Consider the following 56,508-nt stretch of genomic DNA (forward strand, 5'->3'; position numbering starts at 1 on the left):
GGCCGAACAGCATGCGGTCACCGTCCTGCGCGAGTCCCAGCGTCCGGCGCAGGGCGTCCTTGCAGGCAGCCTTGCCCTCCAGGCGGTCGGCGGAGAAGTGCGCCGGGATCAGCGGGTCCTGCGACGGATTCCACAGCGCGGTGTCGATGCCGTTGAGGATGCCCTGCAGCCGGTCCGCATGGGCGCGGAGCACGCCGTCCAGGCCGAAGCCGAGTTCGGGCGTCTGGATCTCGCGTGCGTAGGTGGGGCTGACGGTGGTGATGGCGTCCGCGTACTGCAGGCCCGCCTTGAGCATGGAGAGCTGGCCCCAGAATTCGGCGCCCTCGATCCCCAGGTGCCGGTCCTCGATGCCGAGGCGCTGCGCCCAGTCCATGGGGAACACGCCCTGGAAAGCCAGGTTGTGCACCGTGACCATGCTGCGCGCCACAGTATCCCCCCGGGGGCCGGCCGCGTCGCGGAACTGCCGCAGGTAGAGCGGCGCCAGTGCGGTGGGCCAGTCATTGGCGTGGACGATGTCCGCGGTCCAGCCGCACGGCGATTGCGGCGTGCCGATGCGCGCGGCCACATGGGCTAGCAGGCCGAAGCGCAGGGCATTGTCCGGGTGTTCCCCCTGCGCGCCGGCGTAGGGCGAACCGGAGCGCGCGTAGAGCTGCGGGCAGGAGAGCAGCAGCAGGGGCACCTCGTGCCCGCCGCGGTCCACGCGCAGCAGTTGCGCGGCGGGCCAGGGGCCTTCGGCGGGCAGCGAGTGCCAGCCGGTGATCCGGCCCTGCAGGGGCATGTCCGCATATGCGGGCATGAGCAGCATCACCTCGTGGTCCAGGGCCGCGATGGCGGGCGGCAGCGCGGCGCTGACGTCGCCCAGGCCGCCGGTCTTGACCAGCGGGGCGCATTCCGATGTGGCGAAGAGAATCTTCATGCGCCGGATTCTCCGCCCACGAGCACCGCGAACGGCAGGCCGGGACGGTCCGGAAGCACTTCCCCGAGGATTTCCTCCACGCTCCATCCTTCCCCGGTGTCGGCGCCGATGCGCCGGCCCGTCATCCATTCCTGCCAGACGCCGGCCTTGGCCAGCACGGGGTGGGCGGACGCGACCGCGATCCGGGTGCCGCGCCACCCGGCCGCTGCCAGGCCGTAGAGCAGGCGCGCGCAGATGACCACGATGGCCCGGCCGTCCCGGATGCGGGCGAAGGCGAACGCATGCTCGGCACCATGGCCTTCCAGCGTGAGCGGCAGGTAGGTGGACTGGCGGAACAGGTCGGGCAGGGCCTGCCGCAGGTGCAGCAGGCGCCAGGTGACCAGTTGCTTCGCGTCCGGGCCGGGCACCGGGCCCATGAGGCGTTCCCAGTCCGCCTGCGACGGATGGGCGCCCTGGCCGTAGAGCGCCTGCACCTGCTCCAGGGCCCGTGCCATGGCGCCGAAATCCACGGGGCGGCGGTTGTCCGGGTCCACGAGACTGAAGTTCCAGTGTTCGCAGCCCTGGTAGATGTCCGGCACGCCGGGCACCGTGAGCTTGAGCGCGAGCTGGCAGAGGCTGTTGCGGAAGCCGTAGGGCGCGATGGACTGCACGAACCTTTCGAGCTCGCGCACGAAGCGTTCGGTCGAGAGCGCGCCGTCGATATAGCGCGCCACAGCATCTTCATAGGCCCCGTTCGGGAACAGCCAGTTGGTCTGTTGCTTGGCCTCGCGCATGGCCTTGACCATGTACTGCTGGATGCGTTCGCGCAGTTCCTGGCGCTCGTCCGGCTCGGTGGCATGGGTGGGCCAGATGCCGACCAGTGCCTGGTAGAGGGCCCAGAGGTCGTGCGGCCGCGGGGCCTGCATACCGTCCACCTCGGTGGCGAAGCGCGCGCCCAGCTCGTGCAGCTGCAGGGCGGTGTCTTCCCACAGCGCGGGGATTTCCGAAAGCACGTTGAGGCGGGCGCGGAGGTCTTCGGACCGCTTGCTGTCGTGCGTGGAGGTGGCCAGCAGGTTGTGCGGGCGGTGGCGGGCGCGCTGCAGGTTGGCCTGGTGGAAGGCCGCGCAGGTGAGGCCGAATCGGCGCGGTTCCGAGCCGACATCATTCAGCGAGACGAGGCGCACGTAGCGGTAGAAAACCGTGTCTTCCACGGACTTGGCCATGACCGGGGCCGTGAACTGCTGCCAGCGGCGGATGAAGCGCGCGCGCAGGGGCGGGGCCGCGCCTTCGTCGCCGAGCAGGACGCTTTCGAGATAGGCCAGCACGCCACCCTCGCTGGTGCCCATGCGGCGGCGCGCGGCCGCAATGGCCCAGGCGACGTGGCGACGGTCGGTGTCACTGGGGGGCGTGCCGTCGGGCACCAGGTAGGTGCGGTAAACGGGGAAGACCGCCGCCACTTCCGTCAGGGCGATGCGCAACTGGTTGCGTGTGAAATCGAAGGTGCGCCGGTCCGCCTGGGCGATGCGGTAGAGCGTGTCGGCCAGCCATCCCAGGTCACTGTAGAGCGAGGTCTCGATGATGTGCTTCTTGCACTCGTACACCGCTTCCTCGAAATCCTTCGTGTCGCCGGTGAAGCTGGTGTAGGCGTCGTCGAAGGCGGCCTGCGATGCGGTGTCCACGAAGAGGCCGTTGACCAGGCTGCTGAACCGGTAGCCCGTGGCGCCGTGCACGGGCCAGTCGGCCGGCAGGGGTTCGTGGTCCGCCAGGATCTTTTCCACCACGAGGTAGAGCGCCGTGGGCTCGCGGCCGGCGGCGCGGGCGAGGGCCGCATGGCGCCGCTGCAGGCGGTCGAAGTACTGCGCGGGATCGGCCAGGCCGTCCGGGTGGTCGATGCGCAGGCCGGTGATGCGGCCCTCCGCGAGCCAGCGGAAGATGCAGGCGTGCGCAGCCTCGAACACGGAGGTTTCCTCCATGCGCAGCGCAGCGAGGGAGTTCACGTCGAAGAACCGGCGGTAGTTGATGTCGTCGCCGGCCACGCGCCAGTCCGCCAGGCGGTAGGGCTGGTCGCGCAGCAGGCCGTCCAGCGCGTCGAAGCTGCCGGGCTCTTCCTTCCGGCCGTTCCAGTGGGCCAGGCAGGCGGCGATCCACTGGCGCAGCCACGCATGGGCCCCGGCCAGTTCCGCGAGGCGCCGCTGGTGGAGGGGGGCATCGCGCAGGCGCATGGCGCGCTCGCCTTCGTCACCGGTGTCGCGGTCGGGCAGGCGGCCGAAGGCATCGATGAGGGAGTGCACCTGCAGCGCGCTGTCGCCATCGGCTTCGCCGGGGGCCGGTGCGGGCACGGCCGCGAAGATGCGGGCGTAGTGCCGGGGGTCCACCGGCAGCCGGTGGTCCCAGTAGCACACCAGGAAGCGGCCGGCCTGTGCGTCGAAATCCAGGCGCAGTTCGCCGGCTTCCAGCACGTGGCCGTACTGCCCGCCGAGCATGGGCAGCAGCACGCGGCCCTGCAGGCTGGCGGTGGCGGGCTCCCATTCGATGTCGAAGAAGCCGGCATGGGCGGCGGACCGCCCGTGTTCCATCACGTCGTCCCACCAGGGGTTGGGGGCGTCGATCACGCCCATGTGGTTGGGCACGATGTCCAGCAACTGGCCGAGGCCATGCGCCTGCAGGGCATCGCACAGGGCGGCATGGCTGGCCTCGTCGCCGATTTCCGGGTTCAGCTGCGTGGGATCGACCACGTTGTAGCCGTGCGTGCTGCCGGGGGCGGCCTTGAGGTAGGGCGAGCTGTAGAGATGGCTGATGCCCAGCGCGTGCAGGTAGGGGACGGCGGCGGTCATGGCCGCGAAGGTGTTGTCCTTGTGGAACTGCACGCGGTAGGTCGCGAGCGGAACGTCCGCGGTGTCGAGCGCGGGCAGTTCTTCCACGGGGGCCTGCATGGCGGGGCGCCCCCGGTGCTCGCGCATGGCGGAGGCCACGGCGGCGAAGCAGGGGTGCGTGGCCAACCGGTCCAGCGGCACGGCGAGGCGCCGGCGCCAGTTGGGCTGCATGTCCTCGGTGGAGCCGGGCACGTTGACCTGTTCGAGCTGTGCGATGGCATCCTCGATCTGCACCGCCGCGAGCCAGCAGGGGGTGCGCGCCAGGTAGGCATGCACAGCGGCCGTGAACTCCGGCGTGGCCTCGGGCACGGATTGGGCATCCACCGTGGCGCCGGGGGGCAGAAGGCCTTCTTCCTGCAGCGCCATCAGCAATCGGACACGGTCCTGTGCGCGCTCGATCAGGCTGCGCGCGTGGGCCTCCGAATCCGGCAGCCAGCCCAGGCGCTTCTGCACCTCGATGTCTTCGCCGGACCAGTAGCCGCGCAATGTGGGCAGGTCGTGCGTGCTTACCACGGCCAGCGCCTGCGCCGGCCACTGTGCGGGCGGCCGGAATGCGCCGCCATCCATGCGTTCGAAGATGAGCGGGCGGTAGGAAAGGACGGTGCGCTGCGCCATGGCCTCGCGCATCTGCGGCGCCACGTTGCCCAGGTCTTCGCCGATGACCAGGCACTGGTGGCGATGGCTTTCGACGGCGAGGACCGCGAGCAGCGCCTGCAGCGGGTAGGCGACGTAAGTGCCCGCGCCGCCGTGGGTCCAGAAAAGGCGCATGAGCGCCATCACGTGGTCCATGCGCAGCGCGCCGGCGGGCTGCATGACAGCATGCAGCAGGCGGCGCACCGGCATGAAGCGGGCAGCGGCCAGCGCGACGGGGTTGAGCGGCGGCAGGCCCCAGTCCTGGCCCTGGGTGTTCAGCGGATCGGGCGGCGCCCCGATGTTCATGCCGCGTGCATACAGCTTCTGCGAGGTCCAGGTTTCCGAGCCGCCGTCGCTCGCGCCCACGGCCAGGTCGCAGTACAGGCCGAGCGGCATGAGGGCGCGGGCGCGCTCGCCCGCCTGCCCGAGCTGCAGGTGGGCTGTCCACTGCAGCCACATGTGGTAGGCCACGGCTTCCGCATGGTCCTTGGCGAAGGCCTGGGCGGCCGGGCCCTGGGGATCCCGCAGTTCTTCGGGCCAGGCAGGCCAGCCCCAGGTGTCGGGCGACGTGCGCACGAGATGGCGCTGGATGGCTTCGAACAGCGCATGCGGTGCCAGCGTGGAGGCATGCTCCTTCATGAAGGCCTGGAAGGCGAGGCCGCGCGGGCTCAGCGATTCCCAGTCGCCCTGGCGGAACTCGTCCCACAGCAGGGCGAGCATTTCCTCCTTGGCGGCGGCGACCTCGGCATACTGCACCGTGTCCGCGGCGCGCAGGGCCTGCAGGCGCTGCTGGAACACCCCGTCGGCGTAGAGCGACTGCGCCGGGCCGCTGCGCAGGAATTCCGGCATCGCGGTCACGTCGATGAACAGCGGGTTGAGCGCCAGGCGGCTGGACGGGCTGTAGGGGCTGGCCAGGTCCGGCCGGTCCATGCGCAAGGCGTGCAGCGGGCTCAGGCCGACGAAGGCAGCGCCCTGGGCGGCGGCGGTCGCCACCAGGTCGCAGAGATCGGAGAAGTCGCCGATGCCCCAGTTGCGGTCCGAGCGCAGCGAATACAGCTGCACGCTCAGGCCCCACCAGCGCTCCCCATGGCGCAGCGGATCGGGTGACCAGCAGCGCGCGGGCGCGACGATGACGAAGCGCTCTTCCTGCGTTCCAGGCCCTGTGAGGCGGTAGTAGCCCGCGCGCAGCGTGGCCGGCAGCCGCGCGACCGGGCCCCGGCCCTCGCAGACGGTTTCCTCGGCCTCGACCTCGCTGGTGACCAGCCGCCAGGATGCGGCGCCATGCCATTCGATCTCGGCCGGCTGGCCTTCTTCCACGACGATGGGGGCGGGCAGCGCACCAGCGTCTGCGTGCGATCCCATGGCCGACAGCGCGCGCTCGAGCACCTCCGGCGGCACGTCGCGGTGCTCACCCCAGAAGCTGGCGTACTGGAGCGCGATGCCTGCCCGGCGGGCGCGTTCGTGCAGGCCGTCGTGGCCGTCGTGGTGGTGGCCGTTCATGCGGGCACCTCCTGCAGCAACCACCGCGCGGACCACGGGGCCCAGGCGCCACCGCCTTCCCAGCGGTGCTGGAAGACGGGCGCGCCGGGCGCGCTGGTCCCCTGCCCGGGGTCCTCATCCACGGATTCCGTGCCCAGGTTCATCTGCATCACGAGGCGTGCTCCATCGTCGTAGTCCCATTCCACCTGCAGCCCGGCCGCTCCCACGCGGCGCGCAGTGTGCGTTCCGGAGCGCAGCCGGCACAGGCGCGGAGCAATCCACTGCCGGCGCGCGGACAGGGCCGCGCGGACCAGCGCGAGCCGCTCCTGTCCTGCAGGGCCTTCCGCCTGGCGCCAGTCGAGGCGGCTGCGTTCGAGGGTGGCGGCGTCGCAGGGGTCGGGCAGTTCCCTGCCGGAACCGGCTTCGAGCCGGAATTCGCGCTGGCGTCCCTGGCGCACCGCCTCGCGGAGCTCGCCTGTCCAGTCGGCGAAGTACAGGAACGGCGTTTCCGCGCCGAATTCGTCGCCCATGAACACCAGCGGCGTGGCGGGCGTGAGCAGCGCGGACAGCAGCGCCAGTTCGGCGGCGGGCTGCGGCACCAGGTGCGAGAGACGCTCGCCGAAGGCGCGGTTGCCGATCTGGTCGTGGTTGCCGCAGAAATTCACCATCGTGGCCAGGGGCTGGGGCGCGGCAGGTGTCCGCTCCAGGCGCCGGCCATCCCCATCACGGTGCGAGGGCGCGAAGACATAGCCGCCCGCGAAGCTGTGCGCGAGCCCGTCCAGCGGTGCATGGGCGTAGTCGGCGTAGTAGCCCTGGCGCTCGCCGGTGAGGGCGACGTGCAGGGCATGGTGGAAGTCGTCGTTCCACTGCGCGTCGTAGCGCGTCGGCTCGGGGCGGGGGGCCAGGCGCTGGCTCTCGTTCTTCTCGTTCTCGAGGACGAGGTGGACGTGCCGGCCTGCGGTGGCCTGCCGCACGCGCTGCGCGAGGTCCTCGAGCACGTGGGGAGAACCATCGTCCACGATGGCATGGACGGCATCCAGGCGCAGGCCGTCGATGCGGAATTCCCGGACCCAGTAGAGCGCATTCTGGATGAAGAACTCGCGCACCGGCCCGCTGTCCTCGCCGTCGAAATTGATGGCCGCGCCCCAGGGGCTGTGGTGGGTTTCCGAGAAGAAGGCCGGGGCGTAGCTGCCCAGGTAATTGCCGTCCGGGCCGAAGTGGTTGTACACGACATCCAGGAACACCATCAGGCCGAGCGCATGGGCCCGGTCAATGAAGCGCTTCATGTCGTCCGGCGTGCCGTAGGCCGGGTGCGGCGCGAACGGCAGTACGCCGTCATAGCCCCAGCCATGCCGCCCGCCGAAGGTGGCCACGGGCATGAGCTCGATGGCGGTGAAGCCCTGCCCGGCCAGCCAGGGCAGTCGCTCCATGGCCGCGGCGAACGTGCCCTCGGGCGTGAAGGTGCCCACGTGCAGTTCGTAGAGCACGGTTTCGTTCCACGGTCGGCCTGTCCAGCCCTCGGTCTTCCACTCGAAGGCAGCCGGGTCGGTGACGCGGCTCGGGCCGTGGGGACCGTCGGGATTGCTGCGTGACGCGGGGTCGGGCACCAGCGGGCCGTCGTCCGCCTGCCATTGGTAGAGCGTGTCGGGGCCGGCTTCGGACACGGTGGCCTGCCAGAAGCCGTCCGCATCCTGGCGGGCCGGAACCTGCATGGGCTGCGCGCCGGGTGCTCTGCGGTGGTGGAGGGTGAGCCGCGAAGCGGCGGGGGCCCAGAGGGTGAAGTGGACGCCGCCTTCAGGCAGGAGGCGGGCGCCGATCGGCATGTCGTGCTGGTGCTTCATGGAGAGGGATCGCCGGAAGCGCCCAGTGCGGTGAGGATGGCCATGGCATGTCCCGGCAGCACGTACGGGTCTCCGGAAGGCACCGGCGCGGTATTGGCGGGCGGTACGTCGGCAGTGCGGGTGTCCACGCGCACGGTCCAGGAGCGGGCCTGCTCCTCCTGCGGGAGGGTGAAGGTCGCGTCTTCGCCGGTGGCGTTGAAGAGGACGAGGGCTGCGCAGCCGCCGGCGTCCGCCTCCATCAGGGCGGCGACACAGCGCGATTGCGGGTCGTCCCATTCCTCTGCCGTCATGGGCAGGCCCCAGACGCTGTGCCAGTGCACGCCCACGCAATCGGCCCGGCCGCCGTCGGCGACCGCGGTGCGCAGGGTCGGCAGCTCGGAGCGCAGGGCGATCAGGGCCGCGGTAAAGCGGCGCTGCGCATCGTTGCGGCCGGCATGCTCCCAGTCGTACCACGACAGGGGGCTGTCCTGGCAGTAGCCATTGTTGTTGCCCTGCTGGGTGCGGGCATGCTCGTCGCCGCCCAGCAGCAGCGGTGTGCCGTGCGATACGAAGAGCGTCGCGAGGAAATTGCGCATCTGGCGCTCGCGAAGGTCCAGGATGGCGGGGTCTTCGGTCGGGCCTTCGGCGCCGCAGTTCCAGCTGCGGTTGTGGTTTTCGCCGTCGCGGCTGTCTTCCTGGTTGGCTTCGTTGTGCTTCTCGTTGTAGCTCACGAGGTCGGCCAGGGTGAAGCCGTCGTGCACGGTGACGATGTTGACGCTGTCCGTCGCCGGGCGGCGGCGGGCCTCCAGGATGTCGGCGCTGCCGCAGAGGCAGGCGGCGAACGCGGGCAGGCTGCCGTCGGTGCCGCGCCAGTAGTCGCGCACCACGTCGCGGTAGCGTCCGTTCCACTCCATCCAGCCGTCGGGAAAGCCGCCCACCTGGTAGCCATCGGGGCCCAGGTCCCAGGGCTCGGCGATGAGCTTGACACGCGCGAGCACGGGATCCTGCGCCACCGCGGCGAAGAAGGCCGCGCGGTGGGTGAAGGCGCCCGAAACGTCGCGCCCCAGCGAGCACGCCAGGTCGAAGCGGAATCCGTCCACGTGCATCTCCGTGACCCAGTAGCGCAGGCTGTCCATGACCAGTCGCAGGGCGGCGGGGCTGCTCGTGTCCACGGTGTTGCCGGTGCCGGTGTAGTCCACGTAGAAGCGCGGATCTTCCGGGGAGAGGCGGTAGTAGGCGGCGTTGTCGATGCCCTTGAGGCTGAGCGTGGGGCCCAGGTGGTTGCCCTCGGCCGTGTGGTTGTAGACCACGTCCAGGATCACCTCGATGCCGGCGGCGTGCAGGGCCTTGACCATGGCCTTGAACTCGTCCGTGCCGCCGTCGCCGCGGCTGGCGGCATAGCGGGGTTCGGGCGCGAAGAAGGCGATGGTGTTGTAGCCCCAGTAATTGGCCAGGCCCGCATCCACGAGGCGCTTGTCGTCCACGAAGGCCTGCACGGGCAGCAGTTCCACGCTGGTCACGCCCAGGTCCTTCAGGTAGGCGACGGCGGCTTCCGATCCCAGCCCCGCATAGGTGCCGCGCTGGCCTTCCGGAACGCCGGACAGCGTCTGCGTGAAGCCCTTGACGTGCATTTCGTAGAAGACGGTCTTGGAGGGCGGGACGCGGGGCGGGGCGTCGTCGTCCCAGTCGAAGCGCGAGCGCACCACGATGGACTTGGGCGCGGTGGCGCCGTTGTCCACCTCGCTGATGGCATGGTCCTCGTCCTCGTGGCCGAGTTCGTAGCCGAACTGGTCGTCGGCACCGAGCACGGGCCGGTCGAGCGCACGGGCGTACGGATCGATGAGCAGCTTGGCGGGATTGAAGCGCTGCCCCTGCCCGGGAGCGTAGGGCCCGTGGACGCGCAGGCCATAGCGCTGGCCCGGCTTGAGTCCCTTGACATGCCCATGCCACGTGCCGGCGGTGAAGGCCGGCAGGGCGATGCGCTGCGTCTCGTTCTCGCCATCCGCGAAGAGGCAGACCTCCACGCGTTCCGCGCCCGGCGCGTGCACGGCAAAGTTCACGCCGTTGCGGTCGGCCGTGGCGCCGAGCGGCAACGGCCGGCCCGCCTCGGCGACATGCCGGGTGGCGCGTGGGCGGCGGGAGGTCATGTGTGGAGCAGCGTCGCCTGCCTTCATGCGGCCACCTTCAGGCCGGATCCCTCGGATGCCGACGCCACGGAGGGGCGCGCCCGCCCGATGCTGGGAGTGGTGGATTGCAGGCCCTGCGGCTTGAAGAACTGGCGGGGCACGACGACGATGCCGCTCTCGGTCACGTGGAAGCGCTTGCGGTCCGCTTCCAGGTCGAAGCCGATGCGTTCGTGCGCAGGGATGTCGTTGTCCTGGTCGATGATGGCACGGCGCACCTGCGCGCCGCGGCCGATGCGCGAGCGCTCCATGACGATGCAGTGTTCCAGGCGGGCATCGCGCTCGACGACGACAGAGCGGCGCAGCATGGCGTTGTCCAGGGAGGCGCCGTCCACGATGCTGCCCGAGCCCACCACGGAGCGGTGGATGACGCCGTTCTCGATCTGGGCCGACTCGGCCTGGTCCGGGCTGGCGTAGATGGGCCAGTGGCGGTTGGTCATGCGAAAGCGGGGCGTTGCGCCCAGCGTGTCGAAATGCGCCTGGTAGTAGGCATCGATGGTGCCCACGTCGCGCCAGTAGCCGTGCTCTTCATAGGGCTCGGTGCCGGGAATGGTGTTGGTGTCGAAGTCGTAGGCCATGAGGCGGTGGGACTTGAGCATGGCCGGCAGGATGTGCTTGCCGAAATCGCTGTGGCCGGTTTCATGTGCTTCGCGCAGGGCATCCAGCAGGATGTCGGCATTGAAGAGGTAGTTGCCCATGGAGGCGAGGGCGTGCGTCGAACTGCCCGGCATCGGGCGCGGCGGCGTCTGCGGCTTTTCGACGAAATCGACGATGCGGTGGTTGTCGTCCGTCTCGACGATGCCGAACTGGTTGCAGTCGGCCAGTTTCACCGGCAGCGTGGCCACGCTGACGTGGGCGTCGTTCTTCACGTGGAAGTCGATCATCTGGCGCACATCCATGCGGTAGATATGGTCCGCGCCGAAGACGGCGACGATGTCCGGCTTGAACGACTCGATCAGGTGGATGTTCTGGTAGACCGAATCCGCGGTGCCCTGGAACCACTCCGGGCCGTTGCGCATCTGCGGCGGCACCACCGTCACGAAGTGCTGGGGAATGAAGCGCGTCATCGTCCAGGACTGGCGGATGTGCTCGATCAGTGACTGCGACTTGTACTGCACCAGCAGGTAGATCGAGTAGATCTCGGAGTTGACGAGGTTCGAGAGCACGAAATCGACGATGCGGTGCTTGCCGTTGAAGGGCACGGCCGGCTTGCAGCGCTCGGCGGTGAGCGGGTGCAGGCGAGAGCCTTCGCCGCCGGCCATGACGATGGCGAGAACGTTCTTGGTGCTGGACATGGTGGGACTCCCGAAGAATCAAACGTGGAAGGGCGCGGAAACGGGGGATGCTGCTGCCGGACCGCTGCCGTCCACGCACGGCCGCGCGCGCCGGTCGGGGCGTCGCGCAGGCAGGGCTGGGAGGATGGATTGCGTCATGGCAGGATGGCTCCCCGCCATGTTCTGTTGCGCCGCAACAAAAGGTTGCAGGAAGTTCCTACGACGCGCTGTCAGTGGCCACCTACGTGCAGATGGGCGGGCACTGGCGTGGCATGCCGGCGTGGGTGCGGACGGACGCCGGCGGCCGGAGCGGTGGGCCGGAAAAGCCTGCGGGAAGCGGCGTCAGGTGCCGCCGGGCTGGCGCAGGCTGGCGAGCGAGCGCTCGATGAGTGCGTCGAAGGTGTCGAAATCCAGCGGCTTGCCGAGCACGTGGTCGAAACCGCCGAGGGCTGCGCGCTCGGCTGCGCTCAGGCCGGTGATCCCGATGGCGATGCACGCGGAAAGCCCGGCGGCGGCGGCAATGTCCTTCAGCCGTGGCACCAGTTCCGCACCGAGCATGTCCGGCAGGTGCTGGTCCACCAGCAGCAGGGACGCGGGCTGCGCCTGCATCAGCGCGATCGCCTGCGCACCGTTGAGCGCCACCCGCACGCGGTGGCCGTTGAGTTCCAGCAGGTCACTCAGCAGCTCGGCCGCTTCGTGGTTGTCGTCAACGATGAGAATGTCTGCGTGCATGAAGTGGCGCGGTTCCTCAGCCGGAACGGCCGTTTTCAGGAACCGGCGATTGTGCCCGAGCCCGCCGGGGGAATCCGTACCGAGAAAACCACATGGCCGTCATCGTAGGTATAGGCGATGGTACCGCCATGGCCCCTGACGATCTCATAGGCAATGTAGAGCCCCAGGCCCATGCCGGAGCGGTTGCGGGCGTTGCCGGCCGAGGAGGCCTTGAACGGGCTGAACAGGTTGCCCGCGATCGCGTCGGCGATGGGCGCGGCCACGTTCCGGACGGCGATGGCGGCGCTCCCGTCCGGCAGCGGATGGGCGGCGACATGGATCGGATGCCCTGGCCGGCCATGGTGGCGTGCGTTGCTCATGAGGTTCACGAACACCTGGGCGATCCGGTCGGCGTCCACGCCGGCTTCCAGCAGGGGCGGCAGCTGGGTGCGCAGTTCGATGTCGGGGTGGGCCGTGCGGGCCTCGTCGACGAGGTCGGCGAGCAGGGCGGAAAGGTCGGCGCGGGCGATCTGCAGGTCCAGGCCCAGCCCGCTCTGCAGCCGCGACATGTCCATGACCTGGCTCACGAGGCGCTGCATGCGGCTGCTGGACGACTGGATGCGCTGGCCCAGCCGGCCGGCCCGCCCGCTGGCGTCGCCGTCCTTCTCCAGAACGCGCGCAGCCATGCTGATGGAGTGCAGGGGGTCGCGCAGGTCATGGCCGAGCACCGCCATGAGCTGGGTGCGGGCCCGGTTGAGTTCGGCATGCCGGGCATGCTGGGCGCGCTGGAGTTCGTCCAGCACCTGGCCGGCGATGTCGAGTTCCACGCCTTCCCACGGCTCGGCCGTGGCGCGGACGGTCTCCTTCCACAGGTCGAAGGAGCCGCGGGGCGTGAGCCGCGGGCCCAGCGGGCCGGAGCGGACTTCCTTCTCGGGCCGTCCGCCCCAGTGGATGGTTTCGATCTGCTCGCGGCGCAGGAAGAGCGCCCAGCCGCCTCGTTCGCGGTCGAAGGGCACGGCCAGCAGGCCGCACCACGGCGCCGCCCGCCCGGCCAGCGCCGCCATGCGGCGGGGCAGGGAATGGGTATGGAACAAGCGGTCCGGGGCGACGTCGTCCGGGCCGGAGTTGAGCCACTCCAGGATGGCCTGCGCGGCCTCTTCCTGGATGCCTCCGAAAAGCTGCAGCTTGGCGCCCGTGGCCACCACGGCCGCTTCGGCGTGGAGGGTGGTGCAGAGCTCGGGGGCATGGCGCGCCAGCGCAGCGTACTCGTCGTCGGAATGCAGGATGTCCGCGATGAGGCGCGAGCGCACGGCGGAGGCGGCCTCCGTGCGTTCCGTCTGGGCGCGCAGCAGGGAGTTCTGGATATTGGACGACAGCACCTGCGCGATGACGTCGCAGGCCATGCGCACGCTGTAGGGCACCTGGCGCGGCTGCATGTGGTGGCAGGCCAGCAGGCCCCAGAGCTGGCCGTTGATGACGATGGACACGCTCATCGAGGCGGCCACGCCCATGTTGGCGAGGTACTCGATGTGGATGGGCGAGACGCTGCGCAGGATGCTGGCGCTCAGGTCGAGCGGCGCCACTTCCCGCTGCAGCAGCGGCACCACGGGCGCGCCCACGTCGGCGATGAGGCGCAGGGTGTTGACGACATACAGGCGCCGGGCCTGGGCGGGGATATCGCTGGCCGGATAGCGCCGCCCCAGGTAGGGGTCCAGCGTGGAGATGCAGGACTCTGCGGCCACCTCGCCGCTGCCGTCGGGCCGGAAGCGGTAGGCCATCACGCGGTCGAATCCGGTCAGCGCGCGCAGCTCTTGCGTGGCGAGCTGCAGGAGATCGTCGATGGCGCGGGGCCTGCGCAGCTTTTCCATGGCACGGTGCGCCTGCACGGCGAAAACGGCCAGTTCGGCACTGCTGTGCCGGCGCGACTCGAACTCGGCCACGAGCAGCTTGTCGCTGATGTGCAGCACCACGTCGAATTGCCGGCTGCCCACCTGCAGTTCCGCGGGCATGGGGACTTCGGCTTCGCCATGCAGTGCCAGCAGGCCTTCGCGCACCTTGCCGGCCACGGCCGAGCACGGCGCCTGGGGCAGCAGCCCTTCGAGCACGCTGCCCGGCTCCAGGGGGCAACCCAGGAAGTCCTCCGCGTTGGCGCTTGCATAGCGGACGACCCCATCGCCATCGAACGCGACCAGCGCACCGTGGTCCTGGATGCTGCCGGGAATGTGGATCGGCTCGCGGTCGCAGTTGTCGAGGGTCGCTGCCGCGGGGGCCGCGGTGTGGAGCGGGAGGGTCATGGGAGGGGCTCCGTCGAGCCGCATCGCGCCGGGGCGGCCACCGATCGGCCGGCGCGGAGGGAAGGGCGTGGAGCAGTCATGCGGGTATTTCCTGACGATCGTACAGCCGTTGCAAGGCATCGAAGGCCGCGCGCGCTCCGGCGCAGGCCGCTTCGATGTCGGCCGGCGTCCGCACGTTGCGGGCCAGGCGGGCCGTGAAATCCTTCCACCGCTCCGCCGTGCGGGTGCCGCTGCCCTGCAGATACCGCAGTGGGTGGGGCGCCAGGGGCTGGGCCAGTCGCCGGTAGAGCCATTGTCCTCCGAGCTGAGACCCTTCCACCACGTAGGCCATTCCCCAGGCCACGGCGGCGTGCTGCCCGGGACATGCCGCGAGCGCCGCGTCGATGGGCGAGCGTGCGTCCGGGGCTTCACAGGGCGGCAGGGCGGCCCCGGCATCCGCCAGATCGTCTTGCAGGGCGTCCCGCCGCGCCGGATCGTCGAGCGGCCAGGCAGGCGCTCCGCCGTCGAGTATGCGGAGCAGCGGAGACAGCGCCTGGAGCCAGGCCGCCAGGGCACGTGCGTGCCGGATGTAGTCGTCCAGCGTCGCTCCCGGACGGGCGATGGGCAGCGCCGCGTCGAGGCGCTCGTGCCGCGTGCGCGTGGCCTCCCGCAGTGCGCCCAGGCAGTCGGCCTCGGGCCCGCCCTGCGCGTGGATGGCGCCGCCGGGCGGGGCCGGGGCTCGGAGCGCGGCAGGCCTCATGACGGTTGCCGGATGAGGGTGCGCACGCGGTGGGCCAGCGCGTCGAGCGTGAAGGGCTTGGTCAGCACGTGCATGCCGCGCTCCAGGTGGCCGTTGCCCACGGCCGCGTTCTCGGCATACCCGGTGATGAAGAGGATCTGGAGGTCGGGCCGCGTGAGGCGCCCGCCGTCGGCCAGCTGGCGTCCGTTCATGCCGCCGGGCAGGCCGACATCGGTGATCAGCAGGTCCAGGTGGGTGCGCGACTGCAGCACCTGCAGGGCCGAGGGGCCGTCGTGCGCCTCGATGGTCTGGTAACCCATCTCGTGCAGCACTTCCACCACCAGGGAACGCACGCTCGGCTCGTCGTCCACCACCAGTACGACCCCCGATCCTTCGCCGGCCTCGGGCAGCTGCAGGGTGGGAATGTCGGAGTCCTCGGGCTGGGCTTCGTGGCGCGGCAGGTAGATGCACATCGTCGTGCCCATGCCCGGTTCGGAATACGCGCGCACCTGCCCGCCCGACTGCCGCGCGAATCCATACACCATCGACAGGCCCAGGCCCGTGCCCATGCCGATCGGCTTGGTGGTGAAGAAGGGTTCGAAGATGCGGCGCATCACCTCGGGCGCCATGCCGGTGCCGGTATCGGTCACGCACAGCGACACGTACTGGCCCGGCGGCAGGTCGCGCTCGCGGCCTGCCCGCTCGTCCATCCAGGCGTTGGCGGTCTCGATGGTGAGCCGGCCGCCGCCGGGCATGGCATCGCGGGAGTTGATGCACAGGTTCAGGAGCGCGCTCTCGAGCTGGTGCGGGTCCACGTGGGTGGTCCACAGGCCCACGGCGTTGACGACTTCCAGTTCCGTCTCGGGGCCGATGGTGCGGCGGATGAGCTCCTCCATGCCGCGTACCAGGCGGTTCACGTCGGTGGGCTTGGGGTCGAGCGTCTGCCGCCGCGAGAAGGCCAGCATGCGGTGGGTGAGCGAGGCGGCGCGCCGCGCTGCGCCCTGGCCGACCGTCACATAGCGGGCCAGGTCGTCGAAGCGCCCCTGCGCCACGCGCCGGTTGATCAGCTCGAGGCTGCCGCTGATGGTGGCCAGCAGGTTGTTGAAATCGTGCGCGAGGCCGCCCGTGAGCTGGCCCACGGCTTCCATCTTCTGCGACTGCCGCAGCGCCTCCTGGGCGGCTTCGCGCTCGCGGGATTCGGCGGTGAGGCGCGCCAGGGCATCCTCCAGGTCGCGGGTGCGCTCGACCACCCGGCTTTCCAGGTGGCTGTTGAGGGCGCGCAGCTCCTGTTCTGCCATGCGCTGGTCGGTCACATCATAGCCTTCGGCGAAGATGCCGTTCACCGCTCCCACGCCGTCCAGGGTGGGCTGGTAGATGAAATTCAGGTAATGCTCGGTCAGCGGGCCGCCCGGTTCGCGCTGCAGCAGGACCTTGAGGTTCTTGCCGATGTAGGGCCGGCCGGTGCGGTACACCTCGTCGAGCAGTTCGTGGATGCCCTGGCCCTGCAGTTCCGGCAGGGCTTCCCGGATGGACTTGCCCTCGATGTTCCTGCGGCCGATGAGCTGCTGGTAGGAGTCGTTGACGAACTCGTACACGTGGTCGGGCCCGCGCAGCACGCACATGAAGCCCGGCGCCTTGCTGAACAGTTCTCGCAGGCGGTCGCGCTCGGCCGTGCGGGATTCCAGCGCCTCGGCCTGCGCGATGGCGGGCGCCACCTGCCCGGCGAGCAGCTGCACGAACGACCGGGTCTCGGCGTCGTCCGCAGGACGCAGCGGATTGGCGCCGCACACGAGGAAGCCCGCGGAGCGGGCATCCCCCTGCGGCGGCAGCGCCACCACGAAGGCGGTGTGCGGGGGAACCTGCCATGCGCCGGTGGGCGTGTCGGCCGCCGGCTCCAGGGGGACGGCGAACGCGGCCTCGCCGGCGGCGAGCCGGTCCAGGCGCCAGGGCCAGGGCGCGCCGGGGGCCATTTCGCGCGGCGCCAGCCGGTGGCCCGAGGGCACGCCGGCATTGCAGGCCAGCCGCGCCGTGCCGTGGGCATCGTAGAGATAGATCAGCGAGAAGGGCAGGTCCTTCTGCGCGTTCGCCAGGGTGAGGCAGGCGCCGTCCACGACCTGCTGGCGGGTGCCGCCCAGCGACATGGCTGCGCCCAGTTCGTGCAGTATCGCCAGGCGGCGCTCGCTGATGACCCGGCCCGTGTCCTCGGACACCGCGCAGAACAGGCCGTTCACGCGTCCGTCGTCGTCCAGCAGCGGGCTGTACGAGAAGGTGTGGTAGGTCTCCTCGAGCGTGCCGGTGCCGGCGCGGTCGATGAGCAGCATGAGGGACGAATCCCAGGTGGACTCGCCACGCTGGTACACCGCGTGCATCCGGTCCTTCACGTCGTCCCAGATTTCGGCCCAGATCTCCGCGGTGGGGCGCCCGAGCGCGTCGGGGTGCTTCGTGCCCAGGGTGGGGCGGTAGGCGTCGTTGTAGAAAAAGGCGATGTCCGGGCCCCAGCCCACCCACATTTCGAAGCGCGAGGTCAGCAGGATGCGCAGCGCGGCCTTGAGCCCCTGCGGCCAGCGTTCGGGCGGCCCGAGCGGCGTCGCTTCCCAGTCGTGCTGGCGCATGCGGCGCGCCATCTCGCTCTGGCCGATGAAGATGTCGGCATGGCGTTCGGCGGGCGGGTGCGGTGGGGGCGTCATGGCGTCGGGGGACGTGGGCCTCAAGCCTGGCGGGCGGCCATCAGGCGCACGATGGTGGCCATCAGTGCATGGGGCTGCAGGGGCTTGCCCAGGTGCGCGTCGAAACCGGCTTCCAGGGCCTTGTTCGCATCCTGCGGGCGCGAAAACGCGGTGAGCGCAATCGCGATGGGCGGCTTGAGCCCCTGCGGCACGGGCATGTCGCGCAGCGCACGCGCGAACTCGTATCCGTCGCGCCCCGGCAGGCCGATGTCGCTCACGACCACGTCGGGCCAGCGCTCGCGCAGCGCCTGCACCGCGGAGTCGAAATCCACCGCCTGGCGAGGCCGGGCGCCTCCGTCCAAGAGGACCACGGCCAGCATTTCGCTCGCGTCGGGGTGGTCTTCGACGGTGAGGATGTCCATGCCCCTGAGCGGACGCTCGGCCTCGGCCGGCTCCGGGGCCGGCTCGTCGGACGCCGGGACGGCAGGCATGCTGGCGCCGGCGCCGCCTTCATAGGCCGCGGTCAGCGTGACCGTGATCGTGGTGCCTTCCCCGGTGCCGGCGCTGTAGGCCTCGGCTCCGCCGCCATGCAGCTCCGCGAGGTGCTTGACGATGGACAGGCCGAGGCCCAGGCCGCCGTGGCGGCGGTTGTCCGGCGAATCGCTCTGGGTGAACCGGTCGAAGAGGTGCTCGATGAACTCGGGCGAGATGCCGCGTCCGAAGTCCTGTACGGACAGCGTGAGCGCATCGCCGTGGCGGCACATCGACACGTCGATGCGTCCGCTGTCGTTCGAGAACTTGATGGCGTTGGTCAGCAGGTTCCAGAAGATCTGCTGGAAGCGGGTCGGGTCGAGCCATGCGGGCCCGGTGTCTTCGCCCGCGCTCAGCACGATCTCGAGGTGCTTTTCCGCGATGGAGGCCTGCAGTGCATCGATCGCGGAGCGCACGACCTCGATGGGTTGCGTCCATTCGCGCTCCAAGTGCAGCTTGCCGCTGTTGATGCGAGAGACGTCGAGGATGTCGGAAATGATGCGTGCCTGCGCCTTGACGTTGCGGTGGATGGAATCCAGGCCCTTGATGAGTTCCGGCGTGCCGCCGCGCCGCTTGAGGATGTGCACCCAGCCGGCGATCGCGTTCAGCGGCGTGCGCAACTCGTGCGACAGCACGGCGATGAAGTCGTCCTTGGTGCGGCTCAGGCGCTCGGCCGTGGCGCGGGCCGCCTGCTCGCGTTCCAGCACCTCCTGGCGGCGGCTGTCGAGTTCCACCCGCTCGGAAATGTCGGCGGCGAGCGCCATGCGCATCCCGGGTTCCACGTGCGCGGAAATGCTCCATTCGAGGTACACCCATTGGCCCGAGGGGCGCATGAGCGGGAACTCTCCCTGCCAGGTGGCCGACTGGCCGGTGTCCACGGTCTTGTCCCTGACGAAGTCCACCCAGCCGGGCGGGGCGAAGTCGCTGATCGCGCGGCCGAGGACTTCCTGGCGGGTGCGCCCGAGCACGCGCGCCATCGCCGGGTTGACGTCGGTGAAGCGTCCGTCGCGCTCCAGCAGCCCGATGCCGCTGAGGGCCTGGCTGTAGATGGCGCGAAAGCGCCGGTCGCTGCGCCGCAGGCTGTCCTCCGCGGTGCGCGCGCGGATGAGTGCCTGCAGGGTGCCCACCAGCACCGCCGGCTCCACGGGATGGGTGAGGTAGGCGTCCGCGCCTGCGTTCAGTCCGGTGACGCGGTCCTCGGCATGCACGTGGGCCGCCGAGAGGTGCATCACGGGCAACTGGGCCGTGTCCTCGCGGGCGCGCAGCGCGCGGCAGACGGCAAAGCCGTCGATGTCCGGCAGATGCACGTCCAGCACCACGGCCGAGATGCCTTCGCCCGCCATCTGCAGGGCCTGTGCGCCGCTCTCGGCTTCCATGGTCTGGAAGCCCGCCGCGCGCACGACGCGCGTGGTGGAGTAGCGGGTGACCGGGTTGTCGTCCACCACCAGCACGGTGTGGGCCGAGCGTTCGATGGTCGCGTGGATGGCTCCGACGTCCAGCATATGTGTCACTCCGCGATCCCGGTGGCGGGCGCCGGCTCCGGCAGGCGCACGGGCAGCGTCACGGAGAACACCGATCCTTCGCCCGGCGTGCTCTGCAGCTCCACGGCGCCGCCGAGCAGTTCGGCGAGCTGGCGGCACAGCGCCAGGCCCAGGCCGGTGCCGCGCAGGCGCTTCTGCAGCGGCGAGCCCACCTGCGAGAAATCCTCGAACACGCTGGCATGGAACTCGGGGGCGATGCCGATGCCGGTGTCGGCGACGGAGAAGCGCACGCGGTCCCCTCCGCAGGCCTGCGCGGACACGCGAACCTCGCCGCGCGGCGTGAACTTGAGCGCATTGGAGATGAAATTGCGCAGGATCTGCGACAGCTTGCGGTCGTCCGTGAAGAGCGGCGGAAGGTTGTGGGGCTCCTCGAACACCAGGTTGAGCTCGGGGTTGGTGGCGACCGGCTTGAACATGCCGCGCAGGGCCTGGAACAGGTCCACCATCTCGAACCAGGCGGGCGAGATATCGACGCGGCCGGCCTCGATCTTGGCGAGGTCGAGCAGGTCGTCCACCATGTCGGAGAACTCTGCCGCCGTCGCCTGGATGAAAGCCACCTGCCGCGACTGCTCGGCATTCAGCGGGCCGTCCACATGGTCGGCCAGCAGCCGAGCAATGCTGCGGATGGAGCTGATCGGCGTGCGGAACTCGTGGCTCATGTATGCCAGGAACCGGCTCTTCATTTCGGTGGCCTTGCGCAGCTGCTCGGCCTGTGTGTCCAGTTCCGAATAGAGCGCCACCACGCCGCGGTTGGTTTCCTCCAGTTCCGCGCGCAGCAGTTCAAGCTCCTGCTGGCTCGCCGCCAGGGCAGCGCGCAACGCCTCGGGAGCGGCGGCGGCAGTCTGGTCTTCTTGCTCGGATGTCATCGTGCGGGTCCTCGTGTGCGCGGGCTCAGCCAGTGCGCTGGACCACGACGACGGTGGCGTCGTCGCGGGCCCGGTGGTGGTCGCGCAGCAGCACTGCGGCCGCGAGTACAGGGTCGCGGCCGAGCAGGGGATGGAGGGCGGCGGGAGGCCAGCGCGATTCGATGCCGTCGGTGTGCACGACGGCGAGCGCATGCGCAGGGGGCTGCGTGGCGGTCTCGCCGCCCTTGCGGATGTGCAGCCCCACGGTGCCGTGCAGCGCGGGCACCGAGCGGTCGGCCACGCCGGAGACCAGCCGCGCCGCCACGTTGCCGATGCTGGCGCTGTGCACGGGGGCCTGCGGGCCGTCCCAGCGCAGGCTGCACATGGCCGCGCCGCGCGTGCCCTGCAGCGCCAGGTGGGCCCGGTCGGTCACACCGCCGAGCTCGCCGAACGGCGATTGCAGGAAGACCGACAGCGCCGCCTGCGCGGGCCGCGCCGCCTCGGGGCCGTGTCCCAGGCCGTCGGCCACGCACAGTGCCATGCGCTCCCCGTCGATGGCGGCCGCCCACGCGTCGCCGCAGACGGTCTCTCCCCGCAGCGGCAGGCAGATCGCGCCGATGCGGACCGCAGGGAGGGGCGCCGCGCGGCGCGCAACGGCATCCGCGGCAGCGAAGCCATCCTCTTCTTCCTGCGGACGTTCCTGCACCCGTGCAACGCAGACGGTGCCCTGGGGCGTGGAATGGAGATCGAAGCTGTCCGAGAGGCGCCGGACGGCGCCCAGCCCCGTGCCGGGCGATCCACCGGTGGAATAGCCGTCGCGCATCACCAGCCGCAGGTCGGCGATGCCGGGGCCGTTGTCGATGGCGATGACCTCCACCGTGCGCCGTCCGGGTATGGCCGCGATCAGCAGTCGGCCGCCCCGGGCGTGCCGGTGCAGGTTGGTGGCCAGCTCGGTGACGACCAGCGACAGCCGGCCGGCATCGGTGGCGTTCCAGCCCAGTTCCCCGCTGGCGTGCGCGCCGAAGCGCCGCGCCTCGCCGACGCGGCTGGCGTCGTCGATCGGGAAGGCCACGTGGGTCCAGCCGTGCAGGACCTCGGTGGAGGCGTGGGGCATCGCGTCCATCACTTCCATTTCGTGATGGTCACGCAGGTGCCCTGGCCGGGGGCGGTACGGATGTCGAAGTCGTTCACCAGCCGGCGGCTGCCCGGCAGGCCCAGGCCCATGCCGCCCCCGGAGGTCCAGCCATCCGACAGGGCGAGCTGCAGGTCGGCAATGCCCGGGCCTTCGTCCTCGAAGTGCATGCGCAGCCCGGAGCGCCCGGCCTGGTCGAGCAGTTCCCAGCGCATGCGGCCTCCGCCGCCGTGGATCAGGGTATTGCGCGACAGCTCGCTGGCCGCGGTGATGACCTTGGTCTGGTCCACCAGCGAGAACCTGAGCCTGCCGCACAGCGTGCGGACGGCCTGGCGGCACAGCACGATGTGCTGCTCGGATTCGAGGGGCAGGGTGCCCGAGGTGTCATCGGCCAAGAGGGGCCTCCTCGCGGATGCGGCGCAGCAGTTCCATGCCGCGCTCCACGTTGAGCGCGGTGCGCACGCCGTCCAGCGACAGGCCGAGTTCCACGAGGGTGATGGCCACGGCCGGCTGCATGCCGACCACGACCGTATGTGCAGAAAGAATGCGCGCGATGCCGGAGATGCTGCTGAGCATCCGGCCCACGAACGAATCCACGATCTCCAGTCCGGAGATGTCGATCATCACGCCCGTGGCGCCGGTGTCGGCGATGCGCGTGGCGAGGTCTTCCTGCAGTGCGAGGGCGGTGCGGTCCTGCATGTCCACCTGGATGGTGACCAGCAGGGTGTTGCCCATGCGGAGAATCGGTATGCGTTCCATGCCGTTCCCTGGTCAGTCGCGCACGCGGTCGATGCGCCAGCCGTTCTTTTGCAGCGCGAGGGAGAGGGCGTCCGCGAGCGTGGCACGCGTGTGGATGCCCTGCAGGTCGATGCCCAGGTGCACGATGGTCTGCGCGATCTGCGGCCGGATGCCGCTCACGATGCAGTCGGCGCCCATGAGCCGGATGGCGGCCACCGTCTTGAGCAGGTGCTGGGCTACCAGCGTGTCCACGGTGGGCACGCCGGTGATGTCGATGATGGCGATGTCGGATCCGGTATCCACGATGCGCTGCAGCAGTGTTTCCATCACCACCTGGGTGCGGTTGCTGTCGAGCGTGCCGATCATCGGCACGGCGAGCACGCCGTCCCAGAGCTTGACCACCGGGGTCGAGAGTTCCAGCAGTTCTTCCTGCTGGCGGCGGATGATGTCCTCGCGCGCCTGCTGGAAGGTGTTGACCGTGTGCTGCGCCATGCGGTCCACCAGGGCGGTGGTGTTCCACAGCGCGGACTGCAGGGTGGTGGTGTCCTGCGATGTCGCCTGCAGCTGGGTGAACAGGGCCTTCTTGAGCGCCAGCACGAACAGGCTGGTGTCGCCGGCGGTCTCGCCGCGGGCGGCCCGGGAGCGCGACAGGGATTCCAGCACGCCGTCGAGCGTGTGCCATGCGCTGCCCGCCTGCGGGTGGCCGGCGGGCGGCGGCGCGCTCTGCAGCGCGGTGCGCAGCGCCTGCAGGATGTCCCGCGCATCGGAGACGGCGCCAGCGGAATGCAGGGCGTCGCCCTGGGCCGCCTCGGCCAGCCATTCCTGGAGGATGGCCTCTTCCTTGCGATCCAGGATGGCCGCGAGGGCCTCGTACTGCAGAGTCATGGCCAAGGCCGCTTTCGCTCGATGTTGTAGATGTGTCAAATTCTAAGGGCGGGGGCATGTCCGTCCGGGGGGCAAGGGCTGCTTTTACGGAACTCTCCGACACGGCCTGTCCATGCTGTCGCACGCTTGTGGTGTGCAGGGGACAGCCGGCGCACCGGTCCGGGGATTCGCGGACTGCATCCGTGCCCCGGGGACGCCGTTGCAGCCAGGGTTTCCCCGCAGGAAGCCCTGGTCTCCTTCTTGCATGGAGGGACCCTGCGGCTTGACCGCCCGGCCTTGCTGCTCGCCATGCAGCCGGATGCGTGCGAGTTAACCCTGTATAGACAGCATGAGCAGGGGGCAAGAATGGGCGGGCAGTCGATTTTCCAGGTGCATTCATTCACGAGGAGCAGGACGATGGGCAGAACGGTATGGAGTGGTGTGTCGCGGCTCGCCGCGGCGGCGGGCATGGTCGGGCTGGCGATGGCCGCCCAGGCCCAGGAGACGAAGATCGCGCTGGGCATGTCCGGCTGGACCGGTTTCGCGCCGCTGACCCTGGCCGACAAGGCCGGCATCTTCAGGAAAAACGGCCTGGATGTGGAACTGAAGATGATTCCGCAGAAGGACCGCCACCTCGCACTGGCGTCCAAGGCCATCCAGTGCGCCGCCACCACGGTGGAGACGCACGTCGCCTGGAACACCAACGGCGTGCCCATCGTGCAGATCTTCCAGATGGACAAGTCCTACGGCGCCGACGGCATCGCCGTGCGCAACGACGTGAAGGGCTTCGCCGACCTCAAGGGCAAGACGGTGGCCGTGAGCGCGCCGGGCACCGCGCCATACTTCGGCCTCGCCTGGATGCTGTCGAAGAACGGCATGACGCTCAAGGACGTGAAGACCGTGTCGCTGGAGCCGCAGCCGGCCGCGCAGGCCTTCGTCTCGGGCCAGAACGATGCCGCGATGACGTACGAGCCCTACCTGTCCACCATCCGCGCCAACCCGCAGGCGGGCAAGATCCTCGCCACGACCATCGACTACCCGATGGTGATGGACACGGTGGGCTGCGCGCCCGATTGGCTCAAGGCGAACCCGAAGGCCGCACAGGCGCTCACGCAGTCGTATTTCGATGCACTGGAGATGATCAAGGCCGACCCCGCCAAGGCCAACGAGATCATGGGCGCGGCCGTCAAGCAGACGGGCGAGGCATTCGCCAAGTCGTCGGCCTACCTGCGCTGGCAGGACAAGGCCGCCAACCAGAAGTTCTTCGCGGGCGAACTGCAGCAGTTCATGAAGGATGCCGGCGCGATCCTGCTGGAGGCGGGCGTGGTGCGCAAGCAGCCGGACAACTTCGGCGCCATGTTCGATGACAGCTTCATCAAGTGAGGTGACGCAATGGACCGCCGAGCCTTGCCGTGGGAGCCCCGCCGATGAGCCGGGTGATGGGCGCCGTGCCCGCTGACGACCAACCCGCCGCGCTGCCGGCGGCCCCGCTGCGACGCCGGACCCTGCGACCGCTGGAGCCGGTGGCCCCGCGCACGCGCTGGCTGCTGGGCGCGGCCTTCTTCGTGCTCTTCGTGGCCGCGTGGTCGGTGGCCACGCTGGGCGGCTACGTGTCGCCCACCTTCCTGGCGAGCCCGGTCACCATGGTGCAGGAGGGCTGGCTGCTGTTCACGCAGTTCAACTTCCTGCACGACATCGGCATGACGGTGTGGCGCGTGCTGGGCGGCTTCGTCCTGGCCGCGCTGGTGGCTGTGCCGCTGGGCATTGCCATGGGCGCGCACAAGGGGGTCGAGGCGTTCCTGGAGCCCTTCGTGTCCTTCTGCCGCTACCTGCCGGCATCGGCCTTCATCCCGCTGCTCATCCTCTGGGCCGGGCTGGGCGAACTGCAGAAGCTGCTGGTGATCTTCATCGGTTCCGTATTCCAGATCATCCTGATGGTGGCCGTCATCGTGGGCAACGCCCGCAAGGACCTGGTCGAGGCCGCGTACACGCTGGGCGCCACGCCCACGGGCATTGTGCGCCGCGTGCTCATTCCGGGCGCCGCGCCGGACATCGCCGAGACGCTGCGGCTGGTGCTCGGCTGGGCCTGGACGTACGTGATCGTGGCCGAGCTGATCGGCTCGTCGTCCGGCATCGGCCACATGATCACCGACAGCCAGGCGCTGCTGAACACCGGGCAGATCATCTTCGGCATCATCGTGATCGGTGTCATCGGCCTGGTGTCGGACTTTCTCTTCAAGGCGCTCAACCGCCGCCTCTTCGCCTGGAGCGCCATCTGATGAGTGAGTTGCATATCCAGGGGGTGTCGCGCACCTTCACCTCGGCCAAGGGCCCGGCCACGCAGGCCCTGATGCCGGTCGATTTCCACGTGGCAGACAACGATTTCGTCACCATCCTGGGCCCTTCGGGCTGCGGCAAATCGACCATGCTGCGCATCGTGGCGGGGCTGGACCAGCCCACCGGCGGCCGGGTGCTGCTGGACGGCCGGCCGGTCGAGGGCCCGGGCGCCGACCGGGGCATGGTGTTCCAGAGCTATACGCTGTTTCCCTGGCTCACCATCGAGCAGAACATCCGTTTCGGCCTGCGCGAGCGCGGCATGCCCGAGTCGCAGCAGAAGGAGCGCGCGGCCTATTTCATCGCCAAGGTGGGGCTGCGCGGCTTCGAGCAGCACTATCCCAAGCAGCTCTCGGGCGGCATGCAGCAGCGCACGGCCATTGCCCGCGCGCTGGCCAACGACCCGAAGATCCTGCTCATGGACGAGCCCTTCGGCGCGCTCGACAACCAGACCCGCGTGCTGATGCAGGAGTTGCTGCTGGGCATCTGGGAAGCCGAGCGCAAGACCGTGATGTTCGTCACCCACGACATCGACGAGGCCATCTTCATGGCGAGCCGCGTGGCCGTGTTCAGCGCGCGGCCGGGGCGCATCAAGACGGAGATCGCGGTCGACCTGCCGCACCCGCGGCACTATCGCGTCAAGACCTCGCCGGAGTTCATGGAACTCAAGGCACGGCTGACCGAGGAAATCCGGGCCGAGTCCATGGCCGCCGAGGCGCATTGATGCGGGGCCGGCCACAGCACAGTGCGCTGATAGAGTCCCGCGCATGACGACGACCGCCCGCAAGGGCCCCCGAACCGCCCGCCTGCCGGCCGCCGCCGAACCGGCGCTCGCCCTCTACCAGCAGATCAAGGACCACATCGTGCGCAGGATCCAGGACGGATCGTGGCGCGCGGGGGGCCGGTTGCCGTCGGAGAGCGAACTGGTACAGCAGTTCGGCATGTCGCGCATGACCGTGAACCGCGCGCTGCGCGAACTGGCGGAGCAGGGCCGCATCGTGCGCGTGGCCGGCGTGGGCAGCTTCGTGGCGGAGGACAAGCCGCAGTCCACGCTGCTGCAGATCGCCAACCTCGCGAGCGAGATCCGGCAGCGCGGCCACGACTACCGCTGCGACGTACTCGCGGTGGAGCGTGTTTCCGCGCCGCTGGACATCGCGGCCGCCCTGGATTTGCGCACGGGCGAGTCGGTCTTCCATGCGGTCTGCGTGCACCGCGAGGACGGCGTGCCGGTGCAACTGGAAGACCGCTACGTGAACCCGCGCGCGGTGCCGCAGTTCGGCGCGCAGGACTTCACGCGGATGCAGCCGTCCGAGTACCTGGTACGCAATGTGCCGTTCGACCAGATGGAGCACGTGGTGGACGCCGTGCTGCCCACGCCCGAGCAGGCGCGCCTGCTGGAAATGGCCGGAGGCGACCCCTGCCTGCTGCTCACGCGCCGGACCTGGACGCGGGGCATGCCGGTCACGCTGGTGCGCTGCCTGCACCCGGGTTCGCGCTACCGGCTCGGCAGCCGCATACGGGCCGACGGCCATCCGCTCGTCGGGTGAATGCATGGAGGTCAACCTGTATATACAAGTTGACGGTTCCGTGGTTCAATGCGCCCGCCGCCGGGGAAAAAATCGCCGGAACATTTTGCAGATTGACTTGTATATACAGGAAGAGCCATGAGCGCCATGCCCCCCCTCGTACTGCACCCCGGCCGGGTCACCCTGGCCGAACTGCGCGCCATCGCCGCTGGCGGCCGGCGGCTGGCACTGGATGCCTCCGCCCTGGCCGGCATGCAGGCCGCCCAGGCGACGGTGGACCGCATCGTCGAGGAAGACCAAGTGGTCTATGGCATCAACACCGGCTTCGGCAAGCTCGCCAGCACCAAGATCGCGCACGACCGGCTGGCCGAGCTGCAGCGCAACCTGGTGCTGTCGCACAGCGTGGGCACGGGCGAGCCGCTGCCCGACGACGTGGTGCGCATGGTGCTGGCCACCAAGGCCGTGAGCCTGGCGCGCGGCCATTCGGGCGTGCGCCCGGCGCTGGTCGATGCGCTGCTCGCCCTGGCCAATGCCGACGTGCTGCCGGTCATTCCCGCCAAGGGATCGGTGGGCGCCTCGGGCGACCTGGCGCCGCTGGCGCACCTGGCCTGCGTGCTGATCGGGGAGGGCGCTGCCAAGGTGGGCGGCCGGGTCGTCCCGGGCCGCGAGGCCATGGCCGCCATCGGGCTGGAGCCCTTCGTGCTCGGCCCCAAGGAGGGGCTGGCGCTGCTCAACGGCACGCAGGTCTCCACTGCGCTGGCGCTGGCGGGCCTGTTCGCGGCCGAAAGCGTGTTCGCCGCCGGCCTGGTGTCGGGCTGCCTCACGCTCGAAGCCATCAAGGGATCGGTCAAGCCCTTCGACGCGCGCATCCACGAAGCGCGCGGGCAGGCCGGCCAGATCGCCGTCGCCGCTGCCGTGCGCGCGCTGCTGGAGGGCAGCGCCATCGACCCGTCCCATCCCAACTGTGGCCGCGTGCAGGACCCGTATTCCATCCGCTGCGTGCCCCAGGTCATGGGCGCCTGCCTGGACAACCTCTCGCATGCCGCCCGGGTGCTGCGGATCGAGGCCAATGCCGCGTCGGACAACCCGCTGGTGTTCACGGACACGGGGGAAGTGATTTCCGGCGGCAACTTCCATGCCGAACCGGTCGCCTTCGCGGCGGACATCATCGCCCTGGCGCTGTCGGAGATCGGTGCCATCTCGGAGCGCCGCCTCGCGCTGCTGCTGGACACGGGCCTGTCGGGCCTGCCGGCCTTCCTCATCCGGGACAGCGGCGTCAACTCCGGCTTCATGATCGCCCAGGTCACGGCCGCGGCCCTGGCCGCCGAGAACCAGTGCCTGGCACACCCCAGCAGCGTGACCAGCCTGCCCACCTCGGCCAACCAGGAGGACCACGTCTCCATGGCCACCTACGCCGCGCGGCGCCTGCTGGACATGGCACGCAACACGGCGGTGATCGTGGGCATCGAGGCCATGGCCGCCGCGCAGGGCATGGAGTTCGACCGCAGCCTCCAGTCCTCGCCGCTGATCGAAGGCCAGTTCACCGCCATCCGCGAGCGCGTGGCCTTCCTGGAGCAGGACCGCTACCTCGCACCCGACATCGAGGCCATGCGCCTGTGGGCCAGCACCTCGGCGTGGCCCGCGCCGCTCGCGGCCATCCTGCCCAGCTTCCAGTAATTCCCGCCCGTACCCGAACGCCCCAAGGAGCGATGCCATGAACGCCAACGACGCCATCCTGTCCGCTGCCGCCAACGCAGACCCGCGCCACGATCCCACGCGCGTCATCCGCGCGCCGCGCGGCAGCCAGCTCACCTGCAAGAACTGGCTGGCCGAAGCCGCTTACCGCATGCTGCAGAACAACCTGGACCCGGACGTGGCCGAGAACCCGCAATCGCTGGTGGTCTATGGCGGCATCGGCCGCGCGGCGCGCAACTGGGAATGCTTCGACCAGATCCTGGCATCGCTGAAGGACCTGGAAGCGGACGAGTCCCTGCTGATCCAGTCCGGCAAGCCCGTGGGTGTGTTCAAGACGCACGAGAACGCGCCCCGCGTGCTGCTGGCCAATTCCAACCTCGTGCCGAAGTGGGGCACCTGGGAGCACTTCAACGAGCTGGACCGCAAGGGCCTCTTCATGTACGGCCAGATGACGGCCGGCAGCTGGATCTACATCGGTGCCCAGGGCATCGTGCAGGGCACGTTCGAGACCTTCGTCGAGGCCGGCCGCCAGCATTACGGCAACGACCTGTCGGGCCGGTGGATCCTGACGGCGGGACTGGGCGGCATGGGCGGAGCGCAGCCGCTGGCGGGCGTATTGGCGGGGGCCTGCGTGCTGGCCGTCGAATGCAAGCAGTCCAGCATCGACTTCCGCCTGCGCACGCGCTACGTGGACAAGCAGGCAAAGGACATCGACGATGCGCTGGCGCTCATCGCGCACCACACGGCCCGGGGCGAGGCGGTGTCGATCGCGCTGCTGGGCAACGCCGCCGAGGTGCTGCCCGAACTGGCCAGACGCGCGAAGGCGGGCGGCCCGCGGCCCGACATCGTGACCGACCAGACCTCGGCCCACGACCTCATCAACGGCTACCTGCCCGCGGGCTGGAGCGTGGAGCAATGGCAGGCCGCCGCCGCCGACCCGGCGCAGCATGCCCGCCTGAAGCAGGCCGCCGCGCAGGGCTGCGCCGTCCACGTCCAGGCCATGCTCGACTTCCAGGCCATGAGCATCCCCACGGTGGACTACGGCAACAACATCCGCCAGGTGGCTTTCGACCAGGGCGTGAAGAATGCCTTCGATTTCCCCGGCTTCGTGCCCGCGTACATCCGGCCGTTGTTCTGCGAAGGCAAGGGCCCGTTCCGCTGGGTGGCGCTCTCCGGCGACCCGGAAGACATCTACAGGACCGACGCCAGGATCAAGGAGCTGTTCCCCGAGAACAAGCACACCCACCGCTGGCTGGACATGGCCCGCGAGCGCATCGCCTTCCAGGGCCTGCCCGCGCGCATCTGCTGGCTGGGCCTGGGCGAGCGCCACAAGGCGGCGCTGGCCTTCAACGAGATGGTGAAGAACGGCGAACTCAAGGCGCCCATCGTGATCGGCCGGGACCACCTGGACACGGGTTCCGTCGCCAGCCCGAACCGCGAGACCGAGGCCATGAAGGACGGCACCGACGCGGTGAGCGACTGGCCGCTGCTGAACGCGCTGCTCAATACCGCCGGCGGGGCCACGTGGGTGAGCCTGCACCATGGTGGCGGCGTGGGCATGGGCTATTCGCAGCATGCCGGCGTGGTGATCGTGGCCGACGGCACCGACGAGGCCGCTGCGCGCCTGGGCCGCGTGCTGTGGAACGATCCGGCCAGCGGCGTGATGCGCCATGCCGATGCGGGCTACGACATCGCCATTGCCACGGCGAAGAAGCACCGCCTCCACCTGCCGATGGTGCGCTGAGAGGGGCCGCGGAAAAAATGGAATGTGGACGCAAAGCCCGCGAAAGCGCAAAAAAGGGACGTCCATTCCCATTTTCCGGGAATGAAAGGCTGTGACGTACGCCGGCTTCCTTTGATACTGCCGGCATGCCCAAGAGCGCCTTGCCCGCCGCCGTACCCACCGCAGACCGTGTGCTGCAGGTGCTGGCGGTGCTGGCCCAGCAGGGCAAGGCTTCGTCGGCGCCGGAGCTCATGGAACTCACCGGCCTCGCGCGCAGCACGCTGTACCGGCAGCTCGCGCGGCTCAAGCGCTGGGGCTTCGTGCTCGAGAGCGATGGCTTCTACGCACCCGGCCCGCTGAGCCTGCAGCTCGCTCTCGGGTTCGACCTGGCTTCGCACCTCGTGCGGCAGGCGCGGCCCGGCATGGTGGAGCTCTCGCAGCAATCGCACGAAAGCGTGGGCCTGATCGTGGCCGTGAACGACCAGGCGATCTGCCTCGACATGGTGGAGAGCCACCATTCGCTGCGCTGCTCGTTCGAGAAGGGGCGCAGCGTGCCGCTGCGCGCAGGCGCCTCGGCCAAATGCGTGCTGGCCCACCTGCCCGAAGCCGCACGCGACGCCGTGCTCGACGCCCAGTGGGGCCCGGGCACGCCGGGCCGCCGGGCCGCGCGCGACGAACTCGACGCCATCCGCACGGCAGGCTTCGCCGTGAGCGAAGGCGAGGTGGACCCGGGCGTGTGGGGCTGCAGCGTGCCGCTCTTCGGCGCTTCGCGCCAGGCCGCCGGCGCCATCACGCTCATGGCGCCGATCCTGCGGGCGCAGGGCCAGGAGCAGACGCTGATCCGCATGGCGGTCGTCGCCGCCGCGCGCATCTCCCGAGAACTGCTGCTGCACTGATTGCTTTCCTGGTTTCCTTCCGTTTTCCCGTTTCCCAGACCCTTGAACCGAGACCTGCCATGATGACCTTCCGCCGCCGCCTCCTTCTCTCCAGCATGGCCGCCCTGGCCCTGGGACATGCCAGCGTGCATGCCCAGGACAACGTGCTGCGCGTGGGCACCGACGCCACTTTCCCGCCCATGGAATTCGTCGAGAACGGCAAGCGCACGGGCTTCGACGTCGAACTCGTCGAGGCCGTCGGCAAGGCCCTGGGCAAGCGTGTCGAGTGGGTGGACATCGACTTCAAGGGCCTGATCCCGGGCCTGATCTCCAGGCGCTTCGACATGGCCGTGTCGGCCATCTACATCACCGACGAGCGCAAGAAGGTGGTGGACTTTACCGAGCCCTACTACGCGGGCGGCCTCGTCGCCATGGTGAAGGACGGCAACACGTCGATCCAGAAGATCGCCGACCTGGACGGCAAGAAGGTCACCGTGCAGGTGGGCACCAAGTCGGTGGGCTTCCTCACGCAGAACCATCCCAAGGTGCAGCGCGTCGAGGTGGAGAAGAACCAGGAGATGTTCAACCTCGTGGACATCGGCCGCGCCGACGCCGCCGTCACCGGCAAGCCCGCCGCCTACCAGTACATCCGGACGCGGCCCGGCCTGCGCGTGCTCCAGGAACAGCTCACCACCGAGGAATACGGCATGGCCCTGCGCAAGGACACGCCCGAGCTGACCCGCGCCGTGAACGGCGCCATCGCCAAGCTCAAGGCCGATGGAACGTATGCCGCCATCGAGAAGAAGTGGTTCAGCGCCCCGGCGGCCAAGTGAACACGGCCTGCTGACGACCTGAAGCGATGGAACTCGATTTCTCCCCCGTATGGGCCGGCTTGCCCCAACTGCTGCAGGGCGCGGCGGTGACCGTGGAGATCACGGCCGCCTCGCTGCTGCTCGGATGCGTCATGGGCCTGCTGGTGGGCATCGGCCGCCTCAATCCCCGCAATCGCATCGTGTACGGCCTGTGCACGGCCTACGTGGCCGTCATCCGCGGCACGCCGCTGCTGGTGCAGCTCTTCATCCTGTTCTTCGGCCTGCCGCAGTTCGGCATCCTGCTGCCGGCTTTCGTGTGCGGCGTGATCGGGCTGGGCATTTACTCGGGCGCCTATGTGTCCGAGATCGTGCGCGGCGCGATCCAGTCGATCGACAAGGGGCAGATGGAAGCAGCGCGCTCCATCGGCATGTCCTCAGGCCAGGCCATGCGCAGCGTGGTGCTGCCCCAGGCCGTGGTGCGCATGATTCCGCCGCTGGGCAACGAGTTCATCGCGCTCATCAAGAATTCGGCCCTGGTGTCGCTGCTCACCATCCACGATCTCATGCACGAGGGGCAGAAGATCATCAGCGTGTCGTACCGCTCGCTGGAGGTGTACCTGGCCATCGCGGTCGTGTACTTCGTGCTCACGGGGGCCACCACGCTGGTGCTGCGCCACATCGAACTGCGCCTGCGCGCCGGAGGGATGGTGCAATGACGATGCAAAACGGTTCCCCGAATGCCGGGCCCATGGTGCGCATCCGCGGCCTGCGCAAGGCCTATGGCGACCACGTCGTGCTCGATGGCATCGATTTCGACGTCCAGCCCTCGCAGGTGGTGGTGGTGATCGGCCCCAGCGGCTCGGGCAAGAGCACCTTCCTGCGCTGCTGCAACGGACTGGAACAGCCCCAGGGCGGACGCATCGACATCTGCGGGCGCACGCTGGTGGACGAGGGCCGGATGCTGCCGGACCGTGACCTCAACGCACTGCGCGAGGAGGTGGGCATGGTGTTCCAGTCATTCAACCTGTTTCCCCACCTGTCGGTGATCGACAACGTGACGCTGGGCCCGCGCAAGCTGCACGGAGTGCCGCGTGCCGAGGCCGAAACGCAGGCGCGGGTGCTGCTCGAGAAGGTGGGCCTGGCCCACAAGGCCGAGGCCATGCCCGCCAGCCTCTCGGGCGGCCAGAAGCAGCGCGTGGCCATCGCCCGGGCACTGGCCATGAAGCCGCGCGTGATGCTGTTCGACGAGCCCACCTCGGCCCTCGATCCCGAATTGGTGGGCGAGGTGCTGCAGGTCATGAAAGTGCTGGCGCGCGAGGGCATGACCATGATGGTCGTGACCCACGAGATGGATTTCGCGCGGGAGGTCGGGGATGTCGTCGTCGTCATGGACGGCGGCGGCATCATCGAATCGGGCGCGCCCGCCACCATCTTCACCAACCCGCGCCAGGAACGCACGCGCTCGTTCCTGCAGGCCGTGCTCACGCGCGCCTGACCGAGTTCCCGAGGAGACCCCCGCCATGGCATCCGCATCCCATGCCCTTCGCGACGACCTGCGCCAGCGTGTGCAGGAACGCGTCACGCCCGACCTGGTGGCCGATTTCGCGCGCGACGGAGCCGTGTGCATCCGCCAGTTGCTCACGCCGGGCGAGGTGGCGCTGCTGCGCGAAGGCATCGACGCCAACCTGGCCACGCCCAGCCAGCGCGCCAAGGTCGCCAGCCGGCCGGACGACCCGGGCCGGTTCTTCGAGGACTTCTGCAACTGGCAGGACATCCCCGCGTTCGGCCGCTTCATCGGCGAGACGCCCGTGGCCCTGGCGGCGCAGCGGCTCATGCAGTCGCGCGGGGTACGCCTCTACCATGACCACGTGCTGGTCAAGGAGCCCGGCACGCGCCAGCGCACCCCCTGGCACCAGGACCAGCCCTACTACAACATCGACGGCGCGCAGAACATCAGCTGCTGGATCCCGGTGGACCCGGTGCCGCGCGCCGGCACGCTGGAATTCGTGGCCGGCTCGCACCGGGGCCCCTGGCTCATGCCGCGCAGCTTCATGGACCACCAGGCGAAGTGGTTCCCCGAAGGCAGCCTGCAGGACCTGCCGGACGTGGAGGCCGATCGCAGCGCCTTCGACATCCTGGGCTGGGACATCGAGCCCGGCGACGTGGTGTGCTTTCACATGCTCACACTGCATGCGGCCGGCGGCTTCGAGGGGCCGGGGCGGCGGCGGGTGTTCTCCGTGCGCTTCCTAGGCGACGACGTGCGGCATGCGCCGCGCGCCTGGAGAACCTCGCCGGAGTTCCCCGGCCTGGCCGACGAACTGCCTGCCGGCGCGCCCATGGTGCATCCGCTCTTCCCGCTGCTGGCGGGCGAGGGCGCCTGACACCATGGCGATGCAGCGTTTCGACCTGGGCTCGATCGAGCCCACCCCCTGGAAGAACGGCGGCGGCGCCACGCGCGAGATCGCCTGCTGGCCGCCCGGCGCCGGCATGGACGGCTTCGGCTGGCGCGTGAGCGCGGCCACCATCGACCGGGCCGGGCCGTTCTCCGCCTTTCCGGGCATCGAGCGGCAGATCATGCTGCTCGACGGCGACGGGGTGCACCTGCGCGCGCAGGGCATCGACCACCGGCTCGACGAACCCTGGCGCCCCTGGGCCTTCGACGGTGCGGCTGCACTCGACTGCACCCCCCTTGGCGGCACCTCCACCGATTTCAATCTCATGCTGCGCCGCGGTGCGTGGCAGGGCACCATAGAAGTGGTGTCGGGGAGCGTGCAGCCGGGCTCCACGCCGGCCGGTGTCTGCCTGGTGCTCGCCGGCACATGGCGCGATGGCGCGGGCGAGGGCTATCGGCCCGGCCATGGCCTGTGGTGGGGTGAGCGCGCGCAAGCGCCCCTGCCGCTCGCTCCCGAAGATGCCCACGGTGCCGTGCTGGCCTGGATCGGCCTGGCGCCGGACGCCGGCCGGACCGGTGTTCCGGCCCTGCAGGACACTTGATGGAACAGGGGCGCTGCGCGCTCCAGAGGGAATCTCATGCAGTCCACACTTTTTTCTTCCCTGCCCAGCGCCGACGGTTGCTGGACCGGCCTGCGGCTGGCGGAAGGCCTTTTCATTCCTGACGTGGCCGTGCCCACCGGTGCCCTGTCCTGCGTGGTGGTGCAGGGCGGCTCCGTGCGCTGGGTCGGGCCGGAGGCCGCCGTGCCGCCGGCCTTCGCCGGGCTGCCCCGCCATGCGGGTGGAGGGGCCCTGGCCACGCCCGGCCTCGTGGACTGCCACACCCACCTCGTGTATGGAGGCCACCGCGCCAACGAATTCGCCATGCGGCTGGCCGGGGCCAGCTACGAGGAGGTCGCGCGGGCGGGCGGAGGCATCGTCTCCTCCGTGAAGGCCACGCGCGCCGCTTCGGAAGACGGACTGTTCGCCCAGGCCCTGCCGCGGCTGCAGGCCCTGCTGGACGAGGGCGTGTGCGCCATCGAGATCAAATCCGGCTACGGCCTGGCGCTGGAGCACGAGCGCAAGCAGCTGCGTGCCGCACGGCGGCTGGGCGAGGCCTTCGGCGTCACCGTGCGCACCACCTTCCTGGGCGCGCATGCGCTGCCGCCGGAATACGCCGGCCGCAGCCAGGACTACATCGATCTCGTCTGCCGGGAGATGCTTCCCGCGCTGGCCGAAGAAGGCCTGGTGGACGCGGTGGACGTGTTCTGCGAGCGCATCGCCTTCAGCCTGGCCGAGACCGAGCAGGTCTTCCAGGCCGCGCAGGCGCTGGGACTGCCCGTCAAGCTGCATGCCGAGCAGCTTTCGGACATGGATGGCGCCCGGCTCGCCGCGCGCTACGGCGCGCTGTCGTGCGACCACGTCGAGCACCTGTCCGCCGAGGGCATCGCCGCGATGAAGGCGGCCGGCACGGTGGCCGTGCTGCTGCCCGGCGCCTACTACACGCTGCGCGACACGCACCTGCCCCCCATCCAGGCGCTGCGCGACGCGGGCGTGCCCATGGCCGTCTCCACCGACCACAACCCCGGCACCTCGCCCGCGCTGAGCCTGCGGCTCATGGCCAACATGGCCTGCACGTTGTTCCGGCTGACGGTACCCGAAGCCCTGGCCGGCATCACCACCCATGCGGCGCGCGCCCTGGGCCTGCAGGACACCCATGGCCTCGTCGCCGCCGGCCGGCCGGCCGACTTCGTGCTCTGGCCGTTCGCCGAGGCGGCAGAGCTGGCATACTGGTTCGGGCACCAGCCGCCGCAGGCGATCGTCCGGCAGGGGAGGGTGGTGCAGCGATGACCGGCCAGACTTACCCCTCCGACGGCGGCGCGCTCTTCGCCGCACAGGCCCTGCTGCCCGGAGGCTGGGCGAAGAACGTGCTGCTGCGCTGGAACGGACACGGGCGCATCACGCACGTACAGCCGGACAGTGCCCCGCCGCCCGCCGTGGCGCACGCACCCGGCCCGCTGCTGCCCGGACTGCCCAACCTGCACTCCCATGCCTTCCAGCGCGCCTTCGCCGGCCTGACCGAGTTCCGCGCGGCCAGCGACGATTCGTTCTGGAGCTGGCGCGACCTCATGTACCGCTTCGCCGCGCGCATGTCGCCCGAGGCGCTGGAGGCGATCGCCACCTGGCTCTATGTGGAGATGCTGGAGGCCGGCTACACGGCGGTGTGCGAGTTCCATTACCTGCACCATGCCGAGGACGGCCGCCCCTATGCCGACGACGCCGAGATGTCGCTCGCGCTGCTGCGCGCAGCACGGCGTGCCGGCATCGGCATCACGCTGCTGCCGGTGCTCTACCAGGCCAGCAGCTTCGGCGGCCAGCCACCGCGCGAGGGCCAGCGGCGTTTCCTGCACCGCACCGACGGCATGCTCGCGCTGCTCGAGCGCCTCGCGCCCGTGGTGCGTGCGCAGGGCGGCGTGCTGGGCCTCGCGCCGCACTCCCTGCGCGCGGTGCCACCCGACAGCCTGAACGCGGCACTGCAGGGCCTGGACGCCATCGCCCCCGGCGCGCCGGTGCACATCCACATCGCCGAGCAGACACAGGAGGTGCATGACTGCATCGCCTGGAGCGGCCAGCGGCCCGTGGAGTGGCTGCTGAACCATGCGCCCGTGGATGCCCGCTGGTGCCTCGTCCACGCCACGCACCTGAGCGATGCGGAGGCCGCAGGCGCGGCCCGGTCCGGCGCCGTGGCGGGCCTGTGCCCGACGACCGAGGCCAACCTGGGCGACGGACTCTTCGACCTGCCGCGGTGGCGGGCGGCTGGCGGAGTCTGGGGCCTGGGCTCCGACAGCCATGCCTGCGTGAACGCGGCCGAAGAGCTGATGCTGCTCGAATACGGCCAGCGGTTGGCCCTGCGGCGCCGCAACGTGCTGGGCACCGATGCGCAGCCGCAGGTCGCCACCGCCATGCTGCTGCAGGCCGTGCAGGGCGGCGCGCAGGCCGCCGGGCATCTGACGTCGCCCGGCGCGCAGGCAGGCCTCGCGCCGGGCGCTCCGGCCGACTTCGTCGCGCTGGACCCGGAGCACATCGCGCTGCGCGGCCTGCCGGCCGACAGCCAGCTCGCCGCCCATGTCTTCGCCAGCCACCGTACATCGGCCCTCGATGCCGTCTGGACGGCCGGCGTGCAGCGCGTCGCAGCGGGCCGCCATGCCCTGCACGGAGAGAGCGCGGCCGCCTTCGCCACGGTACGCTCCGTCCTGCTGCAACACTGAAACTGCCTTGTCACGAGAATGCCCATGAACGACGCACCGGCCACGCCGCTCTTCCATTTCCACGCGGGCACCGCGCCCCTGCTGCTGTCCATGCCGCATGCCGGCACCCATGTGCCACCGGACATCGCCGGACGCCTGACGGACGAGGCCCGGCAGGTGCCGGACACCGACTGGCACCTGGAACGCCTCTACGCCTTCGCTCGCGGCCTGGGCGCCTCCCTGCTCATCGCCACGCATTCGCGCTACGTGGTGGACCTGAACCGCCCGCCCGACGGCAGCAGCCTGTACCCGGGCCAGAGCGTGACCGGGCTCTGCCCCGTGGACACCTTCGACGACACCCCGCTCTACGCCGACCCGGCCCAGGCTCCGGCCGCCGCGGAGATCGAGGCGCGCCGCCGCTGCTACTGGGATCCGTACCACGCGCAGCTGCGTGCCGAGATCGACCGCATCCGCGCGCAGCACGGCGTGGCGGTGCTGTGGGATGCGCACTCCATCCGTTCCGTGCTGCCGCGCTTCTTCGACGGCCGGCTGCCCGACCTCAACCTCGGCACGGCCGATGGCACCAGCTGCGATCCGGCGCTCGCGCGCGAACTGCTCGCCATCGGCATGGCCGCGCCCGGCTACAGCGCGGTGCTCAACGGCCGCTTCAAGGGCGGCTACATCACGCGGCACTACGGCGACCCGGGCCGCAACGTGCATGCCGTGCAGCTCGAGATGACGCAGGCCAGCTACATGCAGGAGGCCCTGCCGTTCGACTACCTGCCCGACACCGCCATGGGCGTGCAGCCCCACCTGCGCCGCATGCTGCAGGCCTGCCTGGACTTCGCCGCAGAGCGCGCGGCCGCCTGAGCGATGTCCGCATCGCATGATTCACCGCTGATACCGGCCCTCGCCATCCTCGGGTCCGTGACCTTCCTCGGGGTCGGCACGTCCTGGGCCAAGCACTCCCTGTTCCCGCTGGTCGGTGCCCAGGGCACCACCGCCCTGCGCGTGGGCTTCTCGGCCCTGTTGCTGTTGCTCCTGTGGCGCCCCTGGCGGCGGCCGCTCGCACGGGCCGATGCGGCACGCATCGCCGCCTACGGCGCCGCCCTGGGCGCGATGAATCTCTGCTTCTATCTGTCGCTGCAGACCATTCCTTTCGGCGTGGCCGTGGCGATCGAGTTCTCCGGCCCGCTGTCGGTGGCGCTGCTGTCGTCCCGCCGCCCGCTGGATTTCATCTGGGTGGTCCTGGCGGTCGCGGGGCTGGGCCTGCTGCTGCCCTGGCAGCAGAGTGCCGGAATGCTCGACCTCCGGGGCGTGCTCTTCGCGCTGGCGGCCGCCGTGTTCTGGGCGGGCTACATCCTGTTCGGCAAGCGCCTGGGGCACCTGCACACCGGGCATTCCGTGTCCCTCGGGCTGGCCGCGGCCTCGCTGGTCGTGGTGCCCGTGGGCGTCGGGCATGCCGGGGCCGGCCTGCTGGCGCCGGGCGTGCTGTTCACCGGCATCGGCGTGGCCGCATTGTCCAGCGCCGTGCCGATCATGCTGGAGATGGTGGCGCTCAAGCGCCTGCCCCAGCAGGCCTTCGGCATCATGATCAGCATGGAGCCCGCCGTCGCCGCACTGCTGGCGCTGGTGCTGCTGGGCGAATACCTGAGCCCGGCCCAGTGGCTGGCCATCGGCATGATCGTCGCGGCCTCCATGGGATGCGCCTTCACAGCACCGCGGCGGCCCCCCCGGCCGCAACCCGTGCCGCCTGCGGATGCGGGCGCGGCCTCGCGCGGCTGACCGGTCCGCCCCAGCCACCCGGAGGACGTTCGCCACGAAAAAGGGCGGCCCGCGGGCCGCCCTTCGCATGCACCGGGTCGAGCCTTCAGGCTGCAGCGTCGATGCGCAGTTGCACGGAGTTGTTCAGATACACCGGCGTCACGCGGTAGCCCGGCACGGACACCGCATCGAAGGCCCCGCTGAGGCCGCCATGGCGCAGCACGGTGATCGTAGAACCCACGGCGGGGCGCACGCCCTGGGCGAAGTTCACCTCGAGCGTGCCGGCCAGTGCCGCCGGGCCGTTGACGGTCAGGGTGCCGGCCGTGCCGCTGGCGCCAGCCATCTGCAGCGACAGCGTGCTGCCCGGGCGCTGGGTGTAGGAGCCGTTCACCACCACGTCACCGGAGGCCGCGGTGCGCAGCGTGCCGCCGCCCACGTACACGGCACCGTTGCCCAGCGCCGCGCCGCTGCCGGCCTGCAGCGTGCCTGCCGCCAGCTCGATGCCGCCCGTGAAGCTGTTGTTGCCGGCCAGCACCAGCGTGCCGCTGCCGAGCTTCGTCAGCTTGCCGGCCCCGGCGATGTCGTTGCGCCACGTGTCGCGCGCGCTGAAGCCGCCCTGGGCCGCGTCCATCGTCACGGCCACGTCGCCGTCGAAGCGGCCGTAGCCGTCGGCGGCGGCGAACAGGTTCAGGCGGCCCCAGCCTTCCGCGTCGTCCATGACGGGGTAGCCCGACGGCAGCGCCGTGGTCTTGAGCACCACGCGGCGCTGCGTGGCGTCCAGGTAGGGCAGGCGGGTTTCCAGCAGCGCTTCCGCCCCCTTGGGCACCACGGCCGGGCGCGAAGCGTCGCCGGTCTGCGGGAAGCCGAAGGTCATGCGCCGCAGGTACTCGGAGCGGTTCGTCGCATAGTCCGCGAACCGGTCCGTGCTCGCCGGCTGCGAATGGGCGAACTGCCACAGGTCGGCGGGCGTCTTGGCACCGGCGGCGGCCATCAGCGCGCTGCGTGCCTGCTGGAAGGCCGCTGCCTTGCGGGCCGCATTCGCACCCGTCGCGATGCTGGCGGTGGCCACGGCCTGGCCGTGCATGCGTCCGCTGATCACGTCCAGGGGGGAGTGCATGCCGGCCAGGATGCGGCTCTCGCCCAGTTCCAGCCCACGCGCGACCATTTCCTGGAAGCGTTCCGGCACGAGGTAGGCCATGGCGATGGAACTGCGCACCGCCTCGGCCGTGTGGCCGCTGGTGAAGCCGCCGTCGGTGGTCGGCGTGGTGCTGCGCGCCGGGAGCAGGGCGGGCACCACCTGCACGGCACTGCTCCAGCGCCAGGGGCGCGCGTACTTGTAGAAGCGCTTGGCGGGCTCCGTGGAGCCGTTCTCGCCGATCCCGCCGACGAAATCCACCGCCGTGCCGAAAGCAGCGTTGGCGCTGCCGCCCACGCCGGTGTTGTTGCCGCCATCGTTGTACACCACGGTGGTGGCATCGGCCGGGATCGCGGTGATGGTGGTCGTCTGCTGCGCGGCATTGCGCCACGCGGCCGTCAGCGGGCCCATGCCGTCGCTCACGCTGTAGGCCTTGCCGCGGCGGTCGTCCAGGTAGGCCTGGAGTTCCTGCGCGGACGTGCGGCGGCCCGTGGCGTCCACGACATACTGGATGTTGCGTGCATGCACCTGGGCATTGAGCACCGTGCCGTCGGTGGCGTCGCCGGGAATGCCGCTCCACGTGGAGGTGGGCACGGCGGGAAACGCGCCGTTCGCGGCGGCGCTCGTGCCCGCGTCCACCAGCAGCGTGGAGGGTTTCCAGATCGAGAGGAAGCCCGACAGCACCCGCACGCCGGCATTGGTATCGAGCGTGGCGTAGCGTGCATCGCCGCGCTGGTTCGTCGCGGCGTTGTCCACGAAGGGCGGAACCGTCGTCTCATTGGGGACGGGAGCGGTGTCCGCCTTGCCCAGTCCTGGCGGGGGGGCGGGAACGGCGCTGATGCCGGAACCGCCGCCACCGCAGGCGGAAAGCGCCAAGGCAGCGGCAAGCGCCAGGATCAGGGGGCGGCGGGAGAGGGAAATCGTCATGGTGTGGAAGGAAAACGGGCCAAAGGAGCCTTGGGGCGAGCTCCAGACAGAACGGGCTCCCCAGGGAGCCCGCAGCGGCGCACTGTAGAGCGCGCAAATGACCGTTCCGTGACGCCGGCGTGCCCGGGCCGGCGCCAGCCCTCTCCAGGCGGCAAAAGCCCGACAGTGGCGCGGAATTTGTTGCAACTTGTGTGCTGGTATCGCCAGGGCGCGCTAGCATCTGGCCATGGATGTCGCGCCGACTGCTTCCCTGGCTCTCCCCGTCGCTGCTGCGGAACGACCGCAGGGATGGGGCGAGTTTTTCCACATGCCGGTTTTCCATCCGGGGACCCGGGTCCGGTTCGGCGAACGCCTGGAAACCGTCAGCCACATCACCATCCGCCGCCACGACCTGTGCGTCCATCTCGTGGGACACGAGGCGCCCGTGGCCCCCGAGAAGCTGGTGCTGCAGCCCAGCGTGTTCGCCACCTGCCGCATGCCCTGACGGACGTGCGGCGGCCTGCCGTGATCAGGCGTCGGCGGGCGGAAGGCCCATGGGTTCGCCCAGCCGCACGGCGCGCGCAGGCTCCCAGGTATCGGCGAAACGCAGGGCCCCGGGCTCGAAGAGCAGGACCACCGTCGAGCCGAGCATGAACCGGCCCATTTCCTCGCCCTTGCGCAGCAGCACTTCCGGGCCGTCCTCATAGGTCCACTGGCGCAGGCCCGCGGTGCGCGGCGGGTTGACCGTGCCATGCCAGACCGTGGCCATGCTGCCCACGATGGTGGCTCCCACCAGCACCAGGGCCATGGAGCCCAGCGGCGTATCGAACAGGCAGACCACCCGCTCGTTGCGCGCGAACAATCCCGGAACGCCGCGGGCGGTGAGCGGATTCACCGAGAACAGGGAACCCGGCACGTAGATCATGCGGCGCAGCCGGCCGTCGCAGGGCATGTGGATGCGGTGGTAGTCGCGCGGGCTCAGGTAGATGGTGGCGAAGCTCCCGTCCGCGAAACGGGCAGCCTCCTGCGCATCCCCACCCAGCAGCGCCGTGGTCGAGTAGCGGTGGCCCTTGGCCTGGAAGATCTGGTCCCTGTCGATGCGGCCGAACTGGCTCACCGCGCCGTCGACCGGGCAGACGGCGGGAGCGTCCGCGATGGGCCGTGCGCCCGGGCGCAGCGCGCGCGTGAAGAAATCGTTGAAGGTGGCGTAGCTGGCGATGTCCGGGTTCTCGGCCTCGGACATGTCCACCTTGTAGCGGGCCACGAAGCGGCGGATGGCAGCCGTGGTGCGGGTGCCTGCGCGCGCGGAGGCGAAGCGGCCGGCCAGCGAGGTCAGGGCCCGCTTGGGCAGCAGGTATTGCGGAAGAACGGCGAGGCGATCTGGCACGGAGGCTCCTGCGGCGAAAGGGCCGGCCATTCTAGGGCCTGTCCAATGGCCGGGAATGCCAGGGTCGTCCCGGAGGACAGGAGAGAGGGGGTCGAGGGCTGCGACAGCGGCCTTTTATTTTCCGGAAGCCGCCCCATCTGGGGAACATGGCCGGGATGGCGTGGTCCCGGCCTGCGCCATGGGCGTTCATCTCCTGCGGATGGGTGGCCTGCCGGCGCGTTTTGGCAACGCCACGCGGGAGCCTGCGCGCCGCCACGGTACAATTGACAGGTTTTGCACCGGCCTGCCCAGGCCCTGCGCGCCCAAAAAAGCAAAGAAGAACAAAAAAGAGAAAAGAGAGCCGGCGGCACCGGCCGCCTTCCATGCTCGGCAGCGCAGCGTTCATTCTGGCATCGCATGCCAGGCCTGGACGTAACGAAGCGCTTGCGTTTGCATCGCCGGCCCCGGCAGCCCGCGCCTGATTTCCCGTCTGTTATGCATGCCCGGAACCTGCTGTCGTACCGGTCCGGATTTTTAATTTCTAGTTGAACCATGGCTAAAGAAGAACTCATCGAAATGCAGGGCTCCGTGACGGAAGTGCTGCCGGATTCGCGGTTTCGTGTCACGCTGGACAACGGGCATCAATTGATCGCCTACACCGGCGGCAAGATGCGCAAGCACCACATCCGCATCCTGGCGGGTGACAAGGTGTCCCTGGAAATGTCGCCCTACGACCTCACCAAGGGCCGCATCACCTTCCGCCACCTGCCTGGCCGCGGTCCCGGCCCGTCGTCCTCCGGCTCCCGCTGAGCGCGCCTGCGGGCTCCGGCATGCGCGGGCCTTGCAAATAATGTGCTGGAATCGGCCCGCCGGCCCGGAAAGGGCTCCGCGGCGGGTTAGAATGCCAGCTGTCGGAGCGTAGCGCAGCCTGGTAGCGCATCTGCTTTGGGAGCAGAGGGTCGCGAGTTCGAATCCCGCCGCTCCGACCATTGATATCAAGGGGTCAGGTCCGCAAGGCCTGGCCCCTTTTGTCTTTTTGCAGTCCCGTCCGGTCAGCGTGGCAGAGTGTCCAGGGCGATGGGGCCGCCGGCATGAAATGCTACGTCGTGATACAGGCGCTCACTGCATCCGGGACATGATCCCGGATTCGTTCGTTTTCTTCGCCCGCCAGTGCAGAAGCGATGCCGCCGAGCCATTCGGCCAAGGCAGCCTGGCGGGCACCGTCATCCAACATGTCCATAGAAATTTTTGGCGACAGCCTCATGCGCGGCCCTGGCATCAGCATGGCCGTTCCCCGAACCATGATGTCCCTGCGGCCCGGCTGGGTGGTCGAAGACCGTTCCGCCATCGGCCTGTTGATGCAGGATCTGATCCTCGGCTACAGGGAGCCGTACCCGGGTGCGCCGGCGGACGCCTATCCGCTCGGGCCGCAGCCCCCCTTCAACGCCATCCGCCGCCGGGGACAGATCATCGTGCTCGGCCTCGGGCTCAACGATGCCCTCGAAATGCGCAGCGTCGAGCAATACGAGGCCGACCTGCGCGATGCCCTGCGGATCATCCATTCGGAGTGGCGCACGCCCGTCCTGACCGGCATCGTGGATGTGCCGGTGGCCGATCTGTTCACGCCCGACCGCGTGCAGCGCCGCCACGAGCTGAACCAGGTGACCCTCCGGGTGGCCGAGCAGATGGGGGTCTCGCACGCGCGCTGGGGGGAAGACTACCGCGGCGTGGGCGACGTGATCGACAACATCCACCGCACGCAGGCCGCCAGCGACCGGCTGGCAGCGCTGCTGGTCGAGGCCATCGAGCGCACCTTCTGAGGCCGGGCTCGGCTGCCGCCGCGGATGGACGGGCGGCAGGCCCGCGGCCCCCTTAACATCGCGGGGCCGCCGTCCCGGGACGGCGGCGTGTTGACCCACCCGCAGCCCAGGCATGGCACGTCCTTCCCGCAACCATACCCTCCCCCTGTCGCAGGTCCCTGGCGGCAATGCGCGCGCCGACGCCGTCGATGCCTTGCGTGGCATCGCCATGGTCTGGATGACCGTCTTCCATTTCTGCTTCGACCTCAGCCATTTCGGCTACTGGCCGCAGGATTTCCGGGGCGATCCGGCCTGGACGATGCAGCGGACGGCCATCGTCAGCCTGTTCCTCTTCTGCGCAGGACTGGGGCAGGCGCTCGCCTGGCAGCAGGGCGTGGGCTGGCGCCGGTTCGGCCGGCGCTGGTTGCGGATCGCCGGCTGCGCATTGCTGGTGAGCGCCGGGTCCTACCTCATGTTCCCGCGGAGCTACATCCATTTCGGCGTGCTGCACGGCATGGCCGTGATGCTGGTGGTGGCCCGCTGCACGGCGGGATGGGGCGGCTGGCTATGGCCGGCCGGTGCCCTGGCCCTGGCGGCCCCGTGGGCGGGTGGGTGGCTGCTGGCCGGACCGGCGGCAGACTGGGCGCCCTGGTTCAACGGCAATGCATTGAACTGGCTGGGCCTGGTGTCCCGCAAGCCGTTCACCGAAGACTACGTGCCCGTGCTGCCTTGGCTCGGCGTGATGTGGTGGGGGCTGGCCGCAGGGCAGTGGGCGCTGCGCCGCCGATCCGGCTGGCTTTTGCGGCCGCTTCCCGCGGCACTGCGCCCGCTCGCGGTGCTGGGGCGCTGGAGCCTGAGCTACTACATGCTGCACCAGCCCGTGCTCATCGGTGCGTTGCTGGCCACGGGGTGGATGCTGGGCCGCCCATAAAAAAACGCGGCCATGGCCGCGTTTTTTCCGCAAGGGTCGGCAGGCCGGTCACTCGACCTTGGCCTTGGCGCGCAGTTCTTCCTGGAACTTGGCCAGCTTCTGCTGCTGCAGCTGCTGTGCGATCTGCGGCTTGACTTCGTCCAGCTTGGGCAGCTTGGCTTCGCGAACGTCGTCCAGGCGGATGACGTGCCAGCCGAACTGCGTCTTGACCGGGGTCTGCGTCATCTTGCCCTTGTCGAGCTTCACGAGGGCCTGGGTGAATTCGGCCACGTAGCTGCTGGGGGAAGCCCAGTCGAGGTCGCCACCGCGTGCGCCGGATCCGGGATCCTTGGACTGCTTCTTGGCGATGTCCTCGAACTTCGCGCCCTTCTTGATGGAAGCGATGATGGCCTTGGCCTGGTCTTCGGTTTCCACCAGGATGTGGCTGGCCTTGTATTCCTTGCCGGTGTTGGCGGCGACGAACTTGTCGTATTCGGCCTGGATCTCGGCGTCGGTGACGGGGTTGGCCTTCTGGTAGTCGGCGAACAGCTCGCGGATCAGGATGGTCTGGCGGGCCAGTTCCATCTGGTCCTTCACGTTCTGCGAGCCTTCCAGGCCACGCTTCTGCGCTTCCTGCAGGAAGATCTCGCGGGCGATCACTTCTTCCTTGATCTGGCCTTCGATCTCGGGGGTGATGGGCCGGCCGGAGCGTTCGACCTGCTGCTTCAGGACTTCGACGCGTTCCTTGGGCACGGCCTTGCCATTCACGACGGCAACGTTCTGCGCGATGGCGGGCAGGGCGGACGTGCCCAGCACGGCAGCGGCCACAAGGCCGGACAAGAGCTTTTTCTTCATTGGGAAATCCACAAAAAGGAAAGGGCAGGCTGCACGGTGTGCGCCATGGTGGCCCTGGACGTGGGAATCAAGACGATCAGAGAACTTCAATCGCGATGGCGTGCGCACCCTGGTCAATGAACTCCTGCAGCGCATCATACACAAGGCGGTGCCGGGCCACGCGGCTGCGTTCCGTAAACAAAGGTGACGAGATGCGTACCCGGAAATGCGTGCCCGCGCCGGTGCCGTTGGCGCCCGCATGGCCCGCGTGGGCCGCGCTTTCGTCGAGCACTTCGAGCAGGCTGGGCGCCAGGGTCTCGCGCAGCTTGCGCTCCATGGCCTGCGCGGTGATGACCACGCCGCTCATGGCTTCGCATCCTCCGGAGCCGTGGCGGTGTCTTCCTGCGGCTCCTTCACGTAGCGGCTCAGGTACAGCGCCTGGCCGACCACGAAGAGGGCCATCAGGCCGATGCCGCCGAAGAGCTTGAAATTCACCCAGGTGTTGGTGCTGAAAGCGTGCGCCACCCACAGGTTGATGGCGCCCATCGCGGCGAAGAACGCCGTCCAGCTCCAGTTCATGGCGCGCCAGGCGGCCTCGGGCAGTTCCATCTGTCCGCCCATGAGCGTGCGGATGAGGTTCTTGCGGAAGAACACCTGGCCGACCAGCAGCGCGCCCCCCATCAGCCAGTAGAGGACGGTGGGTTTCCACTTGATGAAGGTGTCGCTGTGGGAGAGCAGCGTCGCGCCGCCGAACACCACGATCACGCCCAGGCTGACCCACTGCATCGGTTCGATCCGGCCGTGCCGTATGCGCAGGTAGGCTATCTGGACCACGGTGGCGGCGATCGCCACGGCCGTGGCCGTGTAGATGCCCCAGACCTTGAAGGCCACGAAGAACAGGATGATGGGGAAGAAGTCGATCAGCAGTTTCATAGATGGGGCAGGGCGGTTTCCAGGCTCGTCATGCGTGTGCCGCGCGCCGTCGCAGCATCAGGCGCCGTCCGGCTCGAAGTCCAGCGAAGCGGAGTTCATGCAGTAGCGCAGTCCGGTGGGCGCGGGCCCGTCCTCGAACACATGGCCGAGGTGGGCACCGCATTGTGCACATACCGTCTCGGTGCGGACCATGCCGTGGCTGCGGTCCACGGTTTCGCGGATGGCGCCGGGCACCGCCTGGGAGAAGCTGGGCCAGCCGCAGCCGGCGTCGAACTTGGTGACCGAATCGAACAGCTTGGCGCCGCAGCAGACGCAGTGGTAGCTTCCGTCGTCCCAGTGGGCTTCGTACTTGCCGGTGAAGGGGCGCTCGGTGGCCGCATGCCGCGTGACCTGCCAGGCCACGGGTTCGGCCCCCTTGTCCTTCAGCAGCGCCTGCCATTCGGCGTCGGTCTTCTGGATGGGGTAGGTCATGATGAACAGCTGATCTCGATGGAAGAGGCCCAGTCGGGCGGGAACCCCGCCCACTCGGCATGGGCGGGATGTTCGTCGAAAGGCCGGGCCAGCACGGCCTGCAGCGCGTGCAGGGGCGCGAAATCCCCCGTCTTCGCCGCCCGGATGGCCTGCTCGCCCAGGTGGTTGCGCAGCACGAAGCGGGGATTGGTGCGCTGCATGAGGCCGGCCGCGTCCTGCGCGGCCTCGCTCCCGAGGCGCTCCCGGTAGCGTGCCGACCAGTCTTCCCATCCGGCCCGGTCGATGAACAGGTCGCGCACCGGTGCGAAGTCGCCGCCGGCCGCTGCCTGCGAGAGCCGGTGCCAGAAGATGGTGTAGTCCACGGCGTCCGCCGCCAGCAGCCCGAGCAGGTCGTCCACCAGCGCGGCGTCGCCTTCTGCGGCCGAGGCCAGGCCGAGCTTGGCGCGCATGCGGGCCATGTACTCCGCCGGGAAGGCCGTGCGGTAGGGTTCGAGCGCGGCCTGTGCGAGGCCGGTGTCTTCGATCAGCGGCATCAGCGCCTGGCCGAGGCAGAAGAGATTCCAGTAGGCGACCTGCGGCTGGCGGTTGAAGGCGTAGCGGCCCTGGCTGTCGCTGTGGTTGCAGATGTGCCCCGGCACGAAGGCATCGAGGAACTGGAAGGGGCCGTAGTCGATGGTGAGCCCCAGGATGCTCATGTTGTCCGTGTTCATCACCCCGTGGCAGAAACCCGCGGCCTGCCACTGCGCCAGCAGCGCGGCGGTCCGTGCGCCCACGGCCTGCAGCAGCGCGGCATACGGGTTGCCGCCGGGCGCATCGCCGGCATCGCGGCAGCCAGGGTAGTAGCGGTCGATCACGTAGTCCGCGAGGGCGCGCAGTTCGCGCACCTGGTCGCGCGCCGCGAAGTGTTCGAAGTGGCCGAACCGCACGAAGCTGGGCGCCACGCGCGTCACCACGGCGGCGGTCTCGATCTCCTCGCGCACCACGGGTGCCGGCGAAGCCGTCAGGGCCAGCGCGCGCGTGGTCGGGACGCCGAGCGCATGCATGGCCTCGCTGCAGAGGAATTCCCGGATGGACGAGCGCAGCACGGCGCGGCCGTCGCCCATGCGCGAGTAGGGGGTGCGTCCGCTGCCCTTGAGCTGAACCTCGTAGCCGGTTGCGGTCTCGCCCAGGAGGATGGCGCGGCCGTCGCCCAGCTGTCCGGCCCAGACGCCGAACTGGTGGCCGCTGTACACGCTGGCCAGGGGCCGCATGCCGCGCAGCAGCGCGTTGCCCGACAGCACCTGCACCGCCGCATCGCTGCCCAGCCAGTCCGTTTCCATGCCGATGAGCCGTGCGGTGGACTCGCTGCCCGCCACCCACCGGGGATCGGGCAGCGGTGTCGGGACCAGTTCGGTGAAGAAACCGGGCCCGAGGGCGGCGAAACCGTCCCGCCAGGCGAGCCCGGAGCGGGCCTCGACCGTCGGGGCGGAGGGGGCGGAGGTCGTCATTGCCGCCATTGTCTCCCAGCGCCTTTGCCTGGGCGGCCCACAGGGGCTTGCTCCGAGGAAGGAGCTCTCGCACCACGCCCTGTCAACCTGGTGACAGGGGGCGCCGGGTTGCCCTGGGGGTGCGGTGCCTTGACGCAGGGTTAGGATTCGATGATCACCATATCCCTGGGAATAGAAGGAGACACCATGCTGGGCCTGATGCAGAGCCAACCCCTGCTGATTTCGACGCTCGTCGAGTTCGCGGAACGCCACCACGGCGATGCGCAGATCGTCTCGCGGCGCGTGGAGGGCGACATCCACCGCTATACCTACCGGGACATGGCCGCCCGCGCGCGCCAGCTCGCGAACACGCTGGATGCGGAGGGCCTGGCCGCCAGCGCCCGCGTCGCCAGCCTGGCATGGAACGGCTACCGCCATCTGGAGATGTATTACGGGGTGAGCGGTTCGGGCCGCGTGCTGCACACGATCAATCCGCGGCTGCATCCCGACCAGGTCGCCTGGATCGTGAACCATGCGGAGGACGAAGTGCTGTGCTTCGACCTCACGTTCCTGCCCATCGTGCAGGCCGTGCATGCGAAATGCCCGACGGTCCGCCGCTGGGTGGCGCTCTGCGATGCCGACCGGCTCCCGCAGGACACGGGCATTCCGCAGCTCACGAGCTACGAGAGCTGGATCGGCGCGGCCTCCAGCGAGTACGCCTGGCCGGTGTTCGACGAAAACTCCGCTTCCAGCCTCTGCTACACCAGCGGCACCACGGGCCATCCCAAGGGCGTGCTCTACAGCCACCGCTCCTCGGTCCTGCATGCGTACGCCGCGGCCCTGCCCGACGTCATGGGCCTGTCGGCCAGCGACTCGGTGCTGCCCGTGGTACCCATGTTCCACGTCAATGCCTGGGGCATTCCGTATTCGGCGCCGCTCACCGGATGCAAGCTGGTGTTCCCCGGGCCCGCGCTGGACGGCAAGTCCGTCTATGACCTCATGGACGCCGAGGGCGTGACCTTCGCGGCCGGCGTGCCGACCGTCTGGCAGATGCTGCTGCAGCACGTGAAGTCGATCGGCGCGCGCTTCGGCAAGCTCCGGCGCACGGTGATCGGCGGCTCTGCCTGCCCGCCAGCGATGATCGAGGCCTTCCAGAATGACTACGGCGTGCGCGTGCTGCATGCCTGGGGCATGACCGAGATGAGCCCCCTGGGCACGCTCTGCTCGCTCAAGAACAAGCACCTGGACCTGCCGGAGCCGGAGCGCATGAAGATCCTGCTCAAGCAGGGCCGCGCCATCTTCGGTGTCGACATGAAGATCGTCGATGGCGAAGGGCGCGAGCTGCCCTGGGACGGCAGGACCTACGGCGACCTGCTGGTGAAGGGCCCCTGGATCGTGGACCGCTACTACCGCTCGGACGAGAGCCCGCTGGTGCCCGACGCGCAGGGCCGCGGCTGGTTCCCCACGGGCGACGTGGCCACCATCGACCCCGACGGCTACATGCAGATCACGGACCGCAGCAAGGACGTGATCAAGTCCGGCGGCGAATGGATCAGTTCGATCGACATCGAGAACATCGCCATGGCGCATCCGGCCGTGGCCATGGCGGCCTGCGTGGGCATGCCGCATCCGAAGTGGGACGAGCGGCCCATCGTGGCCGTCGTGCAGCGCCCGGGCGCGGAACTCACGCGCGAGGAACTGCTGGCCTTCTACGAGGGCAAGACCGCGAAATGGCAGATTCCGGACGACGTCGTGTTCCTGGACGCGATCCCCATCGGCGCGACCGGGAAGATGCTCAAGGCCAGGCTGCGCGACCAGTTGCAGGGCTATCGCCTTCCCGGGCTCTGAGCGGGGCAGGGTGGCCGCTGCCGGGGGGCCGGCCGCCGTGAGTCGCCTGCGGGATAGGCGCTAGGGTGAATCCCTGAACGCCGCAGCGTACCTCGCCTGTACGCTGCGGCGTGTTCGGTGACACCTACAACGCAAGGAGACAGGCGATGAGATTTGCTATCAAACTGGTGGCTGTATCTGCAATGTTGGCGACCGCAGGCGGCGCCTTTGCCCAGAAGGGCGAAACCGTCAAGATCGCGTGGCTCGACCCGCTCTCGGGGCTGATGGCCGCGGTGGGCACCAACCAGCTCAAGAGCTTCCAGTTCCTGGCCGAGGAGTTCAGCAAGAAGAACGCCTCGGGCGTGAAGTTCGAGGTCATCGGCATCGACAACAAGCTCAGCCCGCAGGAGACCACGAGCGCCCTGCGCTCCGCGATGGACCAGGGCGCGCGCTACGTGGTGCAGGGCAACGGATCGGGCCCCGCGCTCGCCATCATCGATGCGCTGGAAAAACACAATGCGCGCAATCCCGGCAAGGAGGTGCTCTACCTCAACTACGCCGCGGTCGATCCGGACCTCACGAACAGCAAGTGCAGCTACTGGCACTTCCGCCTCGATGCCGACACGTCGATGAAGATGGAGGCCATGACCACCTTCATGAAGGACCAGCCCGACATCAAGAAGGTCTACCTCATCAACCAGAACTATGCGCACGGACAGCAGGTGTCCAAGTACGCCAAGGAGAACCTGGCCCGCAAGCGGCCCGACGTGCAGATCGTGGGCGACGACCTGCATCCCCTGGCCCAGGTGCGCGACTTCGCGCCCTACATCGCGAAGATCAAGCAGTCGGGCGCCGACACGGTGATCACCGGCAACTGGGGCTCCGACCTCGCGCTGCTCATCAAGGCCGCGAACGATGCGGGCCTGAACAACGTCAACTTCTACACCTACTACGGCGGGGTGACCGGTTCGCCCACCGCCATGGGTGCGGCCGCTGCCGGGCGCGTGTACATGGTCTCGTACAACCACCTGAACCTGCCCGGCGATATCGGCCGCGTGGTGGCCGACTACAAGAAGAAATTCAACGACGACATGTACACGGGGGCCGTCTACCATGCCTTCGCCATGCTGGACGCGGGCTTCGTGAAGGCCAAAAGCACCGACCCCGTGAAGGTGGCCAGCGTGCTGGAGGGCATGAAGTTCAACAGCTTCAACGGCGAGGTGGAGATGCGCAAGTCCGACCACCAGCTGCAGCAGGGCCTCTTCGTCTCCAAGTGGGAGAAGGCGGGCGGCAAGTACCCCTACGACGCGGAGAATACGGGCTACACCTTCGTGCCCGTGAAGTACTACGAGCCCTACGTGGCGAGCACGCCCACCTCGTGCCAGATGAAGCGGCCTTCGTGACCGCACGGCCCCGCCGCGGGGCCCTCGCATCGGACGGGCCCGGAAGAACGCCATCCCGGGCCCGGTCTCCGGCCTTTCATCCCTCTCTCGCCTTCCCGCAGCGCCTCGCGGCCTGATCCCGATGAACCTCGAGTTTTTCGTCATCTCCCTGCTCAATGGATTGAGCTACGGGCTCCTGCTGTTCATGCTGAGCTCCGGGCTGACGCTGATCTTCAGCATGATGGGCGTGCTCAATTTCGCCCACACCAGCTTCTACATGCTCGGCGCCTATTTCGCCTATTCCATTTCGGGCGTGGTGGGCTTCTGGCCCGCGCTCGTCATCGCGCCGCTGGCCGTGGGGGCGCTGGGCGCGGCCTTCGAGCGCTATGCGCTGCGGCGCGTGCACAAGTTCGGCCATGTCCCGGAACTGCTCGTCACCTTCGGCCTGTCGTACCTCATCCTGGAGATCGTGCAGCTCGTCTGGGGGCGCTCCACCGTGCCCTACGGCCTGCCGTCCCAGCTGCAGGGGCCGCTCTTCACGCTCTACGGCACGCAGTTTCCCAAGTCCCGTTCCTTCGTCATGCTGGTGGCGCTGCTGATGCTGCTGTCGGTCTGGCTGGTCCTGACCCGCACACGCATCGGCCTCGTCATCCAGGCGGCGCTCAAGCAGCCCGAAATGGTGGAAGCGCTCGGCCACAACGTGCCCCGGGTCTTCATGCTGGTGTTCGGCGGCGGCTGCGCCCTGGCCGGGCTCGCGGGCGTCATCGGCGGCAATACCTATGTCACCGAGCCCGCGATGGCCGCTTCGGTGGGCTCCATCATCTTCGTGGTCGTCGTGGTGGGGGGCATGGGTTCGCTCGCGGGGGCGTTCCTCGCCTCGCTGATCATCGGCCTGGTGCAGACCTTCGCCGTCGCCCTGGACTACTCGCTGGCGGACGCATTGCGCACGGCGGGCATGGCCGTCACGGACCAGACCTTCGGCTACCCCGTGCTCAAGCTCACCATCTCGCAGGTCGCGCCGATCCTGCCGTACCTTTTCCTCGTGCTGATCCTGATCTTCCGTCCCAAGGGACTGCTCGGAACGCGGGAGGACTGACACACCATGGCCATGCATCCAACTTCCGGGGTCTATCGTTTCCGGCCGCTCGACATCGGCCGCGCCGTGGTCTGGGGCCTGTTCGCGCTGGCGCTCATCGTTGCGCCCATGCTGTTCACCAGCAGCCTGGCGCTCACCATGCTCTCGCAGATCGGCTATCTCATCATCATCTGCCTGTCCTACAACATCCTGCTGGGGCAGGGGGGCATGCTGAGCTTCGGGCACGCCGTCTATACCGGCCTGGGCTCGTTCATGGCCGTGCACGCCATGAACTGGGCCGGCAAGGGGGCGCTGCCCGTGCCGCTGGTGCTCATCCCGCTGGTGGGCGGGCTGGCCGGCATGTTCTTCGCGGTGCTGCTGGGCTTCGTCACCACGAAGAAATCCGGCACCACTTTCGCGATGATCACGCTGGGTATCGGCGAGCTGGTGGCCTCCATGGCGCTGATGTTCCCCGAGGTGTTCGGCGGGGAGGGCGGCATCACGACCGACCGGGTGTACGGCAAGGGGTTCTTCGGCATCACCTTCGGCCCGGCCATCCAGGTGTACTACCTGATCGCCGCCTATTGCTTTGCCTGCACGGCGCTCATGTTCGCCTTCACCGGCACGCCGCTCGGCCGCATGCTGAACGCGGTGCGCGACAACCCCGAGCGCGTGGAGTTCATCGGCTACAACACCCAGCGCGTGCGTTACTACGCCTTCATCATTTCCGGCTTCTTCGCCGGCATCGGCGGCGCGCTGGCCGCGATCAATTTCGAGATCGTCACCGCGGCCGACAGCGTGAGCGTGATGCGCTCGGGCTCCTACCTGCTGTTCACCTTCCTGGGCGGCGCCACCTTCTTCTTCGGGCCCATCATCGGCGCGGTGCTGCTGGTCTTTGCCTCCGTGCTGCTGTCGGAACTCTCCAAGGCCTGGCTGCTGTACCTGGGCCTGGTGTTCCTGTTCATGGTGATGTATGCCCCGGGCGGCATCGCGAGCCTGATCATGATGAACCTGCGCGTCGCGCGCCACGGGCGCCTGAAGCCGCTGCTGCCGGGCTACCTCGCGCTGGCCTGCTCCGCGCTCGTTGCGGTCGCGGGCGCCGCCGCGATGATCGAGATGACCTACCACCTGCAGCTCAACGCGGCGCTCGGGCCGCAGATCGGATTCCTGGGCATGACCCTCGACGCGCGCAGTGCCGCGACCTGGATCGGCTCCGGCCTCGTGTTCGCCGTGGGGCTGGGCCTGTTCGAGGTATGCCGCAGGCGCTTCACCCACGCCTGGGGCGCCACCCAGGAAAACATCGAGCGCGACCTGCAATCCACTTCGGGACGGGGAGGCCGCGCATGACGGCCGTGAACCACCATCCCGCAGTCCCCGCGCTGGAACTGCGCGACCTGCGCAAGCGCTTCGGCAAGACGGAAATCATCCGCGGCGCCAACCTGTCGGTGCGGGCCGGAGAACGTGTGGCCATCATCGGCCCGAACGGCGCGGGCAAGTCCACGCTGTTCAACCTGATCAGCGGGCGCTTCGGCCCCACGAGCGGCGAGGTGCTGCTCAACGGGCAGCGCATCGACGGCAGGGCGCCGTACGAGATCAACCGCATGGGCCTGTCGCGCAGCTTCCAGATCACCAACATCTTCCCGAAGCTGAGCGTGTTCGAGAACCTGCGCTGCGGCGTCCTCTGGAGCCTGGGCTACCGCTACAGCTTCTGGCGCTTCCTGTCCCGGCTCCACGACGCGAACGCCCGGGCAGAAGAACTGCTGGGGCAGATCCACCTGGAATCCAAGCGCGACACCCTGGCCATGAACCTGACCTATGCAGAGCAGCGTGCGCTGGAGATCGGCATCACCATCGCCGGCGGTGCCAGTGTCATCCTGCTGGACGAGCCCACGGCGGGCATGAGCAAGAGCGAGACCGCGCGCTTCATCCAGCTGATCCGCGAAGTGACGCAGGGGCGCACGCTGCTCACGGTGGAGCACGACATGGGCGTGGTCTTCGGCCTGGCCGACCGCATCGCGGTGGTGGTGTACGGGGAGGTCATTGCCTTCGACACGCCGGAAGCCGTGCGCGCCAACCCGCGCGTGCAGGAGGCCTACCTGGGATCGGTGATCGCTGCAGAGCAGGCGGAGGGCCACTGACATGCTGCATATCGACAATCTGCACGCCTACTATGGCAAGAGCCACGTTCTGCACGGCGTGGGCTTCGACGTGGCGCCCGGCGAAATCGTGGCCCTGCTGGGGCGCAACGGCTCGGGCCGCTCCACCACGGCCAAGGCCATCATGGGCCTGGTGCACTGGGAGGGCACGCTGGAGTGGAAGGGGCAGGGGCTCACAGGCCGCAAGCCCTACGAGATCGCGCACCTGGGCCTGGGCTACGTGCCCGAAAGCCGCGACGTCTTTCCCAACCTGACAGTGCACCAGAACCTGCTGCTCGGCCAGAAGGGCCGGGGCAGGGGCAGCCGCTGGGGCTTCGACGACATGTATGCGATGTTCCCGCGGCTCAAGGAGCGCCAGCACACGGAGGCGGGGGTGATGTCCGGTGGCGAGCAGCAGATGCTCACGCTTTGCCGCACGCTCATGGGCGATCCGGACCTCATCATCATCGACGAGCCCACCGAGGGCCTGGCCCCGAAGATCGTCGAACTGGTGGGGGAATACCTGCAAAAGATCCGCGAGCGCGGCGTCTCGGTGCTGCTGATCGAGCAGAAACTCACCATCGCGATGCGCATTTCCGACCGGGCGCTTGTCATGGGCCACGGCAGCATCGTCTTCGACGGCACGCCCGAGGGCCTGCGTGCAG

General features: G+C 69.3%; 49 protein-coding genes and 1 tRNA gene (2 of these 50 only partly in view). 27 read left to right on the top strand and 23 right to left on the bottom strand.

Annotated elements, in window-relative coordinates; translation table 11 throughout:
• The 15 genes from glgA to ACGHC0_RS12360 form a co-directional block, all read right to left on the bottom strand.
• Nucleotides 1–916: the 5' portion of a glycogen synthase GlgA gene (glgA, locus tag ACGHC0_RS12290; RefSeq protein WP_415268337.1), read on the bottom strand. It extends 611 nt beyond the left edge of the window; the window shows 916 of its 1,527 coding nt (coding positions 1–916); it begins with the start codon at nt 914–916; the stop codon falls past the left edge of the window.
• Entirely contained in the window at nt 913–5,901 is a 4,989-nt protein-coding gene (locus tag ACGHC0_RS12295) for a malto-oligosyltrehalose synthase (RefSeq protein ID WP_415268338.1), read from the bottom strand. The genes glgA and ACGHC0_RS12295 overlap by 4 nt, the downstream gene beginning before the upstream one ends.
• Complete coding sequence (gene treZ, locus ACGHC0_RS12300) at nt 5,898–7,721, bottom strand: malto-oligosyltrehalose trehalohydrolase (protein ID WP_415268339.1); 1,824 nt, start codon at nt 7,719–7,721, stop codon at nt 5,898–5,900. The genes ACGHC0_RS12295 and treZ overlap by 4 nt, the downstream gene beginning before the upstream one ends.
• Complete coding sequence (glgX, locus tag ACGHC0_RS12305) at nt 7,718–9,847, bottom strand: glycogen debranching protein GlgX (protein ID WP_415268340.1); 2,130 nt, start codon at nt 9,845–9,847, stop codon at nt 7,718–7,720. The genes treZ and glgX overlap by 4 nt, the downstream gene beginning before the upstream one ends.
• Before the next feature lie 23 nt (nt 9,848–9,870).
• Nucleotides 9,871–11,178 carry a glucose-1-phosphate adenylyltransferase gene (locus ACGHC0_RS12310; protein WP_026431096.1) on the bottom strand — a complete coding sequence of 436 codons (1,308 nt, stop codon included), beginning with the start codon at nt 11,176–11,178 and terminating at the stop codon, nt 9,871–9,873.
• Between the two features lie 321 nt (nt 11,179–11,499).
• Entirely contained in the window at nt 11,500–11,889 is a 390-nt protein-coding gene (locus tag ACGHC0_RS12315) for a response regulator (RefSeq protein WP_415268341.1), read from the bottom strand.
• Nucleotides 11,890–11,924: 35 nt separating this feature from the next.
• The gene (locus tag ACGHC0_RS12320; protein ID WP_415268342.1) at nt 11,925–14,162 is read right to left on the bottom strand and encodes a GAF domain-containing protein; all 2,238 of its coding nucleotides are present in this window, start codon (nt 14,160–14,162) and stop codon (nt 11,925–11,927) included.
• 76 nt (nt 14,163–14,238) lie between these two features.
• A complete protein-coding gene (locus ACGHC0_RS12325) occupies nt 14,239–14,901 on the bottom strand; it encodes a biliverdin-producing heme oxygenase (RefSeq protein ID WP_415268343.1) in 663 nt (220 codons plus the stop codon).
• Nucleotides 14,898–17,567, bottom strand: a complete 2,670-nt coding sequence (locus ACGHC0_RS12330) for an ATP-binding protein (RefSeq protein ID WP_415268344.1) — start codon at nt 17,565–17,567, stop codon at nt 14,898–14,900. Before ACGHC0_RS12330 ends, ACGHC0_RS12325 begins: the two co-directional genes overlap by 4 nt.
• Nucleotides 17,568–17,587: 20 nt before the next feature.
• Nucleotides 17,588–19,579, bottom strand: a complete 1,992-nt coding sequence (locus ACGHC0_RS12335) for a response regulator (RefSeq protein ID WP_415268345.1) — start codon at nt 19,577–19,579, stop codon at nt 17,588–17,590.
• A 5-nt stretch (nt 19,580–19,584) separates the two neighbouring features.
• Nucleotides 19,585–20,484, bottom strand: a complete 900-nt coding sequence (locus ACGHC0_RS12340) for a sensor histidine kinase (RefSeq protein WP_192882391.1) — start codon at nt 20,482–20,484, stop codon at nt 19,585–19,587.
• A 25-nt stretch (nt 20,485–20,509) separates the two neighbouring features.
• The gene (locus tag ACGHC0_RS12345; RefSeq protein ID WP_415268346.1) at nt 20,510–21,586 is read right to left on the bottom strand and encodes an ATP-binding SpoIIE family protein phosphatase; all 1,077 of its coding nucleotides are present in this window, start codon (nt 21,584–21,586) and stop codon (nt 20,510–20,512) included.
• Nucleotides 21,586–21,990, bottom strand: coding sequence for an anti-sigma regulatory factor (locus tag ACGHC0_RS12350; RefSeq protein ID WP_074686823.1), 405 nt, complete (start codon nt 21,988–21,990; stop codon nt 21,586–21,588). Before ACGHC0_RS12350 ends, ACGHC0_RS12345 begins: the two co-directional genes overlap by 1 nt.
• On the bottom strand, nt 21,980–22,354 hold the full coding sequence (locus ACGHC0_RS12355) for an STAS domain-containing protein (protein ID WP_011796049.1): 375 nt from the start codon (nt 22,352–22,354) through the stop codon (nt 21,980–21,982). Before ACGHC0_RS12355 ends, ACGHC0_RS12350 begins: the two co-directional genes overlap by 11 nt.
• Before the next feature lie 12 nt (nt 22,355–22,366).
• Entirely contained in the window at nt 22,367–23,218 is an 852-nt protein-coding gene (locus ACGHC0_RS12360; RefSeq protein WP_415268347.1) for an STAS domain-containing protein, read from the bottom strand.
• Between the two features lie 396 nt (nt 23,219–23,614).
• On the opposite strand from ACGHC0_RS12360, the gene ACGHC0_RS12365 reads away from it, so the two are divergent.
• From ACGHC0_RS12365 to ACGHC0_RS12440, 16 genes are all read left to right on the top strand, one after another.
• On the top strand, nt 23,615–24,580 hold the full coding sequence (locus ACGHC0_RS12365; protein WP_415268348.1) for an ABC transporter substrate-binding protein: 966 nt from the start codon (nt 23,615–23,617) through the stop codon (nt 24,578–24,580).
• A gap of 44 nt (nt 24,581–24,624) precedes the next feature.
• A complete protein-coding gene (locus ACGHC0_RS12370; RefSeq protein ID WP_368355478.1) occupies nt 24,625–25,476 on the top strand; it encodes an ABC transporter permease in 852 nt (283 codons plus the stop codon).
• Nucleotides 25,476–26,255 (top strand): ABC transporter ATP-binding protein, encoded by a 780-nt coding sequence (locus ACGHC0_RS12375; protein ID WP_368355479.1) that lies wholly within the window; start codon nt 25,476–25,478, stop codon nt 26,253–26,255. Before ACGHC0_RS12370 ends, ACGHC0_RS12375 begins: the two co-directional genes overlap by 1 nt.
• Before the next feature lie 43 nt (nt 26,256–26,298).
• Nucleotides 26,299–27,078: a histidine utilization repressor gene (gene hutC / locus ACGHC0_RS12380; RefSeq protein WP_415268349.1), complete on the top strand. Its 780-nt coding sequence runs from the start codon at nt 26,299–26,301 to the stop codon at nt 27,076–27,078.
• A 117-nt stretch (nt 27,079–27,195) separates the two neighbouring features.
• Nucleotides 27,196–28,734: a histidine ammonia-lyase gene (gene hutH, locus ACGHC0_RS12385; protein ID WP_415268350.1), complete on the top strand. Its 1,539-nt coding sequence runs from the start codon at nt 27,196–27,198 to the stop codon at nt 28,732–28,734.
• 37 nt (nt 28,735–28,771) lie between these two features.
• A complete protein-coding gene (hutU, locus tag ACGHC0_RS12390) occupies nt 28,772–30,496 on the top strand; it encodes a urocanate hydratase (protein ID WP_415268351.1) in 1,725 nt (574 codons plus the stop codon).
• Between the two features lie 125 nt (nt 30,497–30,621).
• Entirely contained in the window at nt 30,622–31,371 is a 750-nt protein-coding gene (locus ACGHC0_RS12395; RefSeq protein ID WP_368355483.1) for an IclR family transcriptional regulator, read from the top strand.
• A gap of 62 nt (nt 31,372–31,433) precedes the next feature.
• The gene (locus tag ACGHC0_RS12400; RefSeq protein WP_415268411.1) at nt 31,434–32,183 is read left to right on the top strand and encodes a transporter substrate-binding domain-containing protein; all 750 of its coding nucleotides are present in this window, start codon (nt 31,434–31,436) and stop codon (nt 32,181–32,183) included.
• 26 nt (nt 32,184–32,209) lie between these two features.
• A complete protein-coding gene (locus ACGHC0_RS12405) occupies nt 32,210–32,878 on the top strand; it encodes an amino acid ABC transporter permease (protein WP_415268352.1) in 669 nt (222 codons plus the stop codon).
• On the top strand, nt 32,875–33,657 hold the full coding sequence (locus tag ACGHC0_RS12410) for an amino acid ABC transporter ATP-binding protein (protein ID WP_415268353.1): 783 nt from the start codon (nt 32,875–32,877) through the stop codon (nt 33,655–33,657). The genes ACGHC0_RS12405 and ACGHC0_RS12410 overlap by 4 nt, the downstream gene beginning before the upstream one ends.
• 25 nt (nt 33,658–33,682) lie before the next feature.
• On the top strand, nt 33,683–34,543 hold the full coding sequence (locus ACGHC0_RS12415) for a phytanoyl-CoA dioxygenase family protein (protein WP_415268354.1): 861 nt from the start codon (nt 33,683–33,685) through the stop codon (nt 34,541–34,543).
• A gap of 4 nt (nt 34,544–34,547) precedes the next feature.
• On the top strand, nt 34,548–35,156 hold the full coding sequence (locus ACGHC0_RS12420; protein WP_405045351.1) for a HutD family protein: 609 nt from the start codon (nt 34,548–34,550) through the stop codon (nt 35,154–35,156).
• Nucleotides 35,157–35,192: 36 nt separating this feature from the next.
• Nucleotides 35,193–36,443, top strand: coding sequence for an imidazolonepropionase (hutI, locus tag ACGHC0_RS12425; RefSeq protein ID WP_415268355.1), 1,251 nt, complete (start codon nt 35,193–35,195; stop codon nt 36,441–36,443).
• Nucleotides 36,440–37,861 carry a formimidoylglutamate deiminase gene (locus ACGHC0_RS12430; RefSeq protein WP_415268356.1) on the top strand — a complete coding sequence of 474 codons (1,422 nt, stop codon included), beginning with the start codon at nt 36,440–36,442 and terminating at the stop codon, nt 37,859–37,861. Before hutI ends, ACGHC0_RS12430 begins: the two co-directional genes overlap by 4 nt.
• Before the next feature lie 24 nt (nt 37,862–37,885).
• Complete coding sequence (hutG, locus tag ACGHC0_RS12435; protein WP_415268357.1) at nt 37,886–38,710, top strand: N-formylglutamate deformylase; 825 nt, start codon at nt 37,886–37,888, stop codon at nt 38,708–38,710.
• Nucleotides 38,711–38,713: 3 nt separating this feature from the next.
• Nucleotides 38,714–39,625 carry an EamA family transporter gene (locus tag ACGHC0_RS12440; RefSeq protein ID WP_368355490.1) on the top strand — a complete coding sequence of 304 codons (912 nt, stop codon included), beginning with the start codon at nt 38,714–38,716 and terminating at the stop codon, nt 39,623–39,625.
• Nucleotides 39,626–39,710: 85 nt separating this feature from the next.
• Here the strand turns inward: ACGHC0_RS12440 and ACGHC0_RS12445 are convergent, their stop codons facing one another.
• Entirely contained in the window at nt 39,711–41,666 is a 1,956-nt protein-coding gene (locus tag ACGHC0_RS12445) for a phosphatase PAP2 family protein (RefSeq protein WP_415268358.1), read from the bottom strand.
• 307 nt (nt 41,667–41,973) lie between these two features.
• On the opposite strand from ACGHC0_RS12445, the gene ACGHC0_RS12450 reads away from it, so the two are divergent.
• Nucleotides 41,974–42,150, top strand: coding sequence for a hypothetical protein (locus tag ACGHC0_RS12450; RefSeq protein WP_368355492.1), 177 nt, complete (start codon nt 41,974–41,976; stop codon nt 42,148–42,150).
• A 24-nt stretch (nt 42,151–42,174) separates the two neighbouring features.
• Here ACGHC0_RS12450 and asd read toward each other — a convergent pair whose 3' ends face one another.
• Nucleotides 42,175–43,032, bottom strand: coding sequence for an archaetidylserine decarboxylase (asd, locus tag ACGHC0_RS12455; protein WP_368355493.1), 858 nt, complete (start codon nt 43,030–43,032; stop codon nt 42,175–42,177).
• Between the two features lie 531 nt (nt 43,033–43,563).
• On the opposite strand from asd, the gene infA reads away from it, so the two are divergent.
• Nucleotides 43,564–43,821, top strand: coding sequence for a translation initiation factor IF-1 (infA, locus tag ACGHC0_RS12460; RefSeq protein WP_011796032.1), 258 nt, complete (start codon nt 43,564–43,566; stop codon nt 43,819–43,821).
• A gap of 102 nt (nt 43,822–43,923) precedes the next feature.
• Nucleotides 43,924–44,000: transfer RNA gene (locus ACGHC0_RS12465), tRNA-Pro, on the top strand.
• Nucleotides 44,001–44,110: 110 nt separating this feature from the next.
• On the opposite strand, the gene ACGHC0_RS12470 is transcribed toward ACGHC0_RS12465, so the two are convergent.
• On the bottom strand, nt 44,111–44,296 hold the full coding sequence (locus ACGHC0_RS12470; RefSeq protein ID WP_415268359.1) for a hypothetical protein: 186 nt from the start codon (nt 44,294–44,296) through the stop codon (nt 44,111–44,113).
• Here ACGHC0_RS12470 and ACGHC0_RS12475 point away from each other — a divergent pair.
• Together ACGHC0_RS12475 and ACGHC0_RS12480 are read left to right on the top strand one after the other, a co-directional pair.
• A complete protein-coding gene (locus tag ACGHC0_RS12475) occupies nt 44,295–44,831 on the top strand; it encodes an SGNH/GDSL hydrolase family protein (protein WP_415268360.1) in 537 nt (178 codons plus the stop codon). The genes ACGHC0_RS12470 and ACGHC0_RS12475 overlap by 2 nt on opposite strands.
• Nucleotides 44,832–44,943: 112 nt before the next feature.
• A complete protein-coding gene (locus ACGHC0_RS12480; protein WP_415268361.1) occupies nt 44,944–45,741 on the top strand; it encodes a heparan-alpha-glucosaminide N-acetyltransferase in 798 nt (265 codons plus the stop codon).
• A 48-nt stretch (nt 45,742–45,789) separates the two neighbouring features.
• Here ACGHC0_RS12480 and ACGHC0_RS12485 read toward each other — a convergent pair whose 3' ends face one another.
• The 5 genes from ACGHC0_RS12485 to ACGHC0_RS12505 all read right to left on the bottom strand — a co-directional run bounded on the left by ACGHC0_RS12485 (nt 45,790) and on the right by ACGHC0_RS12505 (nt 49,445).
• On the bottom strand, nt 45,790–46,575 hold the full coding sequence (locus ACGHC0_RS12485; protein WP_368355497.1) for a foldase protein PrsA: 786 nt from the start codon (nt 46,573–46,575) through the stop codon (nt 45,790–45,792).
• 76 nt (nt 46,576–46,651) lie between these two features.
• A complete protein-coding gene (locus ACGHC0_RS12490; protein ID WP_368355498.1) occupies nt 46,652–46,921 on the bottom strand; it encodes a BolA family protein in 270 nt (89 codons plus the stop codon).
• Nucleotides 46,918–47,487 carry a septation protein A gene (locus ACGHC0_RS12495; RefSeq protein ID WP_415268362.1) on the bottom strand — a complete coding sequence of 190 codons (570 nt, stop codon included), beginning with the start codon at nt 47,485–47,487 and terminating at the stop codon, nt 46,918–46,920. The genes ACGHC0_RS12490 and ACGHC0_RS12495 overlap by 4 nt, the downstream gene beginning before the upstream one ends.
• 57 nt (nt 47,488–47,544) lie before the next feature.
• Nucleotides 47,545–47,958, bottom strand: a complete 414-nt coding sequence (gene msrB, locus ACGHC0_RS12500) for a peptide-methionine (R)-S-oxide reductase MsrB (protein WP_415268363.1) — start codon at nt 47,956–47,958, stop codon at nt 47,545–47,547.
• A complete protein-coding gene (locus ACGHC0_RS12505) occupies nt 47,955–49,445 on the bottom strand; it encodes a protein adenylyltransferase SelO (protein WP_415268364.1) in 1,491 nt (496 codons plus the stop codon). Before ACGHC0_RS12505 ends, msrB begins: the two co-directional genes overlap by 4 nt.
• A gap of 186 nt (nt 49,446–49,631) precedes the next feature.
• On the opposite strand from ACGHC0_RS12505, the gene ACGHC0_RS12510 reads away from it, so the two are divergent.
• The 6 genes from ACGHC0_RS12510 to ACGHC0_RS12535 all read left to right on the top strand — a co-directional run.
• Nucleotides 49,632–51,272, top strand: a complete 1,641-nt coding sequence (locus ACGHC0_RS12510) for a 3-(methylthio)propionyl-CoA ligase (protein ID WP_368355501.1) — start codon at nt 49,632–49,634, stop codon at nt 51,270–51,272.
• Between the two features lie 146 nt (nt 51,273–51,418).
• Nucleotides 51,419–52,654 carry a branched-chain amino acid ABC transporter substrate-binding protein gene (locus ACGHC0_RS12515; protein ID WP_368355502.1) on the top strand — a complete coding sequence of 412 codons (1,236 nt, stop codon included), beginning with the start codon at nt 51,419–51,421 and terminating at the stop codon, nt 52,652–52,654.
• A 121-nt stretch (nt 52,655–52,775) separates the two neighbouring features.
• Entirely contained in the window at nt 52,776–53,729 is a 954-nt protein-coding gene (locus tag ACGHC0_RS12520) for a branched-chain amino acid ABC transporter permease (RefSeq protein ID WP_368355503.1), read from the top strand.
• Nucleotides 53,730–53,735: 6 nt separating this feature from the next.
• The gene (locus ACGHC0_RS12525) at nt 53,736–55,055 is read left to right on the top strand and encodes a branched-chain amino acid ABC transporter permease (protein WP_415268365.1); all 1,320 of its coding nucleotides are present in this window, start codon (nt 53,736–53,738) and stop codon (nt 55,053–55,055) included.
• Nucleotides 55,052–55,846 (top strand): ABC transporter ATP-binding protein, encoded by a 795-nt coding sequence (locus tag ACGHC0_RS12530; RefSeq protein ID WP_368355505.1) that lies wholly within the window; start codon nt 55,052–55,054, stop codon nt 55,844–55,846. The genes ACGHC0_RS12525 and ACGHC0_RS12530 overlap by 4 nt, the downstream gene beginning before the upstream one ends.
• 1 nt (nt 55,847) lies before the next feature.
• Nucleotides 55,848–56,508 carry the 5' portion of an ABC transporter ATP-binding protein gene (locus tag ACGHC0_RS12535; RefSeq protein ID WP_415268366.1) on the top strand. Its footprint extends 35 nt past the window's final position, so 661 of the gene's 696 nt are visible here — the first part of the coding sequence; it begins with the start codon at nt 55,848–55,850; its stop codon lies beyond the right edge, outside the window.

It is taken from the genome of Acidovorax sacchari (assembly GCF_042847045.1).
GTDB classification, from domain to species: domain Bacteria; phylum Pseudomonadota; class Gammaproteobacteria; order Burkholderiales; family Burkholderiaceae_C; genus Paracidovorax; species Paracidovorax sacchari.

Coding starts and splice junctions, on each gene's coding strand:
- ACGHC0_RS12490 (WP_368355498.1), bottom strand. CDS start 46,921: ATGAGCGGCGTGGTCATCACCGCGCAGGCCATGGAGCGCAAGCTGCGC.
- ACGHC0_RS12325 (WP_415268343.1), bottom strand. CDS start 14,901: ATGAGGCCTGCCGCGCTCCGAGCCCCGGCCCCGCCCGGCGGCGCCATC.
- ACGHC0_RS12525 (WP_415268365.1), top strand. CDS start 53,736: ATGGCCATGCATCCAACTTCCGGGGTCTATCGTTTCCGGCCGCTCGAC.
- ACGHC0_RS12310 (WP_026431096.1), bottom strand. CDS start 11,178: ATGTCCAGCACCAAGAACGTTCTCGCCATCGTCATGGCCGGCGGCGAA.
- ACGHC0_RS12405 (WP_415268352.1), top strand. CDS start 32,210: ATGGAACTCGATTTCTCCCCCGTATGGGCCGGCTTGCCCCAACTGCTG.
- ACGHC0_RS12470 (WP_415268359.1), bottom strand. CDS start 44,296: ATGCTGATGCCAGGGCCGCGCATGAGGCTGTCGCCAAAAATTTCTATG.
- infA (WP_011796032.1), top strand. CDS start 43,564: ATGGCTAAAGAAGAACTCATCGAAATGCAGGGCTCCGTGACGGAAGTG.
- hutG (WP_415268357.1), top strand. CDS start 37,886: ATGAACGACGCACCGGCCACGCCGCTCTTCCATTTCCACGCGGGCACC.
- ACGHC0_RS12520 (WP_368355503.1), top strand. CDS start 52,776: ATGAACCTCGAGTTTTTCGTCATCTCCCTGCTCAATGGATTGAGCTAC.
- ACGHC0_RS12530 (WP_368355505.1), top strand. CDS start 55,052: ATGACGGCCGTGAACCACCATCCCGCAGTCCCCGCGCTGGAACTGCGC.
- ACGHC0_RS12345 (WP_415268346.1), bottom strand. CDS start 21,586: ATGGACGCGATGCCCCACGCCTCCACCGAGGTCCTGCACGGCTGGACC.
- ACGHC0_RS12395 (WP_368355483.1), top strand. CDS start 30,622: ATGCCCAAGAGCGCCTTGCCCGCCGCCGTACCCACCGCAGACCGTGTG.
- ACGHC0_RS12420 (WP_405045351.1), top strand. CDS start 34,548: ATGGCGATGCAGCGTTTCGACCTGGGCTCGATCGAGCCCACCCCCTGG.
- treZ (WP_415268339.1), bottom strand. CDS start 7,721: ATGAAGCACCAGCACGACATGCCGATCGGCGCCCGCCTCCTGCCTGAA.
- hutC (WP_415268349.1), top strand. CDS start 26,299: ATGACGACGACCGCCCGCAAGGGCCCCCGAACCGCCCGCCTGCCGGCC.
- ACGHC0_RS12295 (WP_415268338.1), bottom strand. CDS start 5,901: ATGAACGGCCACCACCACGACGGCCACGACGGCCTGCACGAACGCGCC.
- ACGHC0_RS12370 (WP_368355478.1), top strand. CDS start 24,625: ATGAGCCGGGTGATGGGCGCCGTGCCCGCTGACGACCAACCCGCCGCG.
- ACGHC0_RS12415 (WP_415268354.1), top strand. CDS start 33,683: ATGGCATCCGCATCCCATGCCCTTCGCGACGACCTGCGCCAGCGTGTG.
- hutI (WP_415268355.1), top strand. CDS start 35,193: ATGCAGTCCACACTTTTTTCTTCCCTGCCCAGCGCCGACGGTTGCTGG.
- ACGHC0_RS12440 (WP_368355490.1), top strand. CDS start 38,714: ATGTCCGCATCGCATGATTCACCGCTGATACCGGCCCTCGCCATCCTC.
- ACGHC0_RS12485 (WP_368355497.1), bottom strand. CDS start 46,575: ATGAAGAAAAAGCTCTTGTCCGGCCTTGTGGCCGCTGCCGTGCTGGGC.
- ACGHC0_RS12410 (WP_415268353.1), top strand. CDS start 32,875: ATGACGATGCAAAACGGTTCCCCGAATGCCGGGCCCATGGTGCGCATC.
- ACGHC0_RS12510 (WP_368355501.1), top strand. CDS start 49,632: ATGCTGGGCCTGATGCAGAGCCAACCCCTGCTGATTTCGACGCTCGTC.
- ACGHC0_RS12450 (WP_368355492.1), top strand. CDS start 41,974: ATGCCGGTTTTCCATCCGGGGACCCGGGTCCGGTTCGGCGAACGCCTG.
- glgX (WP_415268340.1), bottom strand. CDS start 9,847: ATGACCTCCCGCCGCCCACGCGCCACCCGGCATGTCGCCGAGGCGGGC.
- hutU (WP_415268351.1), top strand. CDS start 28,772: ATGAACGCCAACGACGCCATCCTGTCCGCTGCCGCCAACGCAGACCCG.
- ACGHC0_RS12505 (WP_415268364.1), bottom strand. CDS start 49,445: ATGACGACCTCCGCCCCCTCCGCCCCGACGGTCGAGGCCCGCTCCGGG.
- ACGHC0_RS12335 (WP_415268345.1), bottom strand. CDS start 19,579: ATGCTGGACGTCGGAGCCATCCACGCGACCATCGAACGCTCGGCCCAC.
- ACGHC0_RS12330 (WP_415268344.1), bottom strand. CDS start 17,567: ATGACGCCCCCACCGCACCCGCCCGCCGAACGCCATGCCGACATCTTC.
- ACGHC0_RS12515 (WP_368355502.1), top strand. CDS start 51,419: ATGAGATTTGCTATCAAACTGGTGGCTGTATCTGCAATGTTGGCGACC.
- ACGHC0_RS12340 (WP_192882391.1), bottom strand. CDS start 20,484: ATGACATCCGAGCAAGAAGACCAGACTGCCGCCGCCGCTCCCGAGGCG.
- ACGHC0_RS12475 (WP_415268360.1), top strand. CDS start 44,295: ATGGCCGTTCCCCGAACCATGATGTCCCTGCGGCCCGGCTGGGTGGTC.
- ACGHC0_RS12360 (WP_415268347.1), bottom strand. CDS start 23,218: ATGACTCTGCAGTACGAGGCCCTCGCGGCCATCCTGGATCGCAAGGAA.
- ACGHC0_RS12365 (WP_415268348.1), top strand. CDS start 23,615: ATGGGCAGAACGGTATGGAGTGGTGTGTCGCGGCTCGCCGCGGCGGCG.
- hutH (WP_415268350.1), top strand. CDS start 27,196: ATGAGCGCCATGCCCCCCCTCGTACTGCACCCCGGCCGGGTCACCCTG.
- ACGHC0_RS12430 (WP_415268356.1), top strand. CDS start 36,440: ATGACCGGCCAGACTTACCCCTCCGACGGCGGCGCGCTCTTCGCCGCA.
- msrB (WP_415268363.1), bottom strand. CDS start 47,958: ATGACCTACCCCATCCAGAAGACCGACGCCGAATGGCAGGCGCTGCTG.
- ACGHC0_RS12355 (WP_011796049.1), bottom strand. CDS start 22,354: ATGGAACGCATACCGATTCTCCGCATGGGCAACACCCTGCTGGTCACC.
- ACGHC0_RS12400 (WP_415268411.1), top strand. CDS start 31,434: ATGACCTTCCGCCGCCGCCTCCTTCTCTCCAGCATGGCCGCCCTGGCC.
- ACGHC0_RS12375 (WP_368355479.1), top strand. CDS start 25,476: ATGAGTGAGTTGCATATCCAGGGGGTGTCGCGCACCTTCACCTCGGCC.
- ACGHC0_RS12320 (WP_415268342.1), bottom strand. CDS start 14,162: ATGACCCTCCCGCTCCACACCGCGGCCCCCGCGGCAGCGACCCTCGAC.
- ACGHC0_RS12495 (WP_415268362.1), bottom strand. CDS start 47,487: ATGAAACTGCTGATCGACTTCTTCCCCATCATCCTGTTCTTCGTGGCC.
- ACGHC0_RS12480 (WP_415268361.1), top strand. CDS start 44,944: ATGGCACGTCCTTCCCGCAACCATACCCTCCCCCTGTCGCAGGTCCCT.
- ACGHC0_RS12445 (WP_415268358.1), bottom strand. CDS start 41,666: ATGACGATTTCCCTCTCCCGCCGCCCCCTGATCCTGGCGCTTGCCGCT.
- ACGHC0_RS12315 (WP_415268341.1), bottom strand. CDS start 11,889: ATGCACGCAGACATTCTCATCGTTGACGACAACCACGAAGCGGCCGAG.